Annotated in this window: 56 protein-coding genes, 1 pseudogene and 1 riboswitch (1 of these 58 running past the window's edge); of the genes and pseudogenes, 43 read left to right on the top strand and 14 right to left on the bottom strand. The window is 72.9% G+C overall.

The features are described 5' to 3' along the window. From carB to rpe, 17 genes are all read left to right on the top strand, one after another. On the top strand, positions 1–1,280 hold the final stretch of the coding sequence (gene carB / locus FED44_RS30210; RefSeq protein ID WP_117408567.1) for a carbamoyl-phosphate synthase large subunit. The gene continues 1,999 nt to the left of window position 1, outside the view; the window shows 1,280 of its 3,279 coding nt (coding positions 2,000–3,279); its start codon lies beyond the left edge, outside the window; the stop codon is at positions 1,278–1,280. Between the two features lie 165 nt (positions 1,281–1,445). After that, entirely contained in the window at positions 1,446–2,303 is an 858-nt protein-coding gene (locus FED44_RS30205; RefSeq protein ID WP_244302385.1) for a dihydroorotate dehydrogenase electron transfer subunit, read from the top strand. Positions 2,304–2,324: 21 nt separating this feature from the next. Further along, positions 2,325–3,299: a dihydroorotate dehydrogenase gene (locus FED44_RS30200; protein WP_117408569.1), complete on the top strand. Its 975-nt coding sequence runs from the start codon at positions 2,325–2,327 to the stop codon at positions 3,297–3,299. Further along, positions 3,296–4,006, top strand: a complete 711-nt coding sequence (gene pyrF / locus FED44_RS30195; RefSeq protein WP_117408570.1) for an orotidine-5'-phosphate decarboxylase — start codon at positions 3,296–3,298, stop codon at positions 4,004–4,006. Before FED44_RS30200 ends, pyrF begins: the two co-directional genes overlap by 4 nt. Positions 4,007–4,235: 229 nt before the next feature. Further along, a complete protein-coding gene (mihF, locus tag FED44_RS30190; protein ID WP_030450375.1) occupies positions 4,236–4,559 on the top strand; it encodes an integration host factor, actinobacterial type in 324 nt (107 codons plus the stop codon). Between the two features lie 136 nt (positions 4,560–4,695). Beyond that, positions 4,696–5,241: a guanylate kinase gene (gene gmk / locus FED44_RS30185; RefSeq protein ID WP_244361583.1), complete on the top strand. Its 546-nt coding sequence runs from the start codon at positions 4,696–4,698 to the stop codon at positions 5,239–5,241. Between the two features lie 13 nt (positions 5,242–5,254). Then, positions 5,255–5,518, top strand: a complete 264-nt coding sequence (rpoZ, locus tag FED44_RS30180) for a DNA-directed RNA polymerase subunit omega (protein WP_117408572.1) — start codon at positions 5,255–5,257, stop codon at positions 5,516–5,518. A gap of 124 nt (positions 5,519–5,642) precedes the next feature. Next, positions 5,643–6,854 carry a bifunctional phosphopantothenoylcysteine decarboxylase/phosphopantothenate--cysteine ligase CoaBC gene (coaBC, locus tag FED44_RS30175; protein WP_138462821.1) on the top strand — a complete coding sequence of 404 codons (1,212 nt, stop codon included), beginning with the start codon at positions 5,643–5,645 and terminating at the stop codon, positions 6,852–6,854. Positions 6,855–6,947: 93 nt separating this feature from the next. Then, complete coding sequence (locus FED44_RS30170; RefSeq protein ID WP_117408574.1) at positions 6,948–7,316, top strand: hypothetical protein; 369 nt, start codon at positions 6,948–6,950, stop codon at positions 7,314–7,316. Positions 7,317–7,509: 193 nt separating this feature from the next. Continuing rightward, positions 7,510–8,697, top strand: a complete 1,188-nt coding sequence (gene metK, locus FED44_RS30165; RefSeq protein WP_117408575.1) for a methionine adenosyltransferase — start codon at positions 7,510–7,512, stop codon at positions 8,695–8,697. 315 nt (positions 8,698–9,012) lie between these two features. After that, positions 9,013–11,199 carry a primosomal protein N' gene (locus tag FED44_RS30160; protein WP_138462820.1) on the top strand — a complete coding sequence of 729 codons (2,187 nt, stop codon included), beginning with the start codon at positions 9,013–9,015 and terminating at the stop codon, positions 11,197–11,199. Between the two features lie 40 nt (positions 11,200–11,239). Next, positions 11,240–12,904, top strand: a complete 1,665-nt coding sequence (locus tag FED44_RS30155) for a hypothetical protein (protein WP_138462819.1) — start codon at positions 11,240–11,242, stop codon at positions 12,902–12,904. 23 nt (positions 12,905–12,927) lie between these two features. After that, positions 12,928–14,169 carry a hypothetical protein gene (locus FED44_RS30150; protein WP_117408578.1) on the top strand — a complete coding sequence of 414 codons (1,242 nt, stop codon included), beginning with the start codon at positions 12,928–12,930 and terminating at the stop codon, positions 14,167–14,169. A gap of 46 nt (positions 14,170–14,215) precedes the next feature. Further along, complete coding sequence (def, locus tag FED44_RS30145; protein ID WP_117408579.1) at positions 14,216–14,764, top strand: peptide deformylase; 549 nt, start codon at positions 14,216–14,218, stop codon at positions 14,762–14,764. Further along, positions 14,764–15,693, top strand: coding sequence for a methionyl-tRNA formyltransferase (gene fmt / locus FED44_RS30140; RefSeq protein ID WP_117408580.1), 930 nt, complete (start codon positions 14,764–14,766; stop codon positions 15,691–15,693). Before def ends, fmt begins: the two co-directional genes overlap by 1 nt. Before the next feature lie 458 nt (positions 15,694–16,151). Next, positions 16,152–17,435, top strand: a complete 1,284-nt coding sequence (locus tag FED44_RS30135; protein WP_244302417.1) for an RsmB/NOP family class I SAM-dependent RNA methyltransferase — start codon at positions 16,152–16,154, stop codon at positions 17,433–17,435. A gap of 115 nt (positions 17,436–17,550) precedes the next feature. Beyond that, positions 17,551–18,222 carry a ribulose-phosphate 3-epimerase gene (gene rpe, locus FED44_RS30130; protein WP_111700279.1) on the top strand — a complete coding sequence of 224 codons (672 nt, stop codon included), beginning with the start codon at positions 17,551–17,553 and terminating at the stop codon, positions 18,220–18,222. A 96-nt stretch (positions 18,223–18,318) separates the two neighbouring features. Here the strand turns inward: rpe and FED44_RS30125 are convergent, their stop codons facing one another. From FED44_RS30125 to FED44_RS30105, 5 genes are all read right to left on the bottom strand, one after another. Then, on the bottom strand, positions 18,319–19,350 hold the full coding sequence (locus FED44_RS30125) for an ABC transporter ATP-binding protein (RefSeq protein ID WP_111700280.1): 1,032 nt from the start codon (positions 19,348–19,350) through the stop codon (positions 18,319–18,321). Further along, complete coding sequence (locus FED44_RS30120) at positions 19,347–20,447, bottom strand: ABC transporter ATP-binding protein (protein WP_138462817.1); 1,101 nt, start codon at positions 20,445–20,447, stop codon at positions 19,347–19,349. The genes FED44_RS30125 and FED44_RS30120 overlap by 4 nt, the downstream gene beginning before the upstream one ends. Before the next feature lie 45 nt (positions 20,448–20,492). Beyond that, positions 20,493–21,473, bottom strand: a complete 981-nt coding sequence (locus FED44_RS30115; protein ID WP_111700282.1) for an ABC transporter permease — start codon at positions 21,471–21,473, stop codon at positions 20,493–20,495. Between the two features lie 83 nt (positions 21,474–21,556). Next, positions 21,557–23,350 (bottom strand): ABC transporter substrate-binding protein, encoded by a 1,794-nt coding sequence (locus tag FED44_RS30110; protein ID WP_138462816.1) that lies wholly within the window; start codon positions 23,348–23,350, stop codon positions 21,557–21,559. Between the two features lie 34 nt (positions 23,351–23,384). Then, positions 23,385–24,404: an ABC transporter permease gene (locus tag FED44_RS30105; protein ID WP_138462815.1), complete on the bottom strand. Its 1,020-nt coding sequence runs from the start codon at positions 24,402–24,404 to the stop codon at positions 23,385–23,387. Positions 24,405–24,754: 350 nt separating this feature from the next. Next, positions 24,755–24,905: riboswitch (FMN riboswitch) on the top strand. A gap of 132 nt (positions 24,906–25,037) precedes the next feature. Between FED44_RS30105 and ribD the strand changes: the two genes are divergently transcribed. The 8 genes from ribD to FED44_RS30065 all read left to right on the top strand — a co-directional run bounded on the left by ribD (position 25,038) and on the right by FED44_RS30065 (position 31,759). Further along, positions 25,038–26,222 carry a bifunctional diaminohydroxyphosphoribosylaminopyrimidine deaminase/5-amino-6-(5-phosphoribosylamino)uracil reductase RibD gene (gene ribD / locus FED44_RS30100; protein WP_244302384.1) on the top strand — a complete coding sequence of 395 codons (1,185 nt, stop codon included), beginning with the start codon at positions 25,038–25,040 and terminating at the stop codon, positions 26,220–26,222. 1 nt (position 26,223) lies between these two features. Then, the gene (locus tag FED44_RS30095; protein ID WP_138462814.1) at positions 26,224–26,832 is read left to right on the top strand and encodes a riboflavin synthase; all 609 of its coding nucleotides are present in this window, start codon (positions 26,224–26,226) and stop codon (positions 26,830–26,832) included. Beyond that, entirely contained in the window at positions 26,829–27,461 is a 633-nt protein-coding gene (locus tag FED44_RS30090) for a nicotinamide mononucleotide transporter family protein (RefSeq protein WP_117409773.1), read from the top strand. The genes FED44_RS30095 and FED44_RS30090 overlap by 4 nt, the downstream gene beginning before the upstream one ends. Further along, positions 27,458–28,717 (top strand): bifunctional 3,4-dihydroxy-2-butanone-4-phosphate synthase/GTP cyclohydrolase II, encoded by a 1,260-nt coding sequence (locus FED44_RS30085; protein WP_138462813.1) that lies wholly within the window; start codon positions 27,458–27,460, stop codon positions 28,715–28,717. Before FED44_RS30090 ends, FED44_RS30085 begins: the two co-directional genes overlap by 4 nt. Before the next feature lie 76 nt (positions 28,718–28,793). Next, a complete protein-coding gene (ribH, locus tag FED44_RS30080; protein WP_138462812.1) occupies positions 28,794–29,264 on the top strand; it encodes a 6,7-dimethyl-8-ribityllumazine synthase in 471 nt (156 codons plus the stop codon). A 108-nt stretch (positions 29,265–29,372) separates the two neighbouring features. Beyond that, the gene (locus tag FED44_RS30075; protein ID WP_138462811.1) at positions 29,373–29,822 is read left to right on the top strand and encodes a PH domain-containing protein; all 450 of its coding nucleotides are present in this window, start codon (positions 29,373–29,375) and stop codon (positions 29,820–29,822) included. 113 nt (positions 29,823–29,935) lie between these two features. After that, positions 29,936–31,186 (top strand): hypothetical protein, encoded by a 1,251-nt coding sequence (locus FED44_RS30070; protein WP_154956622.1) that lies wholly within the window; start codon positions 29,936–29,938, stop codon positions 31,184–31,186. A gap of 72 nt (positions 31,187–31,258) precedes the next feature. Continuing rightward, positions 31,259–31,759: a hypothetical protein gene (locus FED44_RS30065; protein ID WP_138462809.1), complete on the top strand. Its 501-nt coding sequence runs from the start codon at positions 31,259–31,261 to the stop codon at positions 31,757–31,759. A gap of 302 nt (positions 31,760–32,061) precedes the next feature. Here FED44_RS30065 and FED44_RS30060 read toward each other — a convergent pair whose 3' ends face one another. The 5 genes from FED44_RS30060 to FED44_RS30040 form a co-directional block, all read right to left on the bottom strand. Continuing rightward, a complete protein-coding gene (locus FED44_RS30060) occupies positions 32,062–33,195 on the bottom strand; it encodes an LLM class flavin-dependent oxidoreductase (protein WP_117409766.1) in 1,134 nt (377 codons plus the stop codon). Further along, positions 33,192–34,187 (bottom strand): ABC transporter substrate-binding protein, encoded by a 996-nt coding sequence (locus tag FED44_RS30055; protein WP_117409765.1) that lies wholly within the window; start codon positions 34,185–34,187, stop codon positions 33,192–33,194. Before FED44_RS30055 ends, FED44_RS30060 begins: the two co-directional genes overlap by 4 nt. Then, a complete protein-coding gene (locus FED44_RS30050) occupies positions 34,184–34,957 on the bottom strand; it encodes an ABC transporter ATP-binding protein (RefSeq protein ID WP_138462808.1) in 774 nt (257 codons plus the stop codon). The genes FED44_RS30055 and FED44_RS30050 overlap by 4 nt, the downstream gene beginning before the upstream one ends. After that, complete coding sequence (locus tag FED44_RS30045) at positions 34,930–35,781, bottom strand: ABC transporter permease (protein ID WP_138462807.1); 852 nt, start codon at positions 35,779–35,781, stop codon at positions 34,930–34,932. The genes FED44_RS30050 and FED44_RS30045 overlap by 28 nt, the downstream gene beginning before the upstream one ends. A gap of 120 nt (positions 35,782–35,901) precedes the next feature. Continuing rightward, a complete protein-coding gene (locus tag FED44_RS30040; protein ID WP_138462806.1) occupies positions 35,902–36,492 on the bottom strand; it encodes a hypothetical protein in 591 nt (196 codons plus the stop codon). A gap of 382 nt (positions 36,493–36,874) precedes the next feature. Here FED44_RS30040 and FED44_RS30035 point away from each other — a divergent pair, with 382 nt between their 5' ends. Both FED44_RS30035 and FED44_RS30030 read left to right on the top strand, forming a co-directional pair. Continuing rightward, the gene (locus FED44_RS30035; RefSeq protein ID WP_133306145.1) at positions 36,875–37,114 is read left to right on the top strand and encodes a hypothetical protein; all 240 of its coding nucleotides are present in this window, start codon (positions 36,875–36,877) and stop codon (positions 37,112–37,114) included. Between the two features lie 387 nt (positions 37,115–37,501). Beyond that, positions 37,502–37,780 carry a DUF4031 domain-containing protein gene (locus FED44_RS30030; RefSeq protein ID WP_117409761.1) on the top strand — a complete coding sequence of 93 codons (279 nt, stop codon included), beginning with the start codon at positions 37,502–37,504 and terminating at the stop codon, positions 37,778–37,780. Here the strand turns inward: FED44_RS30030 and FED44_RS30025 are convergent. Continuing rightward, complete coding sequence (locus FED44_RS30025) at positions 37,770–38,405, bottom strand: HD domain-containing protein (RefSeq protein WP_138462805.1); 636 nt, start codon at positions 38,403–38,405, stop codon at positions 37,770–37,772. The two genes, FED44_RS30030 and FED44_RS30025, sit on opposite strands and share 11 nt — an antisense overlap. Positions 38,406–38,644: 239 nt before the next feature. On the opposite strand from FED44_RS30025, the gene FED44_RS30020 reads away from it, so the two are divergent. The 13 genes and pseudogenes from FED44_RS30020 to FED44_RS29965 all read left to right on the top strand — a co-directional run bounded on the left by FED44_RS30020 (position 38,645) and on the right by FED44_RS29965 (position 49,796). Further along, positions 38,645–39,547 (top strand): AAA family ATPase, encoded by a 903-nt coding sequence (locus FED44_RS30020; RefSeq protein WP_138462804.1) that lies wholly within the window; start codon positions 38,645–38,647, stop codon positions 39,545–39,547. Further along, a complete protein-coding gene (locus tag FED44_RS30015) occupies positions 39,540–40,799 on the top strand; it encodes a vWA domain-containing protein (protein ID WP_316246862.1) in 1,260 nt (419 codons plus the stop codon). Before FED44_RS30020 ends, FED44_RS30015 begins: the two co-directional genes overlap by 8 nt. Continuing rightward, a complete protein-coding gene (locus FED44_RS30010) occupies positions 40,792–41,889 on the top strand; it encodes an XdhC family protein (RefSeq protein WP_138462803.1) in 1,098 nt (365 codons plus the stop codon). The genes FED44_RS30015 and FED44_RS30010 overlap by 8 nt, the downstream gene beginning before the upstream one ends. Position 41,890: 1 nt before the next feature. Further along, positions 41,891–42,076 (top strand): annotated as a pseudogene (locus FED44_RS38585) (NTP transferase domain-containing protein); the annotation flags it as partial. 15 nt (positions 42,077–42,091) lie between these two features. Continuing rightward, positions 42,092–42,667 (top strand): nucleotidyltransferase family protein, encoded by a 576-nt coding sequence (locus FED44_RS30005; protein ID WP_396698806.1) that lies wholly within the window; start codon positions 42,092–42,094, stop codon positions 42,665–42,667. Between the two features lie 241 nt (positions 42,668–42,908). Further along, positions 42,909–43,742: an SAM-dependent methyltransferase gene (locus tag FED44_RS30000; protein ID WP_244302383.1), complete on the top strand. Its 834-nt coding sequence runs from the start codon at positions 42,909–42,911 to the stop codon at positions 43,740–43,742. Positions 43,743–43,914: 172 nt separating this feature from the next. After that, positions 43,915–44,949, top strand: a complete 1,035-nt coding sequence (locus FED44_RS29995) for an LLM class F420-dependent oxidoreductase (protein ID WP_117409756.1) — start codon at positions 43,915–43,917, stop codon at positions 44,947–44,949. Between the two features lie 79 nt (positions 44,950–45,028). Further along, the gene (locus tag FED44_RS29990; protein ID WP_138462801.1) at positions 45,029–46,177 is read left to right on the top strand and encodes a M24 family metallopeptidase; all 1,149 of its coding nucleotides are present in this window, start codon (positions 45,029–45,031) and stop codon (positions 46,175–46,177) included. A gap of 24 nt (positions 46,178–46,201) precedes the next feature. Further along, the gene (gene efp / locus FED44_RS29985) at positions 46,202–46,762 is read left to right on the top strand and encodes an elongation factor P (RefSeq protein WP_117409754.1); all 561 of its coding nucleotides are present in this window, start codon (positions 46,202–46,204) and stop codon (positions 46,760–46,762) included. Position 46,763: 1 nt separating this feature from the next. Then, positions 46,764–47,174: a transcription antitermination factor NusB gene (gene nusB, locus FED44_RS29980; protein WP_117409753.1), complete on the top strand. Its 411-nt coding sequence runs from the start codon at positions 46,764–46,766 to the stop codon at positions 47,172–47,174. 18 nt (positions 47,175–47,192) lie between these two features. Beyond that, entirely contained in the window at positions 47,193–47,915 is a 723-nt protein-coding gene (locus FED44_RS29975) for a methyltransferase domain-containing protein (protein ID WP_138462800.1), read from the top strand. Positions 47,916–48,026: 111 nt separating this feature from the next. Next, a complete protein-coding gene (locus tag FED44_RS29970) occupies positions 48,027–49,271 on the top strand; it encodes a DNA polymerase IV (protein WP_117409751.1) in 1,245 nt (414 codons plus the stop codon). 147 nt (positions 49,272–49,418) lie between these two features. Further along, a complete protein-coding gene (locus tag FED44_RS29965; protein ID WP_117409750.1) occupies positions 49,419–49,796 on the top strand; it encodes a DUF3040 domain-containing protein in 378 nt (125 codons plus the stop codon). A gap of 133 nt (positions 49,797–49,929) precedes the next feature. On the opposite strand, the gene FED44_RS29960 is transcribed toward FED44_RS29965, so the two are convergent. From FED44_RS29960 to FED44_RS29950, 3 genes are read right to left on the bottom strand one after another with little or no spacing between them, the layout of a single operon-like run. After that, complete coding sequence (locus FED44_RS29960) at positions 49,930–52,404, bottom strand: transglutaminase TgpA family protein (RefSeq protein WP_138462799.1); 2,475 nt, start codon at positions 52,402–52,404, stop codon at positions 49,930–49,932. 34 nt (positions 52,405–52,438) lie between these two features. Beyond that, on the bottom strand, positions 52,439–53,665 hold the full coding sequence (locus FED44_RS29955) for a DUF58 domain-containing protein (protein WP_138462798.1): 1,227 nt from the start codon (positions 53,663–53,665) through the stop codon (positions 52,439–52,441). A 52-nt stretch (positions 53,666–53,717) separates the two neighbouring features. Continuing rightward, positions 53,718–54,698: an AAA family ATPase gene (locus FED44_RS29950; protein ID WP_117409748.1), complete on the bottom strand. Its 981-nt coding sequence runs from the start codon at positions 54,696–54,698 to the stop codon at positions 53,718–53,720. 484 nt (positions 54,699–55,182) lie between these two features. Between FED44_RS29950 and mraZ the strand changes: the two genes are divergently transcribed. From mraZ to FED44_RS29935, 3 genes are all read left to right on the top strand, one after another. Beyond that, positions 55,183–55,614: a division/cell wall cluster transcriptional repressor MraZ gene (gene mraZ, locus FED44_RS29945; RefSeq protein ID WP_117409747.1), complete on the top strand. Its 432-nt coding sequence runs from the start codon at positions 55,183–55,185 to the stop codon at positions 55,612–55,614. Between the two features lie 289 nt (positions 55,615–55,903). Beyond that, entirely contained in the window at positions 55,904–56,827 is a 924-nt protein-coding gene (gene rsmH / locus FED44_RS29940; RefSeq protein WP_117409746.1) for a 16S rRNA (cytosine(1402)-N(4))-methyltransferase RsmH, read from the top strand. Continuing rightward, the coding region (locus FED44_RS29935) for a hypothetical protein (RefSeq protein ID WP_208759262.1) at positions 56,824–57,056 on the top strand (233 nt) is incomplete at its 3' end. The genes rsmH and FED44_RS29935, both read left to right, overlap by 4 nt.

Raw genomic sequence — 57,056 nt, 5'->3', positions numbered from 1 at the left:
AGTCGATCCACCTCGCCGAGGACCGCGGGGCGTTCGGCCGGGTCCTGTCCGAGGCCGGGCTGACGGCGCCCAAGCACGGCACCGCGACGACCGTGGACGAGGCGAAGGCGGTCGCCGAGGAGATCGGCTACCCCGTGCTCGTACGGCCGTCGTACGTCCTCGGCGGGGCCGGGATGGCCATCGTGTACGACGAGGACACGCTCGCGACCTACATGGCCCGGGCGGCCTCTGAGCACCCGGTGCTGATCGACCGGTTCCTCGACGACGCCATCGAGATCGACGTGGACGCGCTGTTCGACGGCGAGGAGCTCTATCTCGGCGGCGTCATGGAGCACATCGAGGAGGCCGGCATCCACTCCGGCGACTCGGCCTGCGCGCTGCCCCCGATCACACTGGGCGGCTACGACGTCAAGCGCATCCGCGCCGCCACCGAGGCCATCGCCCGCGGCGTCGGCGTGCGCGGCCTGCTGAACGTCCAGTACGCGCTGGCCGCGAACGTGCTGTACGTCCTGGAGGCCAACCCCAGGGCCAGCCGTACGGTGCCGTTCGTGTCCAAGGCGACGGCGGTGCCGCTGGCCAAGGCCGCGGCCCGGCTGACGATGGGCGCCACGATCGCCGAGCTGCGCGCCGAGGGCATGCTGCCGGAGGGCTACGACGGCGGCACACTGCCGCTGGACGCGCCGGTCGCGGTGAAGGAGGCGGTGCTGCCGTTCAACCGGTTCCGCGGCGTCGACACCGTCCTCGGGCCGGAGATGCGCTCGACCGGCGAGGTCATGGGCATCGACGAGTTCTTCGGCACGGCCTACGCCAAGTCGCAGTCGGCCGCGTACGGCGCGCTGCCCACCAAGGGCCGGGCGTTCGTCTCGGTGGCGAACAAGGACAAGCGGGCCGCGATCTTCCCGGTGAAGGCGCTGGCGGACCTCGGGTTCGAGATCCTCGCCACGGAGGGCACCGCGGAGGTGCTGCGCCGCAACGGCGTCCGTGCCAGGATCGTGCGCAAGCACAGCGAGGGGACGGGCCCCGGCGGCGAGCCGACGATCGTGCGGCGCATCCTCGACGGGGAGGTGGACCTCATCGTGAACACCCCGTTCGGCAGCCCCGGCCAGTCCGGGCCGCGCCTGGACGGCTACGAGATCCGCACCGCCGCCGTCAACCGCGGCATCGCCTGCATCACCACCGTCCAGGGCCTGGCCGCCGCGGTCCAGGGCATCCAGCAACTCGTCCGGGGCGACATCGACGTGCGTTCCCTCCAGGAACACGCCAGGAGGCTGCGAGACTAGCCCCGGGACAGCGGAGGGCGCCATGAGCGCGGAGGGCGCGCCGGTGATCTGGACTGAGGAGCGAGGGGAGCGAGGCACGAGCGGCCCGGAGCGACGAGGGAAGACGCCGGCTTAGGCGCCCGTAGCCGCGCGAGCGGAGCGAGCGCCATGAGCAGGGAGGACTTAGTGGCCGGGAGTCCGGTTCAGGTCACGGGAACGGTGCTGACGACGCGCCGGGTGGACGCCTACCATGCGCTCACCGTCGTCGCCCCGGGCATCGCCGACCGGTTCCGGCCCGGCCACTTCGTCACGGTCGCCGTGGGCGGCCGGAACACCTCGATGCTCACCCGGCGGGCCTTCACCGTCCACGACGTGAAGCCGGACTACGGTGGCACGGTGGAGCTCGTCTTCGGCGTGCGCGGCGCGGGGACGGCCTGGCTCGCCGACCTCAGGGTGCGCGACACGCTCGACCTGGTCGGCCCGCTGGGCCGGCCCTTCCCGCTGCCCCGCGACCCCTGCACCTGTGTGCTGGTGGGAGACGAGCACGGCGCGGCGGCGCTGTTCGCGCTGGGCGACGCGCTGCAGCAGCGGGGCTGCCGGGTCGACTTCGTGCTCGGGGCGCCGTCGGCCGACCGGGTCTTCGGCGCGCTGCGGGCCCGCCGGATGGGCGAGACGACCACGCTGACCACCGAGGACGGCTCGCTCGGCATGCGCGGCCGGGTGACCGACGTGCTGCCCGGGGTCATCGCCGACGCGCGGGCCGACGTCGTCTACGCCTGCGGCCCGATGGAGACGCTGCGCGGCGTCACCGCGGTCTCGGCCGAGTTCGGCATCCCGGTGCAGGTCGCCGTGGAGGAGCGGATGGCGTGCGGCATCGGCGTCTGCATGACGTGCGTGGTGCCGGTCATCGGCGACGACGGGGTGACCCGGATGGTCCGCGCCTGTGCCGACGGGCCGGTGTTCCGGGGCGAGCGCGTGCGGTTCGACGACGTCGGAACGATCCCGTTCGACGCGCTCGGCGCGCCAGGCGGACGGCATGCCTGAGCCGAGGCGGGGGCGCCGGCGGTGACGGCCGACCTCCGGACCTATCTGGCGCACGTGGAACTGCCCAACCCGATCCTGACCGCCTCCGGCTGCGGCGGGACCGGCCGTGAGCTGGCCCAGTTCTCCGACGTCCACCGGCTGGGCGCGTTCGTCACCCGGTCGATCACCATGGCCCCGCGCGCGGGACGGCCGACGCCGCGGATGGCCGAGACCCCCTCCGGGCTGCTGAACGCCGTGGGCCTCCAGGGCCCCGGCGTCGAGGCGTTCCTGGAGCGCGAGCTGCCCTGGCTGGCCGAGCGGGGCGCCCGTACGGTCGTGTCGATCGGCGGCGGCACCGTGACCGAGTACACCGCGCTGGCGCGGCGCCTGGCCGGGGTCTCCGGCGTCACCGCCGTGGAGGTCAACCTGTCCTGCCCGAACGTCGAGGACCGCGGCAGGGTGTTCGCCCGCGACGGCTCGGCCGCCGCGGAGGTCGTGGCCTCGGTGCGCGCGGCGACGCCGTACGACGTGCCGGTGATCGCCAAGCTGTCGCCGGACGTGGCGGACGTCGTCGCGGTCGCGCGCGCGTGCGTGGACGGCGGCGCCGACGCCCTCGCGATGATCAACACGCCGGTCGGGATGAGCATCGACGTGGACTCGATGCGCCCCGCGCTCGCCGCCGGCACCGGCGGCCTGTCCGGCCCCGCCGTACGGCCCCTGGCGGTGCGCTGCGTGTGGCAGGTGCACGCGGCGCTGCCCGGGGTGCCGATCGTGGGCATGGGCGGCGTCACGACCGGCAGGGACGCCCTTGAGCTCGTCCTGGCGGGCGCCTGCGCCGTCGCGGTGGGCACGGCCCTGTTCCACGACCCCTACGCCTGCCCGCGCGTCCTGAGGGAGCTGGAGGAGCTTCTGCAGGCGCGCGGGTTCGACCGCCTCGCCGACGTCGTGGGCCTGGCCCACCGCCCGGCGGGCGCGCAACCACGCACACGCACCGATCTGGAGGAGAGTTCGCTTTGACCACGCCCGCCCCCATCGCCGTCGCCCTGGACGCGCCCGACCTGGAGACCGCGGCCCGCTGGGCCGGTCTGGTCACCCCGCACGTCTCCACGGTGAAGGTGGGACTGGAACTTTACCTGCGGTACGGGCCCGATGTGATCGCCTCGGTGCGCGGCGCGAGCGGCGTGCAGGTCTTCCTGGACCTGAAGCTGCACGACATCCCGAACACCGTGGGCGCGGCCGCCAGGGCCGTCGCCCGGCTCAAGCCCACCTACCTGACCGTGCACGCCGCGGGGGGTCCCGCCATGGTCCGGGCGGCCGTCGAGGCGTCCCCCGGCACGCGGATCGCGGCCGTGACGCTCCTGACGTCGCTCTCCGAGGCCGATCTCCGCGAGGTGGGCATCCAGGGACCCCCGGACGACGCCGCGCGCCGTATGGCCGCCGTGGCCGTCGGAGCGGGCGCGCAGGCCCTCGTCTGCTCGCCCCGGGAGGTCGCCGCCGTGCGGGCCGAGGTCGGCCCGGAGATCACGCTCATCACCCCCGGCGTACGGCCCGCGGGCGCTGGAACCCAGGACCAGGCGAGGGTGGCCACCCCCGAGGACGCGGTCGCCCAGGGGGCCGACCTCCTCGTGATCGGGCGGCCCATCACCGGGGCGCCCGACCCCGGCGCCGCCGCCGCCGCGATCGCCGCCGCGCTGCGCCGGGTGCGCCCTGTGAGCACCCCGTGAGCACCCCCTGAAAGTCCCTGAACGTCTCATCGGGCCCGTGACGAAGCGTCATCCGTTCCGGGCCTGCTGAGGCGGTTTTGATCTACCCAGAGTAACTTTTCCAATACCGGAAGTAGTAAAATCAATTTTATGGTCCGAGAAACCTCTCTTGACGTTGCCGTTACGGCCAAGACCAGCTAGTTTCCCCTCCCGTCCGAGTACATCGACAAGAAATTCGAGGTGACCCGGCGTGGCTCTTCCTCCCCTGACCCCCGAGCAGCGCGCCGCAGCTCTTGAGAAGGCTGCCAAGGCACGCAAGGAGCGTGCCGAGGTCAAGAACCGGCTCAAGCACGGCGCGGTTTCTCTGGCTGAGGTGCTGAAGGATGGGCAGACCGACGACGTCATCGGCAAGATGAAGGTCTCGGCTCTGCTGGAGTCGCTCCCTGGCGTCGGCAAGGTCCGCGCCAAGCAGCTCATGGAGCGCCTTGGTATCGCCGAATCCCGCCGTGTGCGGGGTCTCGGCGCCAACCAGCGCGCCTCCCTTGAGCGCGAGTTCGGCGGCGCCGAGAGCTGATCTCGGCGGCGTACGAACGAGTTCACGGGGGTACGGAGTGACCGAAACGTCCTGGTCCGCTGGAGATCGGGCCCATGAGGCGGCGACCGACAGCGGGTCCCGGGCACGCGGAGGTGACTCCACACCCCGCCCGCGCCTGACGGTCCTGTCCGGTCCGTCGGGTGTGGGCAAGTCCACGGTCGTCGCCGAGCTCCGGCGGTCCCACCCGGAGGTGTGGCTGTCGGTCTCGGTGACAACCCGGAAGCCCCGTCCGGGGGAGACGCACGGCGTGGAGTACTTCTTCGCCGGCAACGACGAGTTCGACCGGCTCGTCGCCTCCGGCGAGCTTCTCGAGTGGGCCGAGTTCGCCGGCAACCGGTACGGCACGCCCAGGCGTCCGGTGCTGGAGAGGCTGGCGGCGGGCGTCCCCACTCTGCTGGAGATCGACCTGCAGGGCGCCAGACAGGTGCGCAGGACCATGCCCGAGGCCCTGCTGGTGTTCCTGGCCCCGCCGAGCTGGGAGGAGCTGGAGCGGCGGCTGCGCGGCCGCGGCACCGAGCCTCCCGACGTGATCGCCCGCCGCCTGGAGGCGGGACGCGTCGAGCTGGCGGCGGAGAAGGAGTTCGACCTCACGCTCGTCAACACGTCCGTCGATGACGTGTGCCACCGGCTGATAACCTTGCTGGGACACTCACCTAGCTAGGGGAATCACTGACGTGGCAAGCAGCGCCGCCTACGCGGAAGGCATCACCAACCCGTCGATCGACTCGCTCCTCGACATCGTCGACAGCAAGTACAGCCTTGTGATCATGGGGGCGAAGCGGGCGCGCCAGATCAACGCCTACTACTCCCAGCTCGGCGAGGGCCTGCTGGAGTACGTCGGGCCCCTCGTGGAGACCCACGCCCAGGAGAAGCCGCTGTCCATCGCCCTGCGCGAGGTCGCCGAGGGCCTGCTGACCTCCGAGCCCATCGAGGGCTGACCCCCGCCCCGCCACGGGAAACCCCGAGCGAGCCGGAGGGGCGCGCCGGTTTCTGGACTGAGGAGTGCGCGGGAGCGAAGCGACCAGAGCGCGACGAGGGAAGAAGCCGGGAGTGAGCGCCCCGATGAGCGAAGCGGGAAACACAGTCGTGCTGGGCGTCAGCGCGGGCATCGCGGTCTACAAGTCCTGCGAGTTGCTGCGCCTCTTCACGGAGTCGGGACACGACGTGCGCGTCGTGCCGACCAGGGACGCCCTGCGTTTCGTCGGCGAGCCGACCTGGGCCGCGCTGTCGGGCAACCCGGTGACCACAGAGGTGTGGGAGTCGGTGCACGAGGTGCCGCACGTGCGCATCGGGCAGTCCGCGGACCTGGTGGTCGTCGCCCCGGCGACGGCGGACGTGCTGGCCCGGGCCGCGCACGGCATGGCGAACGACCTCCTCACGAACACACTTCTCACGGCGCGCTGCCCGGTGGTGTTCGCGCCCGCGATGCACACCGAGATGTGGGAGCACCCCGCCACGCGCGCCAACGTGGCGACGCTGCGGGAGCGGGGCGCGGTGGTGATCGAACCCGCGAGCGGCAGGCTCACCGGCGCCGACACGGGCCCCGGGCGGCTGCCGGACCCCGCCGAGATCTTCGAGGTCTGCCGGCGCGTGCTCGCGGGCCGCGGCGGCGATCTGGCGGGGCGGCACGTCGTCGTCTCCGCCGGCGGCACCCGTGAGGCGATCGACCCCGTCCGCTTCATCGGCAACCGCTCCTCGGGGCTGCAGGGATACGCCCTCGCCCGTACGGCCGTCGCCAGGGGCGCGGAGGTCACGCTGGTGTCGGCGAACGTGGCGCTGCCCGACCCGGCGGGCGCGAAGGTGGTGCGGGTGGAGTCGGCGACGCAGCTCCGCGAGGCGGTCCTGGCCGCCGCGGAGCACGCCGACGCCGTCGTCATGGCCGCCGCCGTCGCGGACTTCCGGCCCGTACGGCAGAGCGGCACGAAGATCAAGAAGTCGGCCGCCGAGCCCGATCCAATCCATCTCACGAAAAATCCGGACATCCTGGCTGAGCTGGGGGAGACCCGCCGGGCCGGAGGCGGGACGTACCCGCGGGTGATCGTGGGTTTCGCGGCGGAGACGGACGACGTTCTCGCCAACGGGCGCGCCAAGCTGGAACGCAAGGGCTGCGACCTGCTCGTGGTCAACCAGGTGGGGGAGAACCTCGCGTTCGGCACGCCCGACAACGCCGCCGTCGTCCTCACTGCGGAGGGCGAGTCGGTGGAGATTCCGAGGGGTCCCAAAGAGGATCTCGCCGACGTAGTGTGGAACCTGGTGGTACGGCGTCTCCCCTGACCCCTCGTGGACCTCGACCCCTCGCGGACCTCGCGTGGTGCCGGTGCGGGCGTCCGTGCCCGCCTCCGCAGGGTGCGTCGAGGGAGCGATCGCATGCCGGTGTCCGCCACGATCAGAGAGCGCTGCCGGGCCATGCTCGGCCCCGGCGAGGACATCCGCTATGTCTTTCCCGCGGTGGCCCTGCCTCCTCCTGCCATGATCAGCTTTCTCGTCGTCGTGACGAACCGCTCGGTCACGCTGCTGTCCACCAAGATGCTCACGCGGGACGAGCCGTCGCGGGTGTGGGCCCGCTACCCCCGCCGCACCCGACTCGGGCCGGTCGAGTTCGGGTCGGGCCCGAGGATCGAGATCGACGGCATGACCCTGGAGGTCGACGACGAGTACGCGGCGGTGGTCGCGGCGGCGGACGCCGAGGCCTTCTCCCCCGGTGACCTGCCCAGAGATCCCCTCCCCGACCTCTGAGGGGAGTCCGGGACCCCGGCGGGCGCGTCCTGCCCGCCGCCTGTCGGGGAACCGGTGACGTGGCCGGAACCGGGATGGCTGTGCCGCGCCGCATCGCCTGAGGCTAGACTCGCGTGAGCATCGAATGGCCGCCGGTAGGGCCTACCGGCGGTCCTTCACAGACGTCAGCAGCCGCTGCATGAGGAGCCCAGAGTTGTCCCGTCGCCTGTTCACCTCCGAGTCGGTCACCGAGGGCCACCCGGACAAGATCGCTGACCAGATCAGTGACGCGATTCTCGACGCGATGCTCAAGGACGACCCGAAGAGCCGGGTCGCCGTCGAGACGCTGATCACCACTGGCCAGGTCCACGTCGCCGGCGAGGTGACGACGGAGACCTACGTCGACATCCCCGCCCTGATCCGGGAGAAGATCCTCGAGATCGGGTACGACGCCTCCCACAAGGGCTTCGACGGCGCCTCCTGCGGCGTGTCGGTGTCCATCGGCGCCCAGTCGCCGGACATCGCCCAGGGCGTCGACGACGCCTACGAGCACCGCGAGGGCGAGGGCGCCGACGACTTCGACCGCCAGGGCGCGGGCGACCAGGGCCTGATGTTCGGCTACGCCTGCCGCGAGACCCCCGAGCTGATGCCGCTGCCGATCACGCTCGCGCACCGGATGGCCCGCCGCCTGTCGGAGGTCCGCAAGAACGGGACCGTTCCCTACCTGCGCCCGGACGGCAAGACCCAGGTCACGATTGAGTACGACGGCGACCGGCCGGTCCGCCTCGACACCGTGGTGGTCTCCACCCAGCACGCCCCGGAGATCGACCTGCGGGAGATGCTGGCCCCCGACATCCGCGACCACGTCGTGGAGCCGGTGCTGGCCGACCTGGAGATCGAGACCGAGGGCTACCGCCTGCTGGTGAACCCGACCGGCCGCTTCGAGATCGGCGGCCCGATGGGCGACGCCGGGCTCACCGGCCGCAAGATCATCATCGACACGTACGGCGGCATGGCCCGCCACGGCGGCGGCGCCTTCTCCGGCAAGGACCCGTCCAAGGTGGACCGTTCGGCCGCCTACGCGATGCGCTGGGTCGCCAAGAACGTCGTCGCGGCCGGTCTGGCCGACCGCTGCGAGGTCCAGGTGGCGTACGCGATCGGCAAGGCGCAGCCGGTCGGCCTGTTCGTCGAGACGTTCGGCACCGAGAAGGCGCCGGTCAACGTGATCCAGGACGCGGTGCTCCAGGTGTTCGACCTGCGCCCGGCCGCGATCATCCGCGACCTCGACCTGCTGCGCCCGATCTACTCCGAGACCGCCGCGTACGGCCACTTCGGCCGTGAGGGCGTCTCCTGGGAGTCCACCGACCGGGCCGACGCCCTGCGCACCGCCGCGGGCCTGTGACCCGTCCCTGACGGACCCCGGCGCCGCCCTCGCGGCGGCGCCGGACAGGCACGCCCGGCCGAGCAGGCCGGCCCCGCCGGGCCGGGGCCCCGCGAAACCGGCGTGGCCACAGGCGACGACCCCGCTCGCTGGGCTTCGCCCACAGCCTGCGGGCCGGTGCCCTGTCACAGGCGACAGTCCTGGGCGAGCATCGCCTGCTGCTGTTCGGCGAGCAGGCCGGCGCTCGGCACGCCGGCCCGGACCCTCGACCGGCTTCGCCCACAGCCCGCGGGCCTGTGGGCGATTGCGGCCCGCCGGGTCTGGTAGGACGTACACGTGACCGAGCCGACCCGTGCCCCTCATCCGCAGGAGGCGCTCCTACCGGCGCCTCCCGCCGCCGGGAAGCGGTTCATCCAGCCCACCGGGCGGACTCGTGCGGCGGGCGCGGAGCGGACGCGGGCGGGCGCGCGCAAGGGGGCGCGTGAGGCGGCGGCGAGCCTTCCGGTCGCCCGGATCGTGGTGGACACGCCGCTGCCGCACCTGGACCGGCCGTTCGACTACCTCGTCCCCGCCGAGATGGACGCCGAGGCCGTGCCCGGCTGCCGGGTGCGGGTCCGTTTCGCCGGTCAGCTCGCCGACGGTTACCTGCTCGAACGGCTCACCGAAAGCGAACACGGCGGGCGGTTGTCCTTCCTGGAGCGGGTGATCTCCCCGGAGCCCGTTCTCACCCCCGAGATCGCCCGCCTGGCCCGCGCGGTGGCCGACCGCTACGCCGGGACCCTGCCCGACGTCCTGCGGCTGGCGGTGCCGCCGCGGCACGCCCGGGTCGAGGCCGAGGCGCGCACCCCCGTCCGCCGCGCCGATCTCCCCGCGGCCGCCGCCGCCCCGGCGGGGAAGGACGCGCACGCGGGTCCGTGGGAGGCCTATCCGGCGGGGGCCTCGTTCCTGGAGGCGCTGGCCGAGGGCAGGGCGCCGCGGGCGGTGTGGACCGCCCTGCCCGGCACGGACGCCGACGGGCCGACGTGGCCCCACGCGATCGCGGCAGCCGCGCGGGCGACGCTGGACGGCGGCCGGGGCGTCGTCGTGGTGGTTCCCGACGGCAAGGACGTCGCGCTGGTGGCCGAGGCCCTGGGCGACACCCCGCACGTCGCGATCACCGCGGACCTCGGGCCCGCCGAGCGATACCGGCGCTGGCTCAAGGCGCTGCGCGGGGAGGCCGGCATCGCGGTGGGCAACCGCCCGGCGGCCTTCGCCCCGGTGGCCCGGCTGGGCCTCGCGGTCATCTGGGACGACGGCGACGACCTGCACGCCGAGCGCCACGCCCCCTATCCCCACGCGCGGGAGGTCCTCGGCCTGCGCGCCCACCAGGCGGGAGCGGGCCTGCTCGTCGGGGGCTACGCCCGCACCGCCGAGGCGACGGCGCTCGTCGACACGGGCTGGGCCGGCCCTCTCGTGCCCGACCGCGCGGTGGTGCGGGCGCGGGCCCCCAGAGTGCGTCCCGCGGGCGACGACGCCGAACTGGCCCGCGACCAGGCGGCCAGGGCCGCCCGCCTGCCCAGCGTCGCCTGGCGGGCGCTGCGTGAGGGCCTGGAGCACGGGCCCGTCCTGGTGCAGGTCCCGCGCAGGGGCTACCTGCCCGCGCTCGCGTGCCGCCACTGCCGCGCCCCCGCCCGCTGCTCGGGCGCGCCGCCGGTCCGCCTCGCCACGGAGCCGTCGCACTCGGAGCAGCCGCACTCGGAGCCGTCGTATTCGGGGCCGGTCTGCTCGGGACCGCTGGCCCTGCGGGGCGGGCACGCCATGCCGTACTGCCGCTGGTGCGGCCGGATCGCGGGCGACTGGCGCTGCCCCTCCTGCGGGGGGACCGGCGTGCGGGCCGTCATCGTGGGCGCCCGGCGGACGGCGGAGGAGCTGGGCCGGGCCTTCCCGTCCGTCGCCGTGCGCACGAGCGGACGCGACGGGGTCCTGGCCAGGGTGAGCGGCGCTCCGGCACTGGTCGTGGCCACCCCCGGGGCCGAACCGGTGGCCGACGGCGGCTACGCGGCCGGCGTGCTGCTCGACGGATGGGCCCTGCTCGGCCGTCCCGACCTGCGCGCGGCCGAGGAGACCCTGCGGCGCTGGGCGAACGCCGCCGCGCTGCTGCGGCCGGCGGGCGAGCTGGTCGTCATGGCCGACGCGGCGGTCCCGGCCGTACAGGCCCTGCTGCGCTGGGACCCCGTCACCTTCGCCGAGCGGGAGCTCGACGACCGGACCGAGCTGGGCTTCCCGCCGGCCGTGCGGCTGGCCACGCTGACCGGCCCGGCGGCGGCCGTCAGGGAGACGCTGGCGGACGCCGGCCTGCCCGCCGGGGCGCAGGTGCTGGGGCCGGTGCCGGTGGACGGCGGGCAGGAGCGCGCCATGGTCCGGGTGCCGCGTCACCTCGGCTCCGCGCTCGCCCGCGCGCTCAAGGGCGCCTCCGGGGTGCGCTCGGCACGCAAGGCGCCGGAGGTGGTCCGAGTGAACATTGATCCGCTCGATCTCATCTGACCGATTCGCCTCGCACAAAGCGAGCCGTTAGCGTGCGTGTGTGTCGATCGAATGGGTGAACCGGGCCGTCGACGGCCTCCGCGCCTGGGGGCGGGAGAGGAACGTCGAGGTCGACGTCGACGAGGTACGGCTGCTGTGCGACTACGCCAGCGACTATCTGGAGGTCAACGAGCTGGGCGATTTCCGGCCGGGGACCTTCGAGGAGCTCCTGCTGGAGATCTACCCGCGCAAGGTCATCGCGCCGCCCGAGAGCGCGCCGGAGACCGTGGCCGCGGCGCGCACGCTGGTCGAGTTCCTCCTGGACACAGGCGAGATCGGCGGCAAGACCGCCGCCCGGATGCGGGCGACGATCGACGAGATCGAGCCCGAGATGCCCCGGGCGCTCGCCGACACGTCCAAGTTCGGCATGGCCAAGAGCCTGTTCAGCGCCATCGGCCCCGACTCGCTGGAGCTCGACGCCGCGGGCGGCCGGGCCGAGGGGGAGACGGACGGCCCCGACTGCGACTGCCCCGGCTGCGCGCCGCTGCCGCCCGTACGGCTCGCGCCGGCCGAGGAGGTGGCGCGGGCGGCGCGCGAGGTGCCGCTGCTGGTCGACGCCCACCGCGTGGTGACGTGGCTGGCGGAGGGCCGCCGCACCCTCACCCTGCGCCGCTCGCTGCGCGCCGCGGACGCCCGCGCGATCAGGGACGGCCTCGGCGTACGACGCCCCGAGGCCGCCTGGCGTCTGGCGCTCGAACTGGGGCTGGCGCACGCCGGCCCTCCGGCCGTCGAGGCGGCCGAGGGCTTCCGCGACCTGGCGGAGCGCGGCGACGAGGAGGTGCTCGACCTGTGGACGGGGGCGCTGGAGCTGCTGATCGAGGGCCTGGTGCCGCTGACCGGCGAGCGGGTGGTCGACGACGGGATGGCCCAGATCCACGACCTGCTCTACCGGCTGCAGTCGCCCGTCCAGGTGGACGCGCTCGCCGACTACCTGCGTGAACTGGCCGACGGGCGGCCGGTGGGGCGGCTGGACGAGGCGCTGACCGGCCTGGCGTACGCGGGAACGGTCCAGCGTACGGAGGACGGCCTGGCCCTCACCACGCACGCCCTGTGGGGCCTGCGCGAGGTGTACGCGGGCATGGGCATGGACGCGCCGCTCGCCCCCGACCTGGCCGAAGGCGACGCGAGCGGCCTCATCGCGGGCCTCATCGGCGACGGCCCCGCGGACGAGGCGGCCGAACGGGACATCGCCGAGTGGCTGTCCCGCCGTACGCCCGAGCAGGCCGCGGCGGAGCTGCTGGCCGCCGTCGCGGGCGCCCCGGCGGAGGTGCGCGGGGTCGCGGTGACGATCGTCGACCGGCTGGGCCGGGAGGCGGCTCCCGTCGTGCGGTCCTACCTGGACGACACCGAGCTTCGCCCGCACGCCATCCACTGGCTGTCCTCGCGCGGCCTGGAGGCCCCCGCGCTCACGCCGGAGGAGGTGCTGTGGATGAGCGTCGACATGCTGGCGCTGGCGCTGCCCGCCGCCGAGGCCGACCCCGAGGGCTTCGCGGAGAACATCGCGGCCTCCGGCCCGCCCCCGCATCTGATCGAGGACATGTGGCGGGTGGAGCACCCCGACGTCGTCGAGGTCCTGGAGCTGCTCGGCAACACGCTGCGGGACCAGGCCGCCGCGAAGGCCGCCCGGAAAGCGGCCTTCAAGGCACGTTCGCGGGGCATCAGGTGACTGCTGTGCAGTAAGTTGCTGGAATGGCCGACAGCGACGTGCTCACCTTCCCGCCGGTCGACATCGCCCCCGACGAGGAGCTCGTCCACGCGGTCCGGGAGGTCCCCCTCGTACGCGACGCCCGCCGCCTCGCCGAGTGGGTCGGGGGCCGCTGCGCGGCCTCCTCCCAGGGCGTCTGCGAGGTGACCGAGGAGGGGCTGCCGCACCCGGCCGAGGCGGAGGCCATCGTCGCCGCGCTGGGCCTGGCGGCCGCCCGGCTCCGGCTGCTGTGGGTGGTCGCGGTGAACGGCCGTCTCGTGGAGGTCACCCGCCAGGGCGCCCGCCCCGGGCCGGGGGTGCCCGACCCCATGGAGTTCTGGGACGGCGTGGTCATGGACGTGCTCGACCGGACCGAGGAGGGCCTCACCGGCTCGGCCGTGGTCGACGAGCACCTCACCGAGATCCTCGCCACGATCTACTCGGTGCGCGAGGGCATGCCGCTCGCGGCGCTCGCCGGCGGCATCCTGCAGGCGCACGAGGTGGGATGCGAGGCGCGGCCGGCCGACCTGCGGCGGCTGCGGATGACCCTGCCAGGCGAGCTGTCGGCGGCGATGGCGCTGCTGGAGTACTGCGGGCTGATCGAGCTGACCGGCGAGCTGGTCCGCCTCAGCCAGCCGGGCGTGTGGGCGGTGCGCCGCGACCTGCTGCGGGAGGGGCACGACGCGCCGTCCCTGGGCGAGGTGGCCGCGCTGGCCGAGCTGGGGGCCGCCGACCTCATCGACGCGATGCTGCACGGCCGGGCGTCCGCCAGCGCCGCCACCCTCTGGCTGGAGCGCCGCGTCCCGGAGGACGCCGCGCGGGAGCTGATCAAGATCGCCGCGTCGGGCGACGCGGCCCAGCGCGGCACCGCGGGGACCGTGCTGGAGGAGCTCGGCCCCGAGGCCGCGCAGGCCGTACGGGAGGCCCTGGACGAGCCGATGATGTGGCGCTACGCCGCGGCCTGGCTGGGCGTGCGGGACCTGGAGGCGCCCGCGCTCGGCGAGGGCGACGGCGCCTGGGTGGCGGTGGACACCCTCGCCGCCCTGCTCTACATCGGCGCCCCGGTCGACTCCGTGGCCCACTTCGACCTGCTCGGCGAGGACCTGCTCGCGCTGGTGCCCGAGATGGGCCGGGCCGACCACCCCGACGCCCTCGCCGTGCTGGAGATGCTCGGCCGGCACCACCCCGATCCGCTGATCGCGAAGACGGCCAGGAAGACGGCGATGAAGGTGCGGTCGCGCACATAGACTGTGGTGATCCTCCTCGTGTATGTGACGTGAACGGAGCCGACCCTTGGCCATTCAGCCGATCCGCCTGTTCGGCGACCCCGTGCTGCGCACGCCGGCCGAGCCGGTGGTCGACTTCGACAAGGAGCTGCGCAGGCTCGTGAAGGACCTGACCGACACGATGATGGACGCGCCGGGCGCCGGGCTCGCCGCGCCGCAGATCGGCGTCGGGCTGCGCGTGTTCACCTACTACGTGGACGAGCAGCTCGGCCACGTGATCAACCCCGATCTCGACCTCGGCGACGAGCTGGACGAGGAGGGCGAGGAGGGCTGCCTGTCCTTCCCCGGCCTGTCCTTCCCCACGCCGCGGGCGATCCGGGCGGTCGCCAAGGGCTTCAACATGCACGGCGAGCCGGTGACGATCGAGGGCACCGACATCATGGCGCGCTGCTTCCAGCACGAGACCGACCACCTGGACGGCGTGCTGTTCATCGACAGGATGGACACGAAGCAGCGCAAGCTCGCCATGAAGGCGATCCGCGAGGCCGAGTGGAGCGGCCTGTCGGCCCCGGTGGTGAAGATCTCGCCGCACGCCACGCAGGGACGGGCCCTGTAGTGCGCCTGGTCTTCGCCGGTACCCCCGACGCCGCGCTGCCGTCGCTGCGCGCCCTGCTGGACTCGCCCCGGCACGAGGTGGCCGCCGTCGTCACCCGGCCGGACGCGCAGTCGGGCCGGGGGCGGAAGGTGCACCCCAGCCCGGTGGCCCAGCTCGCGGAGGAGTCGGGCATCGAGGTGCTCAGACCGGCGAAGGCCGGCGACCCTGACTTCCTCGACCGGCTGCGGGCGATCGGCCCGGACTGCTGCCCGGTGGTCGCCTACGGCGCGCTGCTTCCGCAGGCGGCCCTCGACATCCCGCCCCACGGCTGGATCAATCTGCACTTCTCCGTGCTGCCGGCGTGGCGGGGCGCGGCCCCCGTCCAGCACGCCGTACTGCACGGTGACGACGTCACCGGCGCCTCGACCTTCCGCATCGTGAAGGAGCTGGACGCCGGGCCGGTCTTCGGCGTGCTGACCGAGCCGATCCGCGACGACGACACCAGCGGCACGCTGCTGGCCCGGCTCGGCGAGGCGGGCGCGGGCCTGCTGCTGGCCACGCTGGACGGCGTCGAGGACGGCGCCCTGGAGGCGCGCCCGCAGCCCGCGGACGGCGTCAGCCTCGCCCCGAAGATCGAGGTCGACGACGCGCGCGTCGACTGGGCCGCGCCCGCGATGCGGGTGGACCGGCTCGTGCGCGCCTGCACCCCCGCTCCCGGCGCCTGGACGGAGTTCCGCGGCCAGCGGGTCAAGATCGGCCCGGTGCGGCTCGCCCCCGACGCGGACAAGCTCGCGCCGGGCGAGATCGCGGCCACCAGGAAGACCGTGCTCGTCGGCACCGCCAGCCACCCCGTCGAACTCGGCGAGGTGCAGCCGCAGGGCAAGCGGCAGATGACCGCCGCCGAGTGGGGCCGCGGCGTTCGCTTCGCCGACGGTGAGACGCTGGTCTGAGGGACCTGTGGCCACCACCACCGACGTGACCGGGCGGCGCCGCGTCGAGGCGGACGCGTTCCGGGCGGTGCACGGCGCGGGCGGACCGTGCGCCGGGCGGCGGGGTGGCGGAGGAAGGCGCTAGGGTTGCCCGCTGGTTCACGGATGACAGGGTCGAGGGTGGCAGGGTCGAGGGTGACAGGGTGAAGCAGGGCAGGGGTCAGGGCGGCGACGCAGGGGGCGGCGCGCCGCGCGGCCGGCGGGGCGGCCAGGCAGAGGGCCGGGGCGGCGGCCAGAACGGTGGCCAGGGCGGCGGCCAGGGCAGCGGACCGCGCGGCGGTGCCGGCCGGGCCCGGCCGGGACGCGGCGCGCAGACGGGGCACGCCGGGCAGGCCGCCCCCGAGGCGAGGACCGGGCAGCGGAGGCAGGGCCGTGGCCGCCCGCCGCGCGACGAGGCGCGTAACGCCGCCTACGACCTGATGCGGGCCGTCGACGAGCGTGACGCGTACGCCAACCTGCTCATGCCCACGCTGCTGCGGCAGCGGCGGATCACCGGCCGGGACGCGGCCCTCGCCACCGAGCTGGCCTACGGGACGCTGCGCGGCCTCGGCACCTACGACGAAGTGATCGCCGCGTGCAGCGACCGCCCGCCGGAGAAGGTCGACCCGCCGCTGCTCGACGCGGTGCGCCTCGGCGTGCACCAGCTTCTGCGCACCCGGATCCCGTCCCACGCCGCGGTCAGCGCCACCATCGACCTCGTACGGCTGCGCGTCGGGCCGGGCCCGTCCAAGTACGCCAACGCCGTGCTGCGGAAGGTCGCGGGCCGGACGCTGGAGCAGTGGCTGGAGATCGTGGCGCCGCCCCGCGAGGAGGACCCGGCCGGCCACCTCGCCGTCAGCTACAGCCATCCGCGCTGGATCGTCACCGCGTTGCGCGACGCGGTCGGCGGCGACCTGGACGAGACGGCCGCGCTGCTGGAGGCCGACAACGAGCGGCCCCGGGTGGTGCTGGTGGCGCGGCCCGGGCGGGCCACGGTGGAGGAGCTGTTCGCCGCCGGGGCGGAGCCCGGCGCCTACTCACCGTACGCCGCGTATCTGCCGGAGGGCGACCCCGGCTCCCTCGCGGCGGTGGGGGAGGCGCGGGCGGCGGTCCAGGACGAGGCCAGCCAGCTTGTCGCGCTCGCGCTGACCCGTGTGCCGCTCGACCACGACACGACCTGGCTGGACATGTGCGCGGGCCCCGGTGGGAAGGCCGGGCTGCTCGACGCGGTGGCCACGGAGCGAGGCGCCCGGCTGCTCGGCGCCGACCTGCAGTATCACCGCGCCCGTCTGGTCTGGGGCACCACCCGCGAGGCGAAGGTGATCACGGCGGACGGCACCCGGCCCGCCTGGCGGCCCGGCGCGTTCGACCGGGTGATGCTCGACGCCCCCTGCACCGGGCTCGGCGCGCTGCGCAGACGGCCGGAGGCCCGGTGGCGGCGCGACCCCCGGAGCATCCCCGAGCTCACCGCGTTGCAGCGGCGGCTGCTCGACTCGGCGCTGGAGGCCGTCAGGCCGGGCGGCGTCGTGGCGTACGTGACCTGCTCGCCGCACCTGGCCGAGACCCGCGCGGTGGTGGAGGACGTGCGCGACCGGGCCGAGGTGCTGGACGCGCGCGCGTTCCTGCCCGAGGTCCCGGGGCTCGGCGACGGACCGTACGGGCAGTTCTGGCCGCATCGGCACGGCACCGACGCGATGTTCCTGGCGCTGCTGCGCCGTCCCTGAAGAGCGTCCTCGCCACGGGTTCCCGGGACCGGTCCCGGGGCAGCACAGGGCGGCACGAGGCGGCACAGGGCGGGGGCGGGGACCTGGCGCCAGGGCTGAATAGACTGCAGGGACTATGGCCGTTCAGATCTCGCCCAGCATCCTGTCCGCCGACTTCGCCCGCCTCGCCGACGAGGCCGCGCGGGTCGAGAACGTCGCCGACTGGCTCCACGTCGACGTGATGGACTACCGGTTCGTGCCCAACCTCACGCTCGGCCTGCCGGTCGTCGAGTCCCTGCTGAAGACGACCTCGACGCCGGTCGACTGCCACCTCATGATCGAGGAGCCGGACCGGTGGGCGCCCGACTACGCCGAGGCGGGCGCGGGCAGCGTCACGATCCACGCCGAGGCCGCCAAGGCGGCCGTGCGCACGCTGCGGGCGATCCGCGCGGCCGGGGCGAGGGCCGGTCTCGCGCTGAACCCGGCGACCGCCGTGGAGGGGTACGAGGACCTGCTGCCCGAGATCGACATGCTGCTCGTCATGACCGTCGAGCCGGGCTTCGGCGGGCAGCGCTTCCTCGACATCGTGCTGCCGAAGGTGTCGCGGGCCCGCACCCTGATCGACAAGTACGGCGGCGAGGTGTGGCTCCAGGTCGACGGCGGCGTGTCCACGGAGACCATCGAGCGCTGCGCCGAGGCCGGGGCCGACGTCTTCGTGGCCGGCAACGCCGTCTACGGTGCCGACGACCCCGCCCGCGCCGTCACGGAGCTCAGGAACCTCGCCGAGCGGGCGACCCCGCCCTCCTGACCGGCCATCCGAACGGGCTTCTCGGCCGGGCTTGCCGGCCGGGCTGCGCCCGGTCACGCCGCGGACCCGCGCGGCCGTCCCCCGGACGGGCCGGGGTCAGGCCAGGGCGGGGTCGAGGACCACGTCCTCGCCCTGGGTGGTGGGCGCCTCGGGGAAGTGGCAGGCGGTCAGGTGGCCCTCGCGGTTGCCGCTGAGCCGGACCAGGGGCGGCACCTCCTCGGCGCACTTGTCCTGGGCCTTCCAGCAGCGCGTGCGGAACCGGCAGCCGGACGGCGGGTTGATCGGCGAGGGCACGTCGCCCGCCAGGCGGATGCGCTCACGCGGCTCGCTCGACATGTCGGGCTCCGGCACCGCCGACAGCAGGGCGTGCGTGTACGGATGCCGGGGCCGCTCGTAGATCGACGCGCGGTCGCCGATCTCGACGATCTTCCCGAGGTACATGACCGCGACCCGCTGGGAGAAGTGCCGCACGACCGCGAGGTCGTGCGCGATGAACAGGAACGCGATGCCGAGCTCGCGCTGCAGTTCCTGCAGCAGGTTGACCACCTGCGCCTGGATGGAGACGTCCAGCGCCGACACCGGCTCGTCGGCGATGATCAGCTTGGGGTCGAGCGCCAGGGCCCGGGCGATCCCGATGCGCTGCCGCTGGCCGCCGGAGAACTCGTGCGGGAAGCGGTTGTAGTGCTCGGGGTTGAGGCCGACGATCTCCAGCAGTTCCTGGACGCGCCGCCTGCGCCCGCCGGGCGGGTCGATGTCGTTGACCTCCATCGGCCCGCGGATGATCGTGCCGACGGTCTGGCGCGGGTTCAGCGAGCTGTACGGGTCCTGGAAGATCATCTGGATCTCGGGCCTGATCGGCTTGAGCTCCCGGCGCGAGCTGTGGGCGATGTTCCGCCCGCGATAGAGGATCTCGCCCGAGGTGGGTTCGAGCAGGCGGGCCGCCAGGCGGCCGGTGGTGGACTTGCCGCAGCCCGACTCGCCCACCAGGCCGACGGTCTCGCCCTCGCCGACGGCGAGGTCGATGCCGTCCACCGCGTGGACCGCCCCGACCTGGCGCTTGATCAGCGTGCCACCCCGTACGGGGAAGTGCTTGACCAGCCCCTTGAGCTCCAGCAGCGTCTCGTTCATGCGCCGTCCTCGGTCCGAGCGTCGATCTGGGCCTCGGTCCGGTCCGAGGCCTGGGTGGTGCGAAGTTCCCTCTTCTGTTCGAGGGTGAGATAACAGGCGTCCCCGTGACCCGTCTCGGGGGAGACGTCCGGCCGTTGCCCGAAGCACAGTTCGGGCCCGGCGAGCCGCGGATAGTCGCAGCGCGGGTGGAACGGGCAGCCGGAGGGCGGGTTGAGCAGGCTCGGGGGAGTGCCGCGCACCGGCTTCAGCGGGACGTCCACGCTGGAGTTCAGCCGCGGCATCGACGACAGCAGGCCCCACGTGTAGGGGTGGCGCGGCTCGCGCAGCACCTCGCGGACGGTGCCGCGTTCGGCCGCCCGCCCGGCGTACATGACCAGGACGTCGTCGGCGGTGTTGGCCACGACGCCGAGGTCGTGCGTGATCAGGATGATCGAGGTGCCGAACTGCTGCTGCAGGTCCTTGAGCAGGTCGAGGATCTGCGCCTGGACGGTCACGTCCAGCGCGGTGGTCGGCTCGTCGGCGATCAGCAGGTCGGGGTCGCAGACCAGCGCCATGGCGATCATCGCGCGCTGCCGCATGCCGCCGGAGAACTCGTGGGGGTAGTGGTCCACCCGCACCTCCGGCTGCGGGATGCCCACCCGCCGGAGCATCTCGACGGCCCGGTCCCGGGCCTCCTTCTTGCTCGCGCCCCGGTGCTTGCGGTAGACCTCGCCGATCTGCCGGCCGATCGTGTGGAACGGCGACAGGGCGGTCAGCGGGTCCTGGAAGATCATCGCGACCCGGTCGCCGCGGAGCTTCTCCATCGTGGCGCGGTCGGCCGTGATGAGCTCCCGGTCCTCCAGCCAGATCTCGCCGCCGATCCGCGTGTGCGCGGGGTCGTGCAGGCCCAGGATGGCGAGGTTGGTGACGGACTTGCCCGACCCCGACTCGCCGACGATGCCGAGCGTGGTGCCCTTCTCCAGATCGAAGGACAGGCCGTCGACGGCGTGGACGACGCCGTCCTCGGTGCTGAACTCGACGCTCAGGTCACGGACGGACAGGAACGGCCCGGGGCCGCGAGAGGTCCCCGGCTCGCCGCTCCACGACACGGTGGTCACTTGGTGCTCCAGTTCCAGGTTTCGGGCGTTCGGCTCGGGCACGGCTCAGGTCAGGCGGACCCGCGGGTCGATGAACGCGTAGAGCACGTCCACGACGATGTTGAGGATGACGATCATCGCGGCGCCCACGATGGTCACGCCGAGCAGCATGGGGAGGTCGTTGTTCTGCACCGCCCGCACGGCGAGCTCGCCGATGCCGTGGAGGGTGAACGTCTGCTCGGTGATGATGGCGCCGCCCAGCAGGGTGGCGAGGTCGACGCCGAAGATCGTGACGATGGGGATCATCGCGCCGCGCCAGGCGAACCGGAAGAACACCGCGCGGTTCGACATGCCCTTGGCCCGCGCCGTGCGGACGTAGTCCTCCGCGAGCTGCTCCACCATCTGGGAGCGGGTCATCCTGGTGTAGTTCGCGGTGAAGATGATCGACAGCACCACCCACGGGAGGAGCAGGTGGGTGAACCAGCCCACCGGGTCCTCGGTGACCGGCACGTAGGACGGGCGCGGGATCAGCTGCATGGTGTCGACGAGGTAGAAGGCCAGCAGCGGGCCGACGAAGTAGATCTGCAGCGAGGCCCCGATGACGGACGAGGCGCTGGCGATCTTGTCGAGCGGCTGCCCGACCTTCCAGGCCGCGATCATGCCGGTGATGATGCCGAACGCGAGGATGACGATCGACGCCCCGAACGTCAGGGACAGCGTCACCGGGAAGCGGTCCACGATGGCGCCGAACACCGGCTCCTGGGTGGCGAAGGAGTAGCCCAGGCAGGGGGCGGGGCAGTCGCCGAACTGCACGAGCTCGCGGCCGGCGAAGATGCCCACGAGCCAGTGCCAGTACTGCACGAACAGCGGCTCGTCCATGCCCAGGTTGTGCCGGACCAGCTGGAGCGTCTCCGGCGGGCAGATCTTGCCGCAGAACGCCCGGGCGGGGTCGCGGGGGACGGCGTAGAAGAGGTAGAACGTGACCGCGCTGATGATCAGCAGGATCATGAGGGCGCCGAGGATCCGGCGTACCAGGAAGCTGGTCATGGTCTCGTACGTGCTCCAGCGGTCGGAACGGGCGGGGGCCCGCCGCCCCGCCCGCGGGGGCGGAGGCGGCGGACCCGGTGGTGCTACTTCACGTAGACGTTCAGCGCGGACTGCTCGCCCTGGATCGGGTCGAACCTCACCCCGCCGAGGCCCGAGCCGTACAGGCCGAAGTAGGTCTGGTAGAACTCGGGGATGATCGCGGCCTGGTCCATGATCTGCCGGTCGATCGCGGCCCACGCCTTGCCGGCCTCGGTGGGGTCGGTCGCCGCGTTGGCCTTGTCGATGGCGGAGTTGATCTCCGGCACGTTCAGGTGGCTGTAGTTCGGCGCGTTGTCGGAGATCTGACGGCCGTCGAACTGCGGCTGGATCGCGGTGGAGCCGGTCGGCCAGTCGGCCGCCCAGCCGCCCCAGTAGACGTCGTACTTGTTGTCCACCGGGCCGATGGCGTCGTAGTAGGTGCCCGCGTTCAGCGGCTTGCCGACCACCTTGATCCCGGCCTTGGCCAGCGCCTCCTTGATGGCGATGGTGACCTTCTCCTGCGTCGGCGTCTGGTTGTAGGCGTAGACGATGGTCGGGGTGGGGTTCCCGGCCTTCTGCAGCAGAGTCTTCGCGGCCTCGGGGTCGCCCTCGGGCTTGGCCAGCTTGCCGTACAGGTCGAACGCCTCGTAGCCGAGGACGGTCGGGCTCATCACGGTCGTGGCGATCTTCCCGGCCGAGATCTCGCCGCCCTGGAGCTGCTGGATCTGCTTGGCCGGCCACGCCAGCTGGATCGCCTTGCGGACGTTGACGTCCGTGACCCGCTTGGTGTTGATGTTGTAGAAGGTCGTGAACGGGGTCAGGCCCTGCAGCGACCGCTTCATCAGGTCGGCGTTGCCGAACACCTCCTGGACCCGCTCGGGGGCGACCGGGTTGTGGAAGGTGAACGCCTGCTTGTCGTTGCCCGTGTCGGCCATGAAGCGCTCGGTGGTCTGCTGGCTCTGCAGGCCGAACTCCATGTGGAACTTGTCCGGGTACGCGTGCCGGATGGGGTCGGTGTTCTTGTCCCAGTTCTCGTTGCGCTCCAGGTCGAGCGACTTGTCCGTCACGTGACTGACGATCTTGTACGGACCGGACGACCAGGGCTGCTTGTCGTACTTCTGCTTCGTGTCGTGCGCCTTCGGCACGGCGCCGTAGCCGGTCATGGCGACGGTGAAGTTGAAGTCGGGGTGCGCCGCGTTCAGGTGGAAGACCACCGTCTTGTCGTCCGGCGTCTCGATCGTGTCGAGTTCCTTGCCGTCGTACGGGCCCTTGTACTGGTCGCGGAACGGCTTGTTCGGGTCCGGGACCAGCCAGGACTCGGCGTAGTCGGGGCCCTCGGTGATGAAGTCGGCGAACAGGCGCTCGAAGCTGTACTTGACGTCAGCGGAGGTGATCGGCGCGCCGTCCTGCCACTTGAGGCCGTCCTTGAGGGTGAACTTCCAGGTCTTGCCGCCGTCGGTGGTGGTGCCCGTGTCGGTCGCGAGGTCGCCGACGAGCTTGATGTTGCCCGCGTCGTCCTGCTTGTAGTTGGTCAGCGTCCGGGTGAACAGGGCCGAGACCGAGGAGTTGTAGTTGATGTAGACGCGGCCGGGGTCGAGGTGGCTGAAGTCGTCACGGTCGATCATGTAGACGGTGCCGCCCGGCTTGGCGCCCGGGACCTCGGGGGCCGGTCCCGTGGAGTCGTCGGCGGTGCCGACCGATATCGCGCTGACGGCCTTGTTCTCCAGCGGCTTCTGGGAGCTGCCCGCGGCGCCCTCGGGGGCCCCGCCGCCACCGCCCTTGGCGCAGCCGGCCAGTGCCAGCGCGCCCGCCGCGAGCACGGCCGTCATGGAGACGAATCGCCTGCTGTGCGATCTCATGTGGTCCTTCCTATGGAGGTGCGCGCTCACTGGGTCAGCGCTTGGTGCGTGGGTCGAAGGCGTCGCGGATGGAGTCCCCGAGCAGGTTGAAGGCCACCACGAAGATCAGCATCGAGACGCCGGGGAACAGCAGGTAGGTGACGTCGGAGTGGTAGACGTTCACGCCCACCTGGAACATGCGGCCCCAGTCGGGGGTGGGCTCGGTCATGCCCACGCCGAGGAAGCCGAGTCCCGCCTCCGCGCCGACGTAGAGCGGGAGCGCGAGCGTGGCCTGGATGATGATCGGGGTCCAGAGGTTGGGCAGCAGTTCCTTGAAGATCACCCGGGCCGGCGACGCGCCGGTGACGCGGGCGGCCTCCACGAACTCGCGCGCCCGCAGCGACAGCACCTGGGCACGCAGCAGGCGGGCGATCGTGGCCCAGCCGAGGACGGTGAGGACGACGCAGATCGACACGTACCGCAGCCAGACCGGCGTCTCCTCCTCGGGGAGCACGAGAGCCGCCTCGACGACCGGGAGGAAGACGATCAGGAACAGCTGGGAGGGGAACGCGAGCAGCGTGTCGATGACCCGCCCGATCACGTAGTCGGTGCGGCCGCCCAGGTATCCCGAGGTCACGCCCATCACGACCCCGATGACCGTGGTGAGGACGGTCACGATGACGGCGATGCTCAGCGAGGTGCGGATGCCGTACACGAGTTGCGTGAAGACGTCGCGGCCCAGGCCGGGCTCCAGCCCGAACCAGAAGTCCCCGCTCATGCCGCCGTTCGGCGCGATGGGATAGCCGAACTGGTTGAGCAGGCCGGGCTGGTTCTGCCCGTACGTGGTGTACGGGTCCTTGCCGTACAACGAGGCGATCACGGGGGCCAGGAGCGCGATCAGGAAGAAGGCGAGCACGACGATCGCCGAGCCGACGCCTGTCCTGTCGCGCCGGAAGCGGCGCCACATGAGCTGTCCGGGCGAACGGCCGACGACGGCGGGACCGGACGCGGCCGGGTCCGCGGTGTCCGCGGGCTCCGCGGCGGCGTCGGTCGCGGTCGAGGGGGGGAACGTCATGGTTCGGTGCTCCCGGGTGGACCATTAACGATCGGAAGAGATCCGACTATAGGGAACCCTGGCAACTGATTTGGCAGGGGTCAATCACTTGGCGCGGGCAGTTCGCCGCGTTCTTGCTTCGTTGTGCAATGTAAATCACCTTGTGTCCTGCGACCGCGTTGACCTTGGTGGACGCGCCGCGGGACACTGCATATTACATGAATGCACTTATGTCACAACTTTGTGACATAACCCACACATACCCGAGAAGAAGTGCACAGATAAGGATCCTTGTTTGATCACCGATCCGATCCCCGCAAACCCGCACTAGGTCGTTGAAGCGGGCGTGGCTACACTGGTGTCTAGCAGAGCAGCGTGCTCCGGGGTCGGTGAAATTCCGAACCGGCGGTGACATCCCTGCCCCCAGGGGTGAAGTCCGCGACCCGGCCGAAGCCATCGGCCGGTGGACCTGGTGAGACTCCAGGACCGACGGTGAAAGTCCGGATGGGAGGAAGCGCGCGAACGGGCGGTCGTATGCCGCCGGGCGGTCCCACAGGGCCGTTCCGGCAGCGGGCCGCCCGAGCAGTGGTGCGTGGCCGCATCCCGATCGTTCCCCGGGGCCCGCCGTTACGGCAACGGCGAGAGGAAGACCGGGTGACCTCGCGGGACATCCTTCACATGCGGCGCGCGATCGCGCTCGCCGCCCGGGGACTGGGCGGCACCAGCCCCAATCCCGTCGTCGGCTGCGTCGTCCTCGACGCCTCGGGTGAGGTCGCCGGGGAGGGCTTCCACGCCTACGCCGGCGGTCCGCACGCCGAGGTCGTGGCGCTGCGCGAGGCGGGCGGACGGGCCCGGGGCGGCACGGCCTACGTGACGCTGGAGCCGTGCGCCCACACCGGCAGGACCGGGCCCTGCGCCACCGCCCTCCTGGAGGCCGGCGTGGCGCGGGTCGTCGTCGCCGTCCCCGATCCCAACCCCGTGGCCTCGGGCGGCGCTGAGGTGCTGCGGCGGCACGGCGTGCTGGTGGACGAGGGCGTGCTGACGGCGGAGGCCGAGGAGGGCAACGCCGCCTGGCTGACCTTCGTACGGGCCCGCAGGCCCTATGTGACCTGGAAGTTCGCCGCGACGATCGACGGCCGCTCGGCGGCCGCCGACGGCACCAGCCAGTGGATCACCTCGCCCGAGGCGCGGGCCGACGTGCACCGCCTGCGGGCCGAGAGCGACGCCGTCCTCGCCGGAATCGGCACCGTGCTCGCCGACGACCCCCGGCTGACCGTCCGGCCGTCCGTTGACTCGATCGCGCCGCCGGCGGCCCTCCCCGCCTCGCCGCGCGCCACGCCCGTGCTGCGCGTCGTCGCCGACCCCGGCGCCCGCACCCCCGCGGGCGCCCGTGTGCTGGACGGCGAGGCGCCGACGCTGGTCGCGGTGGCCGAGGACGCCGCCGTCCCCGCCCACCTGACCCACGTCGTACGAATCCCCCGTGCCAAGGGGGGAATAGACCTCCACGCTCTCCTGGCTGAGTTGCACGGGAGGCAGATCGTGAGCGTGCTGGTCGAGGGGGGTCCCACGCTCGCGGGCGCGTTCCTGCGGGAGGGACTCGTCGACCGGGTCGTCGGCTACCTCGCCCCGGCGCTGCTGGGCGCGGGCGCGTCGGCGCTCGGCCCGGCGGGCGTCTCGACGATCACGGAGATCCACCGGCTGGAGTTCGCCTCGGTGACCCCCCTCGGGCCGGACATCAAGGTGGTCCTGCGGCCCAAGATCACCGCTCGTCAGTCCTTCCCGCACACCGATCCCCTGGGTGCGGATCCCCAGGTCGTACAGTCCCCTAAGGAGAGCTGAGATGTTCACCGGAATCGTCGAGGAGCTCGGCGAGGTCGTGGCTCTGGAGTCCCTGGGCGACTCCGCGCGCCTCACCGTGCGCGGCCCGGTCGTCACCGGCGACGCCCGGCACGGCGACTCGATCGCCGTCGACGGCGTGTGCCTCACCGTGGCCGGCGCGGAGGGCGACTCCTTCGCCGCCGACGTGATGAAGGAGACCCTCGCCAGGTCCGCGCTCGGCGCCCTGCGCCCCGGCTCGCGGGTCAACCTGGAGCGGGCCGTACGCGCCGACCAGCGGCTCGGCGGGCACATCGTGCAGGGCCACGTGGACGGGACCGGGGAGGTGCTGTCGCGCGAGCCCGGGGAGCACTGGGAGGTCGTGCGGATCTCGCTGCCCGCCGGTCTCGCCCGCTACGTCGTGGAGAAGGGGTCGATCGCCGTGGACGGGGTCAGCCTGACCGTGGCCGCGGTCAGCGACGACTCCTTCGCGGTCAGCCTGATCCCCACCACCCTGGAGCTCACCACGCTCGGCCGCAAGCAGCCGGGCGAGCCGGTCAACCTGGAGGTGGACGTCATCGCCAAGTACGTCGAGAAGCTGACCGCCGCGACCGCCAAGGGGGTCGCGGCGTGAGCTGGACCGAGGCGGGATTCGACGTGTACGGCCAGCACGTCCTGTGGACCGACCTGGTGGGCAACGTGTGCGCGCTGGGCACGGTCTGGCTCGCGATCAAGAAGACGATCTGGACCTGGCCGGTGCAGCTGCTCGGGTCGGTCCTGCTGTTCGTGGCGTCGGTCGGCGCGCACATCACGGGCAACGCGCTCAAGCAGGCGCTGTTCGGCGTCCTGGCGGTCTACGGCTGGGTGAAGTGGTCGCGCGGCACCCGCGGCGGCGCGGAGCTGCCCATCCGGTCGGCGCGGCCGGGGGAGCGGGCGGCGCTCGTGGGCCTGCTGGTCGCCGGGACGGTCGCGGTCGCGCTCACCTTCACCTTCCTCAACTCCCGGGGCTGGAACATCTCCTGGAACCCCTGGCCCGACGCGTACATCTTCGTGGGCAGCGCGGCGGCGACGTGGGCGCAGGGCAGGGCCCTGGTCGACTTCTGGATCATCTGGGTGGCCGTCGACCTCGTGGGCGTGCCGCTGGCGTTCAGCTCCGGGCTGGTCGTCTCCGGGGTGGTCTACGGGCTGTTCTTCGTGATGGTGATGATCGGTTTCCGTGACTGGCTGCGCCAGTCGCGCACGTTGCGGGCGGTGATCGCGTGAGTGACATCAGGCTGGACCCGATCGAGCGGGCCGTCGCCGACATCCGGGACGGCCGTCCCGTGGTCGTGGTCGACGACGAGAACCGCGAGAACGAGGGCGACCTCATCTTCGCCGCGTCCAAGGCGACGCCCGAGCTGGTCGCCTTCACGATCCGCCACACCAGCGGCGTGATCTGCGTGGGCATGGAGGGCGCCACGCTCGACCGGCTCGGCCTGCCGCTGATGGTGCAGGACAACCGCGAGCGTCTGCGCACGGCGTACACGATCAGCGTGGACGCCAGGGACGGCGTGACGACCGGCATCTCCGCCGCCGACCGGGCCAGGACCATCAGGACCCTGTGCGACTCGGCGACCGAGCCGTACGAGCTGGTGCGGCCGGGGCACATCTTCCCGCTGCGCTACCGTGAGGGCGGCGTGCTGGCGCGTCCCGGCCACACCGAGGCGTCGGTGGACCTCGCCCGGCTGGCCGGGCTGTCCCCGGCCGGCGCGCTCGCCGAGATCGTCAACGACGACGGCACGATGGCGCGCCTGCCGAGGCTGCGCGAGTTCGCCGACGAGCACGACCTCGCGCTCGTGTCGATCGAGCAGCTCGTCGAGCACCGCCGCCGGTCGGAGCCGATGGTCACCCGGGTCGCCGAGACCGGCATCCCGAACCGGTACGGCATGTGGCGCGCGTACGGCTACGCCAGCGCGCTCGACGGCGGCGAGCATCTCGCGCTGGTGTACGGCGACCTCGGCGACGGTGAGAACGTGCTCGTCCGGGCGCACTCCGAGTGCCTCACCGGGGACGTGCTCGGCTCCCTGCGCTGCGACTGCGGGGTGCAGCTCGACACCGCGATGCGCATGATCGCCGAGTGCGGCCGCGGCGTGATCGTGTACCTGCGCGGCCACGAGGGGCGGGGCATCGGGCTGCTGGCCAAGCTGCGGGCCTACGGCCTGCAGGACAACGGCAGCGACACCGTCGACGCCAACCTCGAACTGGGGCTGCCGGTGGACGCCAGGGAGTTCTCCAACGCGGGGCAGATGCTGGCCGACCTCGGCGTGAAGTCGGTGCGGCTGCTGACCAACAACCCGGCCAAGACGCGGGGCATGGACGGGTACGGCGTCAAGGTCCTCGGCCGCGAACCGATGCCGGTGGCGATGAACCCCTACAACGAGCGGTACCTGACGGCCAAGCGCGACCGGCTCGGCCACGAGATCTCCGGCGGCATACCCCGCGACATCCACGGCGAGCACTTCGGCAGGGAGGCCTCATGAGTGAGCGAAGCGAGCGAACAAGCAGGCACAGCGCGATCCGCGCACGCGGCTCCGAGCCGTCAGGCGAGGAGGGCGCATGAGCGGTGCGGGACGGCCGGACGCGGCGGCGGTGGACGCGGGCGGGCTCACCGTCGGCATCGTCGCGGCCCGGTGGCACGAGAAGATCACCGACCAGCTCCTGGCCCGGGCGGTGCGGGCGGCCGAGGACAGCGGCGCGGCCGTGGTCACGGTCCGGGTGGCCGGGTCGCTGGAGATCCCGGTGGTCGCCCAGGCACTGGCGCGGCGCTGCGACGCCGTCGTCGCGCTCGGCGCGGTGATCAGGGGCGACACGGCCCACTTCGACTACGTCTGCGACTCGGTCACCGCGGGGCTGACCAGGGTCAGCCTCGACGAGTCCACCCCCGTGGGCAACGGGGTGCTGACCTGTGACACCCTTGATCAAGCGGTCGAGCGGTCCGGCGTGCCGGGCAGCAAGGAGGACAAGGGGTACGAGGCGACGATCGCTGCCCTGGAGACCGCGGTCCTCCTGCGCGGCCTCGCCGGCTGACACCCGCGCGATCCTCGCATCCGCAGCGCCGAGCCGGGAAGATGTCACTGGTGATCACGTTCCGTCCGTCCGCCGGGCACGCCGTACGCAGTCCCGAGGGGGATCGTCATGCCTGAGGGCGTGCCGTCGTTGCCGGTCACCTGGCGGCCCCGGAGCACGACGATCATCGCGTACGGCCTGGCGGGGGTGATGGTGGGCGGTGCGATCGTGCTGGCGGTCGGCCTGCCGGAGCAGTTCAAGCTGCCCGACCGGCTGGGCATGGTCGGCTTCGGGCTGCTCGTGGCGTTCGTGCTGCACCTGCTCGGCCGCCTGCGGGTGCGGGCGGACGAGCGGGGGATCACGGTGGTGAACCCGCTGCGGGTCCACCGTTTCGAGTGGGCGGAGGTGCTCGACGTCACGATGGTGGAGGGCGACCCCTGGCCCAAGCTCGACCTCGCGAACGGGCTCAGCCTGGGCGCGATGGGCATCCAGAGCACCGAGCGGGAGCGCTCGCGCCGGGCGGTCGCCCAGCTCACCGCTCTCATCCGGGAACGCGGCGAGGCCCCCGACCACCTCTAGCTCCTGAATGGTCACCGAAATCAGGAAATATCAGCGGCCCTGAAATAATTGACATGGCTCGAATAGCGCCTGCCTCCTAGACTCTGGACGTGGCCGCCAGGCGGGAGTCGCAAGTGGGCAATAAGCCCGATTCGAGCGACGTTGCGAGATCTGCCCTTCCATGGGGTAAAACGCTGCAGGCGCGGCGGCTGGCCGCCGAACTCACCACGAAAGAACTGGCCAAGCGGGCCGGGTGCGATCCGGCGTTCGTCGTCTGGCTGGAAATGCTCCCGGTCCGGCCGGCGAGCGGTCTGGCGGACCGGGTGGAGGCGCTGCTGGATCTGCATCTCGACCCACCGCCCGAACCCGGCCCCGAGGGGCTGATCAGCAGGAGGGCCTTCACCGGTTCGCTGAGCGCGATGATCTACTACGCGGCGAGCCGCGGGGACATCGCCGGCGCGGCCCTGCGGCCGCGGCTCGGCCGGGAGATGATCGACGATCTGGACGCGGCCCGGCTCGCCCTGGTGGCGCGCGAACGCGCCTTCGGCCCGGCCGAGCTGATCGCCTCCGCCGCGGGCTACCTGTCGCTGATACGGCGCCTGCTGCGGGAGGGAGCGCACGGCTCCATGAGCCGTGACCTGCTCAGGACCGGCGCCCAGTGGGCCGACTTCGCCGGTTGGCTCCATCAGAGCGCCGGCGCTCCGGCGATCGCCGCGTCCTACGAGGACCTGGCCGTCACCTGGGCGCGGGTCGGCGGCAACGCCCAGCTGGAGGCCTACTTCCTGGGCCGGCGTTCCCAGATCGCCGTCGACGCGGACGACCGGCCCTTCGCTCTGTCGCTGGCGCGGACGACGATCGAGGACGGGCTCCCGCCGACGATGAAGGCGTTCCTGCTGCAGCAGCGGGCGCACGCCTACAGCGGCATGGGAGTGCGGAAGATCGGCCTGCGGCTGCTCGACGAGGCCGACGAACTGGTCGACGGCCCGCGTGCCCAGGATCACTCGGGCGAGAGGAATCTGATCAAGGCGGATTACGTCACGCACGCCTATCTCGCCCTGCAACGCGGAAAGGTCCTGACCGACACCGGGCGTCCCCGAGCCGCCATCGAGGTGCTGGAGGCGGGCATGCGGAAGTGGCCGCGCGATTTCTACCACGAGGGAAGCCTGGTCTCCGCCCGCCTGGCGGTCGCCCATGCCGCTGCCGGCGACATGGAGGAATCCGCCCGCGCGGCTCTGCGGGCCGTTCGCATCGCGAAGGAGACCGGAGCGGGCCGGGCGATGGGGGAGATGGCCCCGATCATTCCGGTTCTCCGCGCTCATCGCCGGAAATCTCGAACAATCGACGAATTCTTCCGGAATCTGAACAACGTTCCTCCTACCATCTGACGAGGCGAGGCGGCCGCCGGAACAGCGGCACGACTCCTCGCGGGAATCGAACGTCTCAACAACGGGTGGCCGATGTCGGAATTCTGGTTGGGGCTGCTCGGCGCGGTCATCGGCGGGGTGTTCAGCACAGCCGGTTCGCTGGTGCAGGCACGTGCCACGTACGGCGCGGTCATGCGGCAGGTCGTCGCCCAGCACGAGTTCGATCGCCGGCTCAGGAGGGAGGACGAGATCCGGAGCGCGGCGACCGCCATCCTGCTCGCGTTGTCGAGCATGTCCGCGCGGGCCTTCTCGCTGGCCGAGCAGCGGGCGTCGGCGCACGAGCACACCGCCGGGGCGGCCGGCGATCTCCGGTCCGGCCTCACGACCGGTGCGAGGGAGACCCGTTCGCTGGTGCTCGTGTACGAGGACCTGCTCGACGACGAATCGGTCGAGCGGGTGCTGGAGGCGTGCGCCCTCGCCGCCGACCTGCCGTTCCAGCCCGACTCGCACCTCGGCACGGCCCTGGAGCGGATCGACCTGGCGATGCGCACGCTCAAGGCCGTGAAGCGCGGGGAGGCCGTTCCGCCGGCCTAGGTCGTGTCTGACGAATCAAGCCCTGCTGCGCGTGGCCCAGGCGGCGCCTCGCTACGTTGTCGTCCCACCCACGAAGATTCCGCGCCGGCCCGGAGATTTCCGCGTACCCGGGACGCGCCGTCGCGGCCCTGGCCGCCGCCCCCGCCGGCCAGGCACCACGACCAGCTCGCATGTTCCTCACCCTTCCTCGTTCCACCCGTTGATCACCACGAGGAAACCAGGCGGACGCGCCGGAGCGGCGCGTCACCACAGCGGGCGACGCGCCATTCGCCGTCCGGGTGAGGACGGTGCCCCGGCGGGCCTCAGGCGGTCAGCCGTACGGGCGTGGGGGCGTCGTGCAGGCCGCGGCGGCGCAGTTCGGGCAGCACACCCTCCCCGAACCAGTAGGCCTCCTCCAGGTGCGGGTAGCCGGACAGGACGAACTCCTCCACGCCGAGCGAGGCGTACTCCTCGACGAGGTCGGCGACCTCTGCGTGGCTGCCGACGAGAGCCGTGCCGGCGCCGCCGCGCACCAGGCCGACCCCCGCCCACAGGCCGGGGTGGATCTCCAGGTCCCTGACCCTGCCGCCGCGGAAGCCCTCGTGGAGCGCGAGCATCCGCTGCTGCCCGACCGACTCGCTGCGGCCGAGGACGGCGCGCGCCGCGTCGATGTCCTCGGGGGAGATCTGGTCGAGCAGCCGCTTCGCCTCCGCCCACGCCTCCTTGGACGTGTCCCTCGCGATCACGTGCAGACGGATGCCGAAGCGCAGCGTACGGCCCTCGGCGGCGGCCAGTTCGCGCATCCGGTCGAGTTTGGCCGCGACCTGCGACGGCGGCTCGCCCCAGGTGAGGTAGACGTCCACGTGCCGGGCCGCGACCGGGCCGGCGGCGGCCGACGAGCCGCCGAAGTACAGCTCGGGCACGGGGTCGGGCCGCTCGGCGACCGTCGCGCCCTCGACGTCGTAGTAGTGGCCGGTGAAGTCGAACGGCCCGTCCCAGGCGCCGCGGACGATCGTCAGGAACTCCGCGGTCCGGGCGTACCGCTCGTCCTTGGCCAGATGGTCGCCGAAGCGCCGCTGCTCGGCGGTCTCACCTCCGGTGACCACGTTGAGCAGCAGCCGCCCGCCGGAGATCCGCTGGTAGGTGGCGGCCATCTGGGCCGCCAGCGTGGGCGACAGCGCACCGGGCCGGAACGCGACCAGGAACTTCAGCCGCGTCGTGACCTGGGTCAGCGCGGCGGTGACCAGCCACGCGTCCTCGCAGTAGGTCCCCGTCGGGGTGAGCACGGCCTCGAACCCCGCCTGCTCGGCCGCGCGGGCCACCTGGGCGAGATAGTCGATCGAGGGCGGGCGGCGGACGGCCGCCGCGGACAGGCCGTGACTACGCGTCAGGCCGTGCCCGCCGCCGACGATCGCCCGGCCGTCGCCGGATGTGGGCAGGAACCAGTGGAATCTCATCGCGCGGCCTTTCCGACGACCTCGTTGAACCGGTCGTCAACGAACTGGGAGAACGTGACCGTGCCGGGGATCAGGCCCTCGGCGCCGAAGGCGTCGGCGATCTCCTGCTCCGAGGAGACGACCGAGTCGTCGATCTCGACCGGGGTGGCCACGGCGTTGGCGACGGCGGCGTTCGCCACCTCGGCGGGCAGGCCGGTCTCCCGCGCCCAGACCTTCGCCCACTCGTCCAGGTGGGCGGCGGCCCAGACCCGGGCCTTGGCCAGGCGGGTGAGGAAGTCGGCGATCGCGGCCCGCTTGCCCGTGTCCTCGATCGCGGCCGGGGCGGCTACCTGGAAGCCCAGGCCGTTCACGATGCCCGCGCCGTCGACCAGCAGCCGTGCCCCGTGCTGGATCTTCGCCTGGGAGGAGAAGGGGTCCCAGATGGCCCAGGCGTCGACCGTGCCGGAGGAGAACGCCGCCAGGGCGTCGGCCGGCTGGAGATACTGCGGCTGGATGTCCTTGAAGGACAGCCCGGCCTTCTTCAGCACGGCGAGCAGGTGGTAGTGGGCCGAGCTGCCCTTGGCCACCGCGATCTTCCTGCCCTTGAGCTGCGCCGTCGAGGTGATGGCGGACCCGCCGGGGACGAGGATCGCCGACCCCTTGGCGCTCTGCCGGTAGGCCGAGACGACCTTGATCTTTGACCCGGAGGCGGCGGCGAAGACGGGCGGGGTGTTGCCCACGCCGCCGATGTCGACCGCGCCGGCGTTCACGGCCTCCAGCAGCGGCGGGCCGGAGGTGAACTGCGACCACGCGATCGTGTAGGAGGTGCCGCCGAGCAGCCCGGCGGCCTTGAGGATGGCCTCGGAGCCGGCCTTCTGGTCGCCGACCCGCAGCGTGACGCGTCCCTGGGCCTCGCCCGGCTTTCCGGCGGCGGCGTCCTGCCCGGCCGTGGCGCAGGCCGCCGTGCCGGCCGTCAGGGCGATCAGCAGTACGGCGAGGAGTCTCCTGGTCATTCCGTTCCTTCCTGGGGCACGCCCAGGGCCGCCAGCAGGGCCGTGCGCAGGGCGAGGAGGTCGTGGTGGTCGCGGTGCCGGGGGCGCGGCGCGGTGACGGTCCAGGAGTGGGCGACCCGCCCGCCGTCGAGCACCAGGACCCGGTCGGCGAGCGCCAGGGCCTCGTCCACGTCGTGGGTCACCAGCAGCACGGCCGGGCCGTGCGCCGCCCACAGGTCGAGCACGAGGCGGTGCACGGTGATCCGGGTCAGCGCGTCGAGCGCGCTGAACGGCTCGTCGAGCAGCAGCAGGCGGGGCTCGCGGACGAGGGCCCGGGCGAGGCTCGCCCGCTGCGCCTCGCCGCCGGAGAGCGTCAGCGGCCACGCCCCGGCACGCTCGGTCAGGCCGACCTCCGCGAGCGCCGCGTCCGCCCTGGCGGCGGGGCCGGGCGCGTCCAGGCCGAGCGTGAGGTTGTCGCGCACCCGCTTCCACGGCACCAGCCGGGGCTCCTGGAAGGCCACGGCCACCGAGCCGTCGACCTCGATGTCACCTTCGACCTCGTCGTCCAGCCCGGCGAGCGCGCGCAGCAGGGTGGACTTGCCCGAGCCGCTGCGGCCGAGCAGCGCGACGAACTCGCCGGGCGCGATCGTCAGGTCGAGGCCGTCCAGCACCGCGCGGTCGCCGAAGCGCCGGGTGAGGCGCCGCACCGAGGCCGCCGGTGCCTCGCCGGGACGGCCCGCACCGCCGGCGGGGGCCGCGTCACTCAGCGGGACAGGAACTCGCGCCGCCATCCGAGCGCCCTCCTTTCGAGGAGCCGGACCAGGGCGTCGGTGAGCAGCCCGAGCGCGCTGTAGACCAGCAGGCCGACCACGATCACGTCGGTGCGGAGGAACTCCCGGGCGTCGTTGATCATGTAGCCGAGCCCGGCGTCCGCGTTGATCTGCTCGGCCACGATCAGCGCCAGCCAGGCCACGCCGAGGCTCTGGCGCAGCCCGACGAGGGTCTGGGGCAGCGCGCCGGGGAGCACGATGTGCCGCACCAGCGCGGCCCTGCCGAGCCGGAGCGTACGGGCGAGTTCGGCGAGTTTGCCGTCCACGCCCCTGATGCCGGAGAACGTGTTGAGGTAGAGGGGGAAGGAGACGGCGAGCGCGACCAGCAGCACCTTGGGCGTCTCACCGATGCCGAACCAGAGGATGAACAGCGGGATCAGCCCGAAGAACGGCAGCGCCCGGAGCATCTGCATGATCGGGTCGACCGCGTTCTCACCGGCCCGGCTCAGCCCGGCCACCAGCGCCAGGACGATGCCGGCCGCCGCTCCCGCCGCGAAGCCGAGCAGGACCCGTTCGAGCGACACCGCGATCGCCGTGGGCAGCGTGCCGGACCGCACCAGGTCGAGCGCGGTCGCCGCGATCTGCGACGGCGCGGCGAGTAATCGGGCGGGCAGCAGCCCGCTGCCGCTCGCCGCCTGCCACACCAGCACGACGGCCACGGGGCTCACCCACCGGTACGACCGCCTCCCGGCGGACCGGACCGCGGCGCCTACGGCGGCGGCGCGGACGGCAGGGGCGCCGCCGGCGTGTGGGGCGGTGCCGGTTTCGATTCCGGCGACGGACATGGACACACCTCGCAGGGACGACGGAAGGTTCCCCACAAGGGTTGTCTATATTTCCTACCAAGTCAATAGGGTTATCTGTCTCCGCCGACGGCCGACGGCCGACGGGACCCGGGCACCCGGTCACGAGGCTCCGGGGACGGTGACCTTCCGCTCCTTGAACGGGAAACCGGTTCTCGCGGCGTCACTCTGCAGGCCGCTCAGCGAGGCCTGGCCGGCGTTCAGGTCGGCCTCCGTGGCGGTGCCGCTCTTGAGTCTGTCGGTGAGAGCCCTGACCTTGGTGCCGACGCCCTCGACGGCCTTGCAGAGCGTCGGGTTGGCCACGGCGAACCCCTTGGCGACCTTCAGCTCGTGCAGGGCGAACAGTCCCGCCACCGCCGCCTTCGCGAACGTCCGCTTGCGCTTCTCCGCTCCCTGCTCGAAGCCGCCGCTGCGCAGCGGTTTGTAGATGTAGCGGTGGAAGGCGCCCAGGGCGAGGCCCGCGTGCAGCGCGAAGCGCGTCTTGGCGAACCGCCTGGCGTTGCCGCCCGACGGGCACGGCGAGTTGTACTCGCTCTCCGTCGCGGTCGGCGTGGCGGCCACCGCCGGGCCGGCGACGGCCGCCTCTTCGGACACCGCCCTGGTGGTCGTGCCTCCGCAGCCGGTGAGCAGCGCCAGCGTCAGTGTGACCGCGGCGGTGAGCGCGGCAAGGGATCGGGCATGTCGTGCGGCCATCGTTTCCCCCTGGTGACCCTGTGGTTCCGCGGCTGTGTTCCCGCGGGCACGTTCTGGACGAGGTTGCCGCGCAGATGCCGACTATTCAGGCTTTTGCCGTATCCGGAGAATTCCATCACGATGGTCGTCCACGCATTTGGCGGTCGCCGTTCCGGGAGAACGTAGATCCCGTGCCGGGAGAATCCCGGAAAAGGCCCATCGCCGATCGATCCGAACGGCCTCCGGCCGCTCCACGTCTATTGGGAGATAGGGAATCGCAATTGATTCATCCCGGATCATGTCGGGCGACGCCCGATGGTCTGGACGCATTCCGGAACCGGTCCGGACTATGGAAGAGGAACACCCGAACCCACGTGTGACGTGATCGGAGAGGAGAACGGCCATGCGAGGAAGGCGACTCGGCATGACCATCGGCTCGGCGCTGCTCACGACGGTCGCGCTCTGGCCGGCGGCGGGATCCCCGGTGCGGGCGTCCACGATCTCCGGCGGCGTCGCCGTCTCGCAGGCGGCTCCCGGCGCGTCCGTCGCGAAACCGAAGCCGCCCAAGTGCACCAACCGTTGCACGAACCATCGCAAGTACAAGTGCTGTCCGAAATGCAAGCGCGTGAAGGGCAAGTGCTAGCCGCCAATAAGCCGAGTCGCGGGGCCGCCAGGGTGGTGTGCCGGGTGCGCCGATCGCCGGCCGCCACCGCGGCAACGACTCGTCGAGAGGGGCGCCGCCGTCAGAAGGCGGCGGCGCGATTTCCTGGAGGGCGTCGAGCAGGGGGAGCATGCCCTGGTTGACCGCGGCGACGCCCTCCGGCGGGTCCTGGGTGGGCGAGCGGTCGGAGAACAGCATTGCGTAGCGGCGCGGGCGGACCGGCGCTCAGCGCCGCCAGAGATCTCTCCGTCACGGTGACGGTCCTGCTGGCCTACGTGCTGTGCCGTGCCGGTCAAGCCGGCGCACCGGATCTCCCGGCGTTGAGCGGCCCCCGTCGGCCTATGCTGATCGGCGACGACGGGAGAGCGCATGGCGGTGCTGATCGACCGGCCGAACTGGCCGGGTCCCCGGGGGCTGCTCTGGTCCCATCTGGTCAGCGACTCGTCACTGCGGGAACTGCACGAGTTCGCCCGCCTGCTCGACGTGCCGGAACGCGCCTTCGACCGGGACCACTACGACGTGCCGGAGACGGTCTACGACCGGGCCGTCCTCCTGGGCGCCGAGCCGGTCGGGAGCCAGGAGCTGGTACGGCGGTTGCGCGCGTCCGGCCTGCGCCTCCCGAAGACGCGAAACAGATCTACGTTGTAAAGGCGCGCTCTTCCAGATCGGCGAGTTCACGGGTCATGTTGTCACGGGCGCGGTCCTCCCACAGGTCCCGGCCGACGGGAGTGCCGAACAGGCGGGGCTTGCCGAGCAGCGCCCGCAGCACCGCGGCGCGGCCGGCCCGGAAGGCGTCGCCGGGCACGTGCCGGTACTCCTCGCGCACGGCCCTCGTGTACGCCTCGTACGTCTCGGGCGGCGCTCCGAGGATCGCGAGGTCGGCGTCGCACAGGACGGCCGCGTTCGCGTCCCCGGGCTCGTACGTGTGACCCGCCGTGAGCCGCACCAGCCGGGCGACCTCGGCGACCCGCGCCGGGGGCAGATCACAGGCGGGCAGCCGGGACTGGGCGAGCTGGGCGCTGCGCTCCTCGTCCCGGCCGGGCCGCCCGTCGTAGACGGCGTCGTGGAACCACGCGGCCAGCCGTACGGCGTCGGCGTCCGCGGCCTGGGCGGCCAGCGGCTCGACCGCGGCCAGGACCGCCCGCAGGTGATCCGTCGTGTGGTAGCGGCGGTGTGGCTCCGCCCATCGGGCGGCGAGTTCGGCGGCGAGCGCCCGCCCGGCGGGGGAGCCGGCGAGGCAGGCGGGCCGGGGCAGGCTCGGGTCGTCGGTCATGCTCCGACCCTAAGGAGTGTCGGGCGACGCGACAGCCTGGACCTCGTCGCCGATCGGCCACCGGACGCCGACCGGCCTGAGGGGGACCGGCAGGAGACCCGGGCGCCTGCCTCGCCCGCCGGTCCGGTGACCGCGTGGGGGAGCGCTGTGGGATTGTGCCAAGGCGGCGTCTCCGGGTCGCCCGGCTTTGGCGGATTCGGCCAGAGCGGGGCGGAACGGCCTGCGCGTAGCCTGTCCGTGTGCTGCGGCGGACCACCACCATCTCCGACATCGACTCGCCGGCGGGGCTGGCGGAGCTGCTCAACCACCACGACTACCTGCCCGACGAGGGGCTCACGACGGCGGCCTATCTCGCGCTCAAGATGGGGCGGCCGCTGTTCCTGGAGGGCGAGGCGGGCGTCGGCAAGACCCAGCTGGCCAAGACGCTGGCGGCGATACTCGGAGCGCCGCTCATCAGGCTGCAGTGCCACGAGGGCCTGGACGCCACCCAGGCCATGTACGACTGGGACTTCCCCCGCCAGCTCCTCCACCTCAAGGCGGCCGAGGCGGCGGGGAGCGCCGACGTGGCCGCGCTGGAGGGCGAGATCTACGACCGGCGGTTCCTGATCGCCCGGCCGCTGCTGCGGGCCCTGGAGACGCAGCCCAGCGTGCTGCTGGTGGACGAGATCGACCGGGCGGACGACGAGTTCGAGGCGTTCCTGCTGGAGGTGCTGTCGGACTTCACGATCTCGGTGCCGGAGATCGGGACGATCAGCGCACCGACCCCGCCCGTCGTCGTCCTGACCTCGAACCGGACCCGCGAGGTGCACGACGCGCTCAAACGGCGCTGCCTCTACCACTGGCTTGAGCACCCGGGTTTCGACCGGGAGGTGGCCATCGTGCGGCGCCGCCTGCCCGGCTGCGCCGAGCGGCTCGCGGCGGACGTGGCGCGGGCCGCCGGGCGGATGCGCGCGGCCGGCCTGCTCAAGCCGCCCGGCGTCGCGGAGACGCTCGACTGGGCGGAGGCCCTGCTCACGCTCGGCGCGGCGGAGCTCGACCCGGCCCTGGCCGCCGCCACGCTCGGCGCCCTGCTCAAGCACCGGGAGGACCAGGAGACGGTGCGCGCGGGAGGGCTGCTCCACGCGGACGGCGGACGTGACTGACCCCGGCGCCCGCCGCCCCGCCGAGCGCCCGCCCGAACCGCGGAGTTCCGAACCGCGGAGTTCCGAACCGCGGAGTTCCGAAGCGCGGGGGGCCGGACCACGGCGGGCGGGCGACGCCGAGCGGATCACGGGCGGGCTGGTCGGATTCGCCCGGACGCTGCGGGCGGCCGGAGTGCCGGCCGACCCCCAGCGCACGCAGAATTTCCTGGCGGCACTCGCCCACCTCGACGCCGCCGTGGCACGGGACGTCTACTGGGCGGGCCGCCTCACCCTGTGCGCGGGCCCCGACGACCTGCCCCGGTACGACCGCTGCTTCGCCGCCTACTTCTCCGCCTCCCTCCGGCCGGCACGCCGCGTCCGCGGAACGGCCGTCTCCGTGACCCGGCCGGTGGCGGCGCCGTACGGCACCGGCGACCCGCGGACCACCGGAGAGCCGGGGGCGCCGCCGGCCACGGCGAGCGAGATCGAGGTGCTACGGCACCGGGACGTGGCGCGGATGAGCGAGGCGGAGCGGCGGGAGGTCCACCGCCTGCTCGCGTTGCTGCGCGGCACGAGACAGACGCGCAGGTCGCGGCGGTACCGTCCGTCGCCCCACGGTCCGGCGTACGACAGGCGGCGCACGATCAGGGAGATCCTGCGCGACGGCGGGGAGCCGGCCCGGCCGCGCCGCCGCGCCCGCCGGAACCGGCCGCACCGGGTCGTCCTGGTCGTCGACGTCAGCGGTTCGATGGCCGCCTACGCCGACACCCTGCTGCGGTTCGCGCACGCGATGGTGCGGGCGGAGCCCCGGGCGACCGAGGTGTTCAGCGCGGGGACGCGCCTGACGAGGATCACCGGCGCGCTGCGCCACCACGATCCCGGCCTCGCCATGGACGAGTGCTCGGCCGCCATCCCGGACTGGAGCGGCGGCACCAGGCTGGGCGAGGAGGTGCGGGCCCTGCTGCGGCTGCCCGACCCCCGGGGAGCGATCGTCGTGATCGCCTCCGACGGCTGGGAACGCGGACCGGCCGACCTCCTCGGCGCGCAGATGGCCCGGCTCTCGCGGCTCGCCCGCCGGGTGGTGTGGGTCAACCCGCACAAGGGCGACCCCGCCTACCGTCCGCTGACCGCGGGCATCCGCGCGGCGCTGCCGTACGTCACGGACTTCCTGGCCGGGCACAGCCTGGCCGCGTTCGAGGACCTGGCCGCGCTGCTGGCCGGCCGGCGCGCGGATCCGCGCGGGGCCGCACGGAGGGGAGGGGCCGATGCGTGATCTGCTCGACCAGGTGCTGGAGTGGTGGGAGTCGGGACGGCGGTTCGGGCTCGCCACCGTCGTCGGCACGTTCCGCAGCGCGCCGCGCCCGCCGGGGGCGGCGATGGCCGTGCTCGACGGCGAGGCGGTCGGCAGCGTGTCGGGCGGCTGCGTCGAGGGGGCGGTGTACGAGCTCGCCACCCGGGTCGCCGGGGACGGGACGCCGGTGCTGGAGCGGTACGGCGTGAGCGACGACGACGCGTTCGCGGTCGGGCTGACCTGCGGCGGGATCATCGACGTGTTCGTGGAGCCGGTGTCGCGGCGCGACTACCCGGAGCTGGGGGAGATCGCCGCGGCCGTCGCGACGCGGCGGCCGGTCGCGGTGGCCACGATCATCGGCGGTCCCGGCCGGGTGGGCGCCCGCCGCGTGGTGTGGCCGGACCGCGCGACGGGCTCGCTCGGCTCCGCCCGGCTCGACGACGCGGTGGACGACGACGCGCGCGGCATGCTGGCGCAGGGCCTGACGGGCGTGCGGCGGTACGGCCCGGACGGCGAGCGGCGGCTGGACGACCTGCCGGTGTTCGTGCTCTCCTTCGCGCCGCCGCCGCGCATGCTGGTCTTCGGCGCCATCGACTTCGCCGCGGCCGTCGCGCGGATCGGCCGCTTCCTCGGCTACCACGTGGTGGTGTGCGACGCGCGGCCGGTCTTCGCGACCGCCAAGCGGTTCCCCGAGGCCGACGAGGTCGTGGTGGCCTGGCCGCACGACTACCTGACCACCACCGAGGTCGACGGGCGCACCGTGATCTGCGTGCTCACCCACGACCCGAAGTTCGACGTGCCGCTGCTGGAGGCGGCGCTGCGCACCCCGGCGGCGTACGTGGGGGCTATGGGGTCGCGGCGCACGCACGAGGACCGGCTGGCGCGGCTGCGCGAGGCCGGGCTGTCGGAGGAGGAGCTGTCCCGGCTGCGCTCGCCCATCGGGCTCGATCTCGGGGCGCGCACGCCCGAGGAGACCGCCGTGTCGATCGCGGCGGAGCTGATCCGGCTCCGCTGGGGCGGCAGTGGCAGGCCGCTCACCGAGACCTCCGGTCGCATCCACGGCGAGCGGTGACGTGACGGACGAGGAGGTCGTCGCCGGGCTGCTGCTGGCGGCCGGGGGCGGCAGCAGGTTCGGCGGGCCCAAGGCGCTGGTGGAGTTCGAGGGGGAGCGCCTCGCCGGGCGAGGCGTCCGGCTGCTCACTGAGGGCGGGTGCCGGCCCGTCCTGGTCGTGGTCGGTGCCGCCGAGGCCGCAGTCGAGGCCGAACTCAAGGGAATGACCGAGAGCGCGGTGGAGAAGGCGGCCGGGGATACGAAGGCGGGCGTGGGGGCGGACCCGGTCGAGCACGCAGCCGGAGGCGCGGCTGCGGACGCGGAGGACGGCGCGGTCGCGGAGGCGCTCGGGGGCGTGGCCAAGGGCGCGACCGAGGATGCGGAGGTCGGCGCGGTCGTCGTGCGTAACCCCCTGTGGGAGACGGGCATGGGCTCGTCGCTGCGGGCCGGGCTGCGCGCGCTTCCGCCGTCCGCCGCCGCGGTGGTGATCGCCCTCGCCGACCAGCCCCTCGTACGGCCCGAGGCGGTGCGCCGGCTGGTCGCGGCGTTCCGGGACGGCGCCCGGGTCGCCGTCGCCGCGTACGGAGGCGTGCCGCGCAACCCCGTACTGATCGCCCGCGAGCACTTCGCGGAGGTCGAGGCGCTCGCCGTGGGCGACGTGGGCGCCCGTCCCTTCCTGCGCACCCATCCCGGACTCGTCACGGCCGTGGCCTGCGACGACGCGGGCGACCCGGCGGACGTGGACACCCCGGACGACCTGCGGCGACTCCGGGGAGCCAACGGGGGAGGCCAGCGGTAAGGCCACAGGGGAGACCGCCGTCGAGACCCTCGACCGGATGCGGGCCCGCGACGGCATACCCGCAGCGCCGACGCCCCGACATCGCTGACATGCCGCCCGCCGCATGGTCGCGCAGGGCCTCCAGCGGGCGGACCCGGGCGGCCCGGCCCGGCGCGGACCACGCACCGAGCAGACCCGCCGCGTCCCGGCGTCGGCTGATTTGCCCGAATCGCCGCCGTTTGCCGGGCTGACCATTATGATCATGAGGAATCATCCGGCCGAGCGGGAGCGTGTCATGACGGAGCAGGCGCCCGGTGGGTTCGACGTCACGCGGCCCAACGTCGCCCGGATGTACGACTACTACCTGGGCGGCAAGAACCACCTGCCCGCCGACCGGGCGGCGGCCGAGCGGGTCATCGAATTGTCGCAGGGCCACGTGCGGGAGGCCGTACAGGAGAACCGCGCCTTCCTCGGCCGGGCCGTGCGCTTCCTGGCCCGCGAGCGTGGCATCCGCGCGTTCCTCGACCTCGGTGCGGGGCTGCCGACGCAGGGCAACGTCCACGAGATCGCCCTCGACGTCTCGCCCGACGTGCGGGTGATGTACGTGGACAACGACCCGGTGGTGGCGGCGCACGCACGGGCGCTGCTCGAAGGCGATCCCCGGGTGCGCTTCGCGCTGGCCGACCTGCGGCGGCCGGAGGAGGTCGTCGCCGCGGCGCAGGCGAACGGATTCGTCCTCGACCGGCCCGTGGCGCTGCTGCTGGTGTCGTGCCTCCACTTCGTGCGCGACGAGGAGGACCCGGAGGGGCTCATGGCCGCCTACCGCGAGTTGCTTCCCTCGGGCAGTCACGTCGTGATCTCGCATGTCAGCTCCGATCCCCTTCCGGATGAGATGGCCGCGATGGGCGGTGTCTACAGCAGGGCCAACGCGCCGTTCGAGGCCCGGCCCGCCACGCAGATCGCCAGGTTCTTCGACGGGTTCGACCTGGTGGAACCCGGGGTCGTCGAGTTGAACCGGTGGCGGCCCGAGCCCGACGCGCTGCCCTTGCGCGGGGTCGCCCTGCCGGTGCTCGGCGGTGTCGCCCTCCGCCCCTGAGTCGCCCACGAGTCGCCCCTGAGCCGCCACCAGACCCTCCCGTGCCGCCACCAGACCCTCCTGCGCCGCCCCTGAGCGAGGTGGCCGCGGCCGGTCCGGGTCGTTAGCCTTGGTCACGCCGACGGAACATCATTCGGTTACTCACCGGTGTACGCGCGGAAGGACGAGGCGGATGCGGATCGGGATGGCCCTCAACTACTCAGGGGACTTCAAGGAGACGGTCGCGGAGCTGGCCGACTACGAGAGGGCCGGGCTGGACATCGTGTTCGTCGCCGAGGCGTACAGCTTCGACGCGGTCAGCCAGCTCGGCTACATCGCGGCGCGGACCGAGCGGCTGCGGATCGCCTCGGGCATCCTGCCGATCTACTCCAGAACGCCGGCCCTGCTGGCCATGACCGCCGCGGGCCTCGACTACGTCTCCGACGGGCGTTTCACCCTCGGCCTCGGCGCCTCGGGCCCGCAGGTGATCGAGGGCTTCCACGGCGTGCCGTACGACGCGCCGCTCGGCCGCACCCGCGAGATCATCGAGATCTGCCGCAAGGTCTGGCGGCGCGAGCGGCTGGAGTACGAGGGACGGCACTACACCCTTCCGCTGGAGGGCGGCACCGGCCTCGGCAAGCCGCTCAAGCTGATCAACCACCCGGTGCGCGAGCGCATCCCGATCGTCGTCGCGGCGATCGGGCCCAAGAACGTCGAGCTGGCCGCCGAGCTCGCCGAGGGCTGGGAGCCGATCTTCTTCATGCCCGAGAAGGCCGGGGAGGTGTGGGGCGCGTCGCTGGCCGCCGGGCGGGAGCGCCGGGACCCCGCGCTCGGCGAACTGGACGTGATCGCGCAGGCCGTGCTGGCGATCGGCGACGACGTCGAGGACGTGCTGGACCTGGGCCGCTCGATGGCCGCCCTCTACATCGGCGGCATGGGCGCCAAGGGCAGGAACTTCTACAACGACCTCGCCCGCCGCTACGGCTACGAGAAGGAGGCCGAGCAGATCCAGAACCTCTACCTGGAGGGCAAGAAGAAGGAGGCCGAGGCGCTGGTGCCGAGAGAACTGCTGGAGCACGTCTCCCTGGCCGGCTCGGAGGGTCACGTCAGGGAGCGGATCGCGGCGCTGCGCGAGGCCGGGGTCACCACGCTCAACGTCGCCCCGTTCGCGCACACCCACGAGGAGCGCGTCGGGCTCATCGAGAAGATCAGAGACCTGGCGTCCTGACCCGCGGCCCGGTCGCCGGTCCCGGGCGAGGTACGCGCGGTCTGCGGGGATGCCCGGAGGACGGCGGTAAAGTCCGTTCGTGACCGATGTCCACAGGACCGCCGACAGGACCGCCGACAGGACTTCCGACAAGACCGCCGAGGAGACCCACGCCAGGCGGCGTGCGCGGCTGGCCGAGGCGCTGGGGGAGCACGGGGCCGGGGCGGTTCTCGTCACCTGGCCGGTCAACGTGCGTTACCTGACCGGGCTGACCAGCTCCAACGCCGCCGTGCTCGTCACCGCGGCGGGGGAGGCCGCGCTCGCCACCGACTCGCGCTACCGGGAGACGGCCGAGGCGGTGTGCGCGGGAGTCGAGGTCGTCGAGGACCGCGACGTGGCGGGGGTGCTGCTCGATCGCTGCGCGGGCGTGGAGCGGGTCCTGGTGGAGGGCGACCACATGCCGGTCGGGCTGTTCCAGCGGCTGTCCGAGCGGCCGTCCGGCAGTCACCCCGGACGCCGCCCCGCCCTCACTCCGGCCGGCGGCCTGGTGGAGACCCTGCGCGCCGTCAAGGACGAGGCGGAGATCGAGGCGCTGCGCCGCGCGTGCGCGCTCACCGACGAGGCGTTCTCCCTCGTGGTGGAGCGCGTCGCCCCCGGCGTCACGGAGCGGGAGATCGCCCGGTGGCTGGAGGTCGCCATGGTCGAACTCGGCGCGGACCGGCCCGCCTTCGACTCCATCGTGGCGAGTGGCCCGAACGGCTCGATCCCGCACCACTCGCCCTCGGAGCGGCGCGTCGAGCGCGGCGACCTCGTGACCATGGACTTCGGCGCGCGGTACGGCGGCTACCACGCCGACATGACCCGCACGGTCGCGGTGGGCCCGCCCGCCGCCTGGCAGCGCGACCTGTACGACCTCGTACGGCGGGCGCAGCGCGCGGGCCGCCACGCCGTACGGCCGGGGGCGACGGCCGGCGAGGTGGACGCGGCGGCGCGCGAGGTGATCGCCGGAGCGGGCCACGCCGAGCGGTTCGGCCACGGGCTGGGGCACGGGGTCGGCCTGGAGATCCACGAGCTGCCGTTCCTGGGCCCTGGCAGGACCGGTAGACTAGAGGATCGAGTTCCGATCACCGTCGAGCCGGGGGTCTATCTTCCGGGCGCGGGCGGTGTGCGCATCGAGGACACGCTGGTCACGCGTGCTGACGGGCCGGAGCTTCTCACACTGACGACCAAGGAGCTGCTCGTCCTCTAGGGCAGCCGCACGCGGGAGACGCACGTGGCGACGACGAACGACCTGAAGAACGGACTCGTGCTCAAGCTCGACGGCGGAGAGTTGTGGGCCGTTGTCGAGTTCCAGCACGTCAAGCCGGGTAAGGGCGGCGCGTTCGTCCGTACCAAGCTGAAGAACGTCATGTCCGGGAAGGTCGTCGACAAGACCTTCAACGCCGGCGTGAAGGTCGACGTGGCGAACGTCGACAAGCGGGAGATGCAGTACTCCTACCTCGACGGCGACGACTTCGTGTTCATGGACACCGAGACCTACGACATGGTCAACGTCGCGCGGTCCGTGGTGGGCACCGCCGCCAACTACATGCTGGAGAACACCACCGCGACCATCGCCTTCAACGAGGGCAACCCGCTGTACGTCGACCTCCCGGCGGCCGCCGAGCTGACGATCGCCCACACCGATCCCGGTCTGCAGGGCGACCGCTCGACCGGTGGCACCAAGCCCGCCACGCTGGAGACCGGCGCCGAGATCAAGGTCCCCCTCTTCATCACCACCGGCGAGAAGGTCAAGGTCGACACTCGCACCGGCGAGTACCTCGGTCGGGCCTGACGTGTCGGCTCGGGGGAAGGCCCGCCGCCGCGCGCTGGACGTCCTCTTCGAAGCCGAGGCCCGGCAGGTGAGCCCGCTCGACGTGCTCGCCGAGCGGGTGGAGCGGGCGGACCCGCCGGTCAACGAGTACACCTCCTTCCTCGTCGAGGGCGTGGTCCGGCACCTGGACCGCATCGACGAGCTGATCTCGACGTACGCCGAGGGCTGGACCCTGGAGCGCATGCCCGCCGTGGACCGCAACGTCCTGCGCGGCGGCACGTACGAGATGCTGTGGTCGGAGGAGGTCCCCGAGGGCGTGGTGATCAGCGAGTGGGTGCATCTGGTGGCGGAGCTGTCGACCGACGAGTCGCCGCAGTTCGTCAACGGCCTGCTGGCCCGCTTCAAGCAGCTCAAGCCCTCGCTGTCGCTCTGAGCCGGGAGGAGGCCGCAAGTGCGTGACGCCACACGCCGCGCCGTCGTCTGGGAGGCGCTGCGCGCGGTCCTCGCCGAGCGGGCGGCCGCCCTCGGGAGCGAGACCCTCGACATCGTGGACGCGGGCGGCGGCACCGGCGGCTTCGCTGTGCCGCTGGCCACGCTCGGCCACGTCGTGACCGTGGTCGACCCGACCCCCGACTCGCTGGCCGCCCTGGAGCGCCGCGCCGCCGAGACGGGCGTCGGGGTCAAGGGCCTGCAGGGCGACGCCGCCGACCTCGGCGACCTGCTGGAGCCCGGCAGCGCCGACCTGGTCCTGTGCCACAGCGTGCTGGAGTACGTCGAGGACCCGGCGGGCGCCCTGGGCGCCGTCGCCGGCATCCTGCGGCCGGGCGGCGTGGTGAGCGTGCTCGCCGCCAACTCGGTCGCCGCGGCCGTCCACCGCTCCCTGGCCGGGCACTTCGACGAGGCCCGCCAGGTGCTGTCGGACCCGGAGGGCCGCTGGGGCGACCGCGACCCGACGCCGCGCCGCTTCTCCCGGGAGACGCTGGCCGCGCTGCTGGGCACGGCGGGGTTCGCCGTCGGCGAGGTGCACGGCGTGCGGATTTTCGCCGACCTCGTGCCGGGCATGCTGGCCGAGAGCGATCCCGACGGCCTGGTCGCGCTGGAGCGGGCGGCGGCCACCCATCCCGTGCTGCGGGACATCGCCACCCAGATCCACGCCATCGCGTACCGCGGATAGACGCGCGAACAGACCCCGCGAACAGACGCGGGCGATCACGGTCGGACGCGAATAGAAAAGACGTTCGGGTGGGGTGGGGTTGGTGGGGGAGCGGTCGGGTAAGGTGACGTCATGTCCCGGAACCAGCTGCTGCCCCGGGATCCGTCGCCGCCGCCGGAGGGGCCCGTCGACGACAGCGGCTGCCCGATCCTGCACGTGGACATGGACGCCTTCTTCGCGAGCGTCGAGCTGCTCGACCACCCGGAGCTCCGGGGCACCCCGGTCATCGTGGGCGCGGCGGGCGCGCGCGGGGTCGTCCTGAGCGCGACCTACGAGGCCCGCCGGTTCGGCGTCCACTCCGCGATGCCGATGACCCGAGCCCGGCGCGTCTGCCCGCAGGCGACCGTGATCCCGCCCAGCCACGGCAAGTACTCCGAGGTCTCCCGCGGCGTCATGGAGATCTTCAAGGCGATCACACCCGAGGTCGAGCCGATCGCCTCCGACGAGGCGTTCCTCGACGTGGGCGGGGCGAGGCGCAGGCTCGGCAGTCCCGCCGCGATCGCCCGGATGATCCGCACCCAGGTCGCCGAGCAGTACGGCATCACCTGCTCGGTGGGCGTGGCGAGCACGAAGTTCGTGGCCAAGCTCGCCTCACGGCAGTGCAAGCCGGACGGCCTGCTCGTGGTCCCGGCCGGCAAGGTGGTGGAGTTCCTGCACCCGCTGCCGGTCGCCGCCCTGTGGGGGGTGGGCGAGCGCACCGAGCAGGCCCTCGTACGGCTCGGCATCCGGACCGTGGGCGACCTGGCCCAGGTGCCCGTGGCGACGCTCCGGCGTGAGCTCGGCGTCGCCGGCACGCACCTGGCGGCCCTCGCCTGGGGGCGCGACGAACGCCGGGTGGTGCCGCACGCGCCCGACAAGAGCATCGGCAACGAGGAGACGTTCCCGCACGACGTCGACGACCCCGAGACGATCAGGCGTGAGCTGCTCCGGCTGTCGGAGCGGGTCGCCGCGCGGCTGCGCGCCGCCGGGCACGTCGGCCGCACCGTCAGCGTCAAACTCCGCCGCTCGGACTTCACCACCATCACCCGGTCGCGTACGCTGCGCGAGGCCACGGACGTCGCGAAGGAGATCTACGACACATCATGCGAGCTCTACGAGGCGGCAGGACTGGAACGGGTGCGACTGCGGCTGGTCGGGGTGCGCGTGGAGAACCTCGGCCCGGCCGCTGCGGCGACCCGCCAGCTCGGCCTGGGCGAACGGGAGACGGGCTGGCGGGAGGCGGAGCAGGCCATGGACCGGGCCGCCCGCCGCTTCGGCCCGGACGCGGTGAAGCCGGCGTCGCTTGTTCGTCGTCCGTTTGGTCCAATAGGTCCATGACGTCGCCTCCGGTTTGGACCGCGTTGGTCGTTTTCTTTCGCCTACGTCTGAGGCCTCGTATTCTGGGGATAACCGACCGCGAGGTTCGGACACCCCGCGTCGTCCGTTGCCGTCTTCCCCTGAATGGGGCCGTCCTTGGGAGGCGCCGTGCCGCTGTCTGAGCACGAGCAGCGCTTGCTCGACCAGATCGAGCAGGCCCTCTACGCCGAGGACCCGAAGTGGGCGAACACCGTACGGATCAGTGATCCGCGCAGCCACTACAAGCGCCGCCTGGTGAAGGCCTCCATAGGCTTCGCACTCGGCGTGGTCCTGCTGATGGTCGGCGTCGTCGCGGCATTGATCTGGCTCGGTGCCGCCGGCTTCGTGGTCATGCTGGCCACCTGTCTTTGGGGCCTGTCGAGCTGGAAACGCATGAACGGGTTCGGTGACTCCCCGTCGTCCCGCACCCGAGGCCGCCGCCCCCAGCGCCGCAGCTTCATGGAGCGCATGGAGGAGCGCTGGCGCCGCCGTCACGACGAGCACTGATCCCCGTGCTCGCGCACACGTTCTGAATCATCCCCGGTGGGCCCGCACAGCGGGCCCACCGTCTCTTGTGCCCGGCCTCTTGTGCCCGGCCTCTTCTTCCGGCCTCGAATCGCCCTCGGATCGGCCTCGCCGCTCAGCGGCGGGTGCCGGTGAGGGTCGGCTCCCGCGCGGGCTCGCCGTCGTCCCCGGCGGCCGGCCGGCGGAACGGCCCGTCCGGGCCGCCCGAACGCGTCCCGCCCTGCCGTGCCCCGGTTAGCCGCGTCCTGCTCAACCGTGTCCTGTTCAATCTGGGCGCCAGGTTCTCCATCCGGTCGAACACATCGAGCGCGCCCTCGCCGAACGCCCGCACCCGCAGCAGCGTGGACACCGGAGCCAGCCCGGCCCCCAGCCTCCGCCACCGCGACAGGTGCGCGGCCAGCCCGCGCCTGATCCGGTTCAGGTCCGCGGGGACCGGCCCGGACGCCGGGGGCGCCGGCGCGTACCGCAGCCGCTCCTCGGCCGTGACGACGCGGGCGAGCGACTCGGCGGCCCGCCGGTCCAGCGCGTACCTCTCACCGATCCGGCGGCCGAGCGCGCGCGGCGTCTCGCCCGGCTCCCCGGCCATGCCGAAGTCGATCAGCGTGTCGCGCAGCTCCGCCCACGCCGCGTGCGGCCCGCCGGACGGACGGGTCAGCCGGCGGTTCCGGCCGCGCCGCACCAGCAGGCGCGCCGCGGCGGGCAGCAACAGCAGCACCAGGGCGCCCGCGGCCCCGAGGCCGACCTTGACGCTCGTGGGCGTCCCCGGGTCGGCGGCGACGGGCGTGCCCTGCGGCTCGCGGTCGAGCTGGCGGGGGTTCGGCCGGGACGGGCCGCCGACGCCGGTCGTGTCCTCGTCGTCGTCCGACTGTCCCGCCGAGGGACCGGCCGAGGGCTCGGCCTCCGGTGTGACAGGGCGGGTGTACTCCGGCACCTCGGCGGTGCCCTGCCCGCCGACGCCGGCCGGGGTGGGCTCGAACCGCAGCCAGCCGACGCCGTCGAAGAACAGCTCCGGCCAGGCGTGGGCGTCGTGGGTACGGACCGTCCACTTACCGTCGATCTTGCTGCCGCCCGTGTAGCCGATCGACACCCGGGCCGGGATTCCGGCCATCCGGGCCATCGCGGCCATCGCCCCGGCGAACTGCTCGCAGTAGCCCGCGCGGTCGCGCAGCACGAAGCGCGACAGCGCCTCGGCCCCCGACCCCGACGCGCGGAGGCTGTAGGTGAAGCCGCCCTTCCGGGTGAACCACTCCTGGAGCCTGACCGCCTTCTCGTACGGCGTGGCGGCCCCGGCGGTGACCCGGCGGGCGAGGGCGTTCACCCGCGGGTCGAGCCCTTCCGGCAGCCGCAGGAAGGGCTCGCTCTCCGGCGGCGTCACCGCCGACCGCAGCGCCCCGGCACCGGGGTCGGGCTCGTCGGCGACGACCTGGTAGTCCAGCCCCGCCACCTCGTCGCGGGTGGAGAAGACCATGAGCGACCCGCGGTCGGCCCGCCAGTCGCCGTCGGCGTCGACCTGCCGGGCCGGGTACGGCAGGGGCAGGAAGTGGAGCCGGTCGAGGTCCTCGCTGATCGTGACCCGCATCGTGGCCCGCTTCACCGGCACCCCGGGGCCGAGGCCGGGCACGGGCGGCAGCGGCCCCTCAGACACCCGGTCCTCCGGGCGTCCCCGCAGCGGGCTGAAGGTCCACTTGGCGCCGTCGAAGACGTCGAGCGCGTAGATCCGCAGATAGTGCGGCTTGTCGTCGCTGCTGGTGTAACTGAGGACGGTGGCGTTGCGGTCCTGCCTGAGCTGGCCGCCGAGCTTGGCGATGGCGTCGGGGATGCCGATGTTGCCGCCGCTCCCGCCCAGGCCGTTGCCCACGCCGAAACCGAACAGCGGGTCGGGGGACAGCGCCGGCAGGATCGCGGGCACCAGCACCGCGAACACGATGGCCGTCACGCCGATGCGCTTGCCCGACAGGGCCAGCCGCTCGGTGTCCGGCGCGACCCCGGACGCCGGGCCGGAGCGGCGGACCACCACGGCCCGGCCCCAGCCCTTCAGCCGCTCCCGGCCGTCGGCGACGAGCAGGCCGACGTAACCGAACGCCGCGACGACGAACGCCGGCCATCCGATCGGCTCGGGGAGTACGGCGGCCGGCACGGTGAACAGGGCGAGCATCGGCAGCCCGGCCAGCGCGGCCCGGCGCAGCCGCACCGCGAACACGTCCACCACCAGGGCGATCAGCGCCACGCCCGACGTGGTGAGCAGGGTGATGCCGGGGTTGGCGGGCACCGGGGCGGCGTAGCGCTGGATGTCGTCGAAACCCTCCCCGAGGAGCGCGGCGAGCCCGGCGAGCGAGCCGCGGGTGGGGATCACCCGGAGGAACGCCTCCTGCGCGGTGAAGGCGGCCGTCAGGTAGACGAGCACCGCGACGGGCGCCACCGCGGGCGTCACCCAGGGACGGGCGCCCAGGCGCGAGGCCACCGTCCCGGTGGCGGCGACGACCAGGATGACCCCCATGCAGGACCAGAACCACGCGCCGCCCTCGAAGAGCGGATAGAGCGTGATCGTGACCGCCGCAGTGGCGAGCCCCGCCGTGATCGGCAGTTTCAAGGGTTCCACCTCTTCTCCGGGCAGCCCGGCCGGCTCAGGCCGCGCTCCTGCTGTTTCCGGCCTCGGGCCACACGGTCGCTAGCGACGTGCCGGCGGGCAGGTCGAGCACCCGCCAGCCGGCCCCGGTCAGCACCGACCGGGCGGCCTGCGCGTGCTCGCCGCCGGAGCCGTCCCAGCCGGCGAGATCGAGCAGCACCGCCACGGCGGTCACGCCCGGGTGCCGGAGCCGCGCGAGGGCGAGGGCCTCCTCGGGGTCGAGCGCGCCGAGGACCGCGATGATCAGGCCTTCCCCGCCGCCCTGGCGCAGCGCGCCGACGCCGTGCTCCAGGGACCGCGCCGAGCTCTGCCGGACGACCGCGAGCGTGTCGAGCAGCGACCACGACTGGCCGGTGTCCACCGTCTGCCGTGCGCCCTGGTCGGTGACCAGGCGCAGGGCGAGTCCCTCGGCGGACAGGTGGACCCCGATGGACGCGGCGGCGGAGACCGCCACCTCGAACGACGAGCGCGGCCCCTCGCCCCGGTGGGCGTACCTGCGGGTGTCGAGCAGCAGCGCGCCGCGGCTCTGCCACTCCTGCTCCTCGCGCCTGACCATCAGCTCCCCGCGCCGCGCCGTCGACCGCCAGTGGACCCGGCGCAGGTCGTCCCCCTGGCGATACTCGCGTGGCGCCACGTCGTCGTCGCCGGCCGCCGCGACCGACCGCGTACGGCTGTCGCCCCCGCCGGTGTGGTCGCCGGACAGGCGTACCTGCGGCAGCGGCACCACCTCGGGGGTGACCACGAGCGTGTCGGTGACGGTGAACGAGCGGGTCAGCTCCACCAGCCCGAACGGGTCGGCGATCCGCACGGACAGCGGCCCGATCGGGAAACGCCCGCGCAGGTCCGAGCCGACCTTGTAGTCGATCTCCCGGACGCCGCGCGGCTCCATGCGGTCCAGGACGAACCTCGGCCGGGTGCCCAGCGCGTACTGCACGGTGTCCTCCACCAGCAGCAGCCCGGTGGGCAGCCGCGTGACGTTCTCCAGCCGCAGGGTGACCGTGCTCTCCTCGCCGGCCTGCACCCGCGCCGGGCCGAGCCGGCGGGTGCAGGACAGGCGGTAGCGGGTGCGCGTCACGACCAGCGACGCGATCAGCGGCATCGCGATGATCAGTACGGCCACGCGCAGCAGGTCCTGCTCGCCCAGGACGAGGGCGCACACCAGGGCCGCCACGCCGGAGGCGAGGAACGACCGTCCCCGCGATGTCAGAGCCTTCAGGCCGGGCATGGGCCCTCCGTCGCTTTCTCGTCAGTGCGCGTCCGGGACTCAGCGTCCGGACTCAGTGCGCGTCCGGGACGGGGACGCGCCGCAGCAGCTCGTCGACGAACTGCTCCGGCCGGCGGCGCTGCCCCTGCGCCTCAAGGCTGGGCAGGAGGCGGTGCGCGAGCACGGGAACGGCCAGGTCCTGAAGGTCGTCGGGGATCACGTAGTCGCGGCCGGACAGCGCCGCGTGGGCCCGCGCGCTGCGCACCAGGTGGAGGGTGGCCCGCGGGGACGCGCCCAGCCGCAGGTCGGAGGAGCTCCGGGTGGCCGCGACCATGTCGACGGCGTAGCGCTTGACCGGCTGGGAGACGTAGACGGCGCGGACGGCCCGGATCAGCGCGGCCACCTCGGCCGTGGTCGCCACCGGCTCCATCTTGTCCAGTGGCTGGGAGGCGCCGTGCACGTCGAGCATCTCCAGCTCGGCAGCCGGCTCGGGATAGCCCATGGCGATCTTGGCGGTGAACCGGTCGCGCTGCGCCTCGGGGAGGGGATAGGTGCCCTCCATCTCGATGGGGTTCTGCGTCGCGATGACCATGAACGGCGACTCCAGCGTGTAGGTGACGCCGTCGACCGTCACCTGGTGCTCCTCCATGCACTCCAGCAGCGCCGACTGCGTCTTGGGGGAGGCGCGGTTGATCTCGTCGCCGACGACGATGTTCGCGAACACCGGGCCCGGCTTGAACTCGAACTCCCGTGTTTGCTGGTTGTACGCGCTGACCCCGGTGATGTCGCTCGGCAGCAGGTCGGGCGTGAACTGCACGCGCTTGACCGGGCAGTCGATGGAGCGGGCCAGGGCCTTGGCGAGCATGGTCTTGCCGACGCCGGGCACGTCCTCGATCAGCAGGTGGCCCTCCGCCAGCAGCACGGTGAGAGTCAGGCGGACGACGTCGCTCTTGCCCTCGATCACGGATTCGATCGCGTTGCGGATCCGATGGGCGGTGTCCACCAGATCCTCAAGCGGGGCTGTCGCGTCGGTGACGTCGGGTGTTACAGCCACCAGGCCTCCATGAGGGTGCGTCCCCGAGAATGGGGCGTTAAACGTTCCTTTTCCATTCTGTGTACCGACCTTATGTCCCCTGTGGTTCGTGGGCGACTTTGTCCAGAAATCAGGGTGAAGTGCGCGTAGAGTCCTGACCTTTCGCGGTCACGTACCGCGACCGGCCGAATCCCGGGGCGCGACCCCGGCCGCTCCACTTCCCCCCACCCGCTTTCCCGCCGCTTCCCCCACCGGGCCGCGCGCCCGGCCGGAACCCCCTGCGCGTCAAGGCTTGGGTCGTGAGCCGACACGCCCGCGCGCGGGCGGGGGGCGGCGCGGCGCCCCACTCCGACCCACCCCATTTCACCTGCGAAAACGCCGCCGATTTCGAATGCGGACACGGCCGGAATCAGTTGACGGTGGGGAGAAGTGGAGTATGGTGGTGCGCAGTGGAGGGCAGAGGCTACAGAGCTGAGCGCTCCGCAAGGCACAGGAGGTGGGTCCGGTGTTTCTCGGCACCCACCACCCGCGCCTCGACGACAAAGGACGGCTGTTCCTGCCGGCGAAGTATCGCGAGGAGCTGGCGGAGGGTCTGGTGATCACCAAAGGCCAGGAGCGCTGCCTCTACGTCTTCCCCGTAGAGGAGTTCCAGCGCATCACCGAGGCCCTGCGCACCGCACCGGTGACGGCCAAGGCGGTCCGCGACTACAGCCGTGTCTTCTTCGCCAGCGCGTCCGACGAGATGCCGGACAAGCAGGGGCGCATCACGATTCCCCAGACGCTCAGGCGGTACGCCGGGCTGGAACGCGACTGCGTCGTCATCGGCGCCAACACGCGTCTGGAGATCTGGGACGCCCAGGCGTGGGACACCTACCTGGATGCCCAGGAGCAGGCATTCTCCGATCTGTCGGAGGAGGTGCTGCCCGGGATCCTGTAGCTCGATTCCCTTTCTCGTTCGATCAGAAGACCCGTCGGTGACGTTCGGCGAGGTCTCCACCCGCTCCCAGATGGCAGCTGATGCACCTTCCCCGGTGTCAGACGCCACGGCAGGCGACGCGGATGGGGACCTGGCCGGGCGGGTCGGTTCCCCTGGAGGAACCGGCATGGGTGGGGATCCGTTGGGTAGTCACCGGCGGCACAGCCGCGAATCCGCGAGTACAGCGGCGTAATGGGGGTTGGAAGCGTTGTCGTACGAGCCCGGTCAGCCGGGTGGTCACGTTCCGGTCATGCTCGATCGCGTGCTGGAGTTGCTCGCTCCGGCGCTCACCGGACCGGAGCCGGTGGCCGTGGACGCCAACCTCGGTCTCGGCGGGCACGCCGAGGCGCTTCTCGCCGCCCACCCCTCCCTCCACCTCGTCGGAATCGACCGCGACCCCACCGCCATCGCGCGCTCCACCGCACGGCTCGCGCCGTACGCGGACCGGATCACCCTGGTGCGCGCCGTCTCCGACGAACTGGCCGACGTGCTCCATGACGCCGGACGGCCCCGCATCGACGCCGCGCTGTTCGACCTCGGCGTGTCCTCCCCTCAGCTCGACGAGGCAGAGCGCGGTTTCGCCTACTCCTACGACGCCCCCCTCGACATGCGGATGGACCGCGACCAGGAGCTCACCGCCGAGCGCGTGGTGAACACCTACCCGGTCGCGGACCTGATCCGCATCCTGCGCGACTACGGCGAGGAGCGCTTCGCGGCACGCGTGGCGAACCTCATCGTCAAGGAGCGTGCCAAGGACCCCATCACCAGCACGAAACGGCTCGCCGACCTCGTACGCGCGGCGATACCCGCCGCGACGAGGCGGACCGGGGGCAACCCGGCCAAGAGAACGTTCCAGGCGTTGCGCATCGAGGTGAACGGAGAGCTGACCGCGCTGGAGCGCGCGCTCCCGGCCGCGCTCGGCGCGCTCGCACTGGGCGGGCGCGTTGTCGTGCTCGCCTACCACTCCCTGGAGGACCGGCTCACCAAGCGGGTCCTCGCGGCGCGAACCAAGGACACCAGCCCTCCGGGGCTGCCGGTCCCGTTGGAGGCGCACCAGCCTCGGTTCCGCCTTCTGACGAGGGGAGCGGAGCTCCCGGACGACGAAGAGGTGGCCCGCAACCCGCGGGCGGCCTCGGCCCGCTTGCGGGCGGCAGAGAGGATCCGCGAGGGATGAGGACAGAGCAGGAGAGCAGGAGGGCGGCCGGACGCGTGGCCGCGCCGTCCCGCGTACCCGGCCGGGTGCCGGGCCAGGCCGCCGGGTCGGCGGGCGAGACCGTCGCGACTCCCGACAGGCCCCTCGGCGGCGCGCGCCGTCGGCGTGAGGACGACCAGCCGCGCCGGGCCCGGCCCGCCGCCGCGAGCGACGCGCTCCCGCGCGAGGCCGTCCCGGCTCCCCGCGGCGG

Source organism: Microbispora triticiradicis, assembly GCF_005864065.1.
GTDB lineage: Bacteria > Actinomycetota > Actinomycetes > Streptosporangiales > Streptosporangiaceae > Microbispora > Microbispora triticiradicis.
This window is presented reverse-complemented; position numbering and strand designations above follow the sequence as displayed.

Excerpts from the sequence above, each read along its gene's own strand:
- coaBC (WP_138462821.1), top strand. The coding sequence starts at position 5,643 with ATGAGCGAAGCGGGAAACACAGTCGTGCTGGGCGTCAGCGCGGGCATC.
- FED44_RS30170 (WP_117408574.1), top strand. The coding sequence starts at position 6,948 with ATGCCGGTGTCCGCCACGATCAGAGAGCGCTGCCGGGCCATGCTCGGC.
- FED44_RS30150 (WP_117408578.1), top strand. The coding sequence starts at position 12,928 with ATGGCCGACAGCGACGTGCTCACCTTCCCGCCGGTCGACATCGCCCCC.
- FED44_RS30135 (WP_244302417.1), top strand. The coding sequence starts at position 16,152 with ATGCGGGCCGTCGACGAGCGTGACGCGTACGCCAACCTGCTCATGCCC.
- rpe (WP_111700279.1), top strand. The coding sequence starts at position 17,551 with ATGGCCGTTCAGATCTCGCCCAGCATCCTGTCCGCCGACTTCGCCCGC.
- FED44_RS30125 (WP_111700280.1), bottom strand. The coding sequence starts at position 19,350 with ATGAACGAGACGCTGCTGGAGCTCAAGGGGCTGGTCAAGCACTTCCCC.
- FED44_RS30115 (WP_111700282.1), bottom strand. The coding sequence starts at position 21,473 with ATGACCAGCTTCCTGGTACGCCGGATCCTCGGCGCCCTCATGATCCTG.
- FED44_RS30110 (WP_138462816.1), bottom strand. The coding sequence starts at position 23,350 with ATGAGATCGCACAGCAGGCGATTCGTCTCCATGACGGCCGTGCTCGCG.
- FED44_RS30105 (WP_138462815.1), bottom strand. The coding sequence starts at position 24,404 with ATGACGTTCCCCCCCTCGACCGCGACCGACGCCGCCGCGGAGCCCGCG.
- FED44_RS30095 (WP_138462814.1), top strand. The coding sequence starts at position 26,224 with ATGTTCACCGGAATCGTCGAGGAGCTCGGCGAGGTCGTGGCTCTGGAG.
- ribH (WP_138462812.1), top strand. The coding sequence starts at position 28,794 with ATGAGCGGTGCGGGACGGCCGGACGCGGCGGCGGTGGACGCGGGCGGG.
- FED44_RS30075 (WP_138462811.1), top strand. The coding sequence starts at position 29,373 with ATGCCTGAGGGCGTGCCGTCGTTGCCGGTCACCTGGCGGCCCCGGAGC.
- FED44_RS30065 (WP_138462809.1), top strand. The coding sequence starts at position 31,259 with ATGTCGGAATTCTGGTTGGGGCTGCTCGGCGCGGTCATCGGCGGGGTG.
- FED44_RS30060 (WP_117409766.1), bottom strand. The coding sequence starts at position 33,195 with ATGAGATTCCACTGGTTCCTGCCCACATCCGGCGACGGCCGGGCGATC.
- FED44_RS30055 (WP_117409765.1), bottom strand. The coding sequence starts at position 34,187 with ATGACCAGGAGACTCCTCGCCGTACTGCTGATCGCCCTGACGGCCGGC.
- FED44_RS30050 (WP_138462808.1), bottom strand. The coding sequence starts at position 34,957 with ATGGCGGCGCGAGTTCCTGTCCCGCTGAGTGACGCGGCCCCCGCCGGC.
- FED44_RS30045 (WP_138462807.1), bottom strand. The coding sequence starts at position 35,781 with ATGTCCGTCGCCGGAATCGAAACCGGCACCGCCCCACACGCCGGCGGC.
- FED44_RS30040 (WP_138462806.1), bottom strand. The coding sequence starts at position 36,492 with ATGGCCGCACGACATGCCCGATCCCTTGCCGCGCTCACCGCCGCGGTC.
- FED44_RS30035 (WP_133306145.1), top strand. The coding sequence starts at position 36,875 with ATGCGAGGAAGGCGACTCGGCATGACCATCGGCTCGGCGCTGCTCACG.
- FED44_RS30030 (WP_117409761.1), top strand. The coding sequence starts at position 37,502 with ATGGCGGTGCTGATCGACCGGCCGAACTGGCCGGGTCCCCGGGGGCTG.
- FED44_RS30025 (WP_138462805.1), bottom strand. The coding sequence starts at position 38,405 with ATGACCGACGACCCGAGCCTGCCCCGGCCCGCCTGCCTCGCCGGCTCC.
- FED44_RS30010 (WP_138462803.1), top strand. The coding sequence starts at position 40,792 with ATGCGTGATCTGCTCGACCAGGTGCTGGAGTGGTGGGAGTCGGGACGG.
- FED44_RS30005 (WP_396698806.1), top strand. The coding sequence starts at position 42,092 with ATGACCGAGAGCGCGGTGGAGAAGGCGGCCGGGGATACGAAGGCGGGC.
- FED44_RS30000 (WP_244302383.1), top strand. The coding sequence starts at position 42,909 with ATGAGGAATCATCCGGCCGAGCGGGAGCGTGTCATGACGGAGCAGGCG.
- FED44_RS29995 (WP_117409756.1), top strand. The coding sequence starts at position 43,915 with ATGCGGATCGGGATGGCCCTCAACTACTCAGGGGACTTCAAGGAGACG.
- FED44_RS29970 (WP_117409751.1), top strand. The coding sequence starts at position 48,027 with ATGTCCCGGAACCAGCTGCTGCCCCGGGATCCGTCGCCGCCGCCGGAG.
- FED44_RS29955 (WP_138462798.1), bottom strand. The coding sequence starts at position 53,665 with ATGCCCGGCCTGAAGGCTCTGACATCGCGGGGACGGTCGTTCCTCGCC.
- rsmH (WP_117409746.1), top strand. The coding sequence starts at position 55,904 with ATGCTCGATCGCGTGCTGGAGTTGCTCGCTCCGGCGCTCACCGGACCG.